The organism is Geodermatophilus sp. SYSU D00697, from assembly GCF_054050175.1.
In genome coordinates, this window is record NZ_JBJGYV010000001.1 from 338,329 (window position 1) to 391,557 (window position 53,229).

Genomic DNA, 53,229 nt, shown 5'->3' on the forward strand with positions numbered 1-53,229 from the left:
GTGTGGATGCCGGTGCCGGCCAGGGCGTCGCGCGCGATGCCGGCCAGGTCCCCGTAGACGCAGACGGCGGCGACTCGCGGGCAGGACGGGTCGGTCGGGTCGGGCTGCCGGGCCTTGGCGGCCAGCGAGCGGACCTTGCCCGGGGTGTCGGCGCCCTCGAGCGTGGTCAGGTCGACCATGGAGATGGCCGTGTCGATCGCCCACGCCTTGGCAGTGGTCTTGATCGACCGGGAACCGAGCACGCCGACGCGGGCCTCGGCGCCCACCTGGTCCACTCCCGGCAGGCCGTGCAGGAACGCCCGGAAGGCGGCGTCCGAGCGCGTCACCTCGCCGAACGGCGCCAGGGGCTCGCGCCGCGGCGGGGTCTCCGCCGTCAGGGCGTCGGGGTCGAGCACGTGGGTCATGCCGGCATTCTCCCCCGAGGGCGATCTCCCCCGACCGATACGGTGGCGCCCGTGCAGCTCACCGTCGTGGACCACCCGCTCGCCCGTGCCCGGCTGACCCGCATGCGGGACGAGCGGACCGACAACGCGGCCTTCCGGGCGGCGCTGCGCGAGCTCACCCAGATGCTGGTCTACGAGGCCACCCGCGACCTCGCCGTCGCCGAGGATCCGATCACCACGCCGGTCACCGGCACCACCGGCTACCGGCTGGCCTCCCCGCCGCTGATCGTGCCCGTGCTGCGGGCCGGTCTGGGCATGGCCGACACCGCGCACGGGATGCTGCCGGAGTCGCAGATGGGCTTCGTCGGCCTCGCCCGCAACGAGGTGACCTTCCAGCCCGAGGCGTACATGGCGTCGCTGCCGGCGTCCCTGGTCGACCGCGAGGTCTTCGTCCTGGACCCGATGCTGGCGACCGGCGGATCGCTGGTGCACTGCTGCGGCCTGCTGACCCAGCGCGGCGCCACGTCGATCACCGTGCTGTGCGCGCTGGCCGCACCGGAGGGCATCGCCCGCCTGGAGGCCAGCGGCCTGCCGCTGCGGGTGTTCACCGCCTCGGTCGACGAGGGGCTCAACGACAAGGCCTACATCGTCCCGGGCCTCGGCGACGCCGGGGACCGCCAGTTCGGGGCGGTGTGACCATGCGCTTCGGGGTGCTGGGCACCGGGCACTGGGCGCAGACCGTCCACGCGGCCGCGCTCGCCGAGCACCCGACGGCGTCCCTGGCCGGCGTGTGGGGCCGCGACCTGGCCAAGGCCAAGGCGGTGGGCGCCGAGTTCGACGTCCCGGGCTTCGCCGACCTGGACGCGCTGCTGGCCGAGGTCGACGCCGTCGCCGTCGCCGTCCCGCCGTCGGTGCAGGTCGGGCTCGTGGAGCGGGCCGCGGCCGCCGGCAAGCACGTGCTGCTGGAGAAGCCGATCGGCCTGTCGCTCGCGGAGGCCGACCGGGTGGTCGCGGCGGTGCGCGACGCCGGCGTCGCCTCGGTCGTCTTCTTCACCTTCCGCTTCCAGACCGGGACGTCGACCTGGCTGGCCCAGGCCGGCCGCACGATGCTGGCCGGTGGTGCCGGGACCTGGCTGAGCGCGCTCGCGGGCAGCCCGTTCGACTCGGCCTGGCGCCGGCAGCACGGGGCGCTGTGGGACATCGGCCCGCACGCGCTGTCGCTGCTGCTCCCGGCGCTCGGGCCGGTCACCTCGGTGCAGGCCGGGGGCGGTGCGGGGGACACCGTCCACCTGGTGCTGCAGCACTCCGCCGGGGTGGCGTCGACCGTGACGCTGTCGCACACCGTCGGGCCGATGTCGACCGGCGTCGAGTTCTACGTGCACGGGGACGCCGGCCGGGTGGTCCTGCTCCCCGACACCGAGCACCCCGTCGAGGCGCTGTCGGTGGCGGTGGACGAACTGGGCCAGGCGGCGATGACCGGCGGGACCCATCCCTGCGACGTCGGCTTCGGTCGTGAGGTGGTCGCGGTGCTGGCGACGGCGGAGCGGGCGCTGGCGTCGGGGTGCCGCGAGCCGGTCTCGGACTGAGTGGGTGCTCTCGCGGTGTTGCCCCCGCTCCTGCGGTGGTGCACGACCGCAGGAGCGTCGCTAGGACCGCAGGAGCCGGTCAGTCGTAGGGGTTGGTGAGGACCGGGCGCGCCTCCAGGACGGCGAACGTCACCGGCGGCCCGTCGGTGGTGGTGGTGCCGGGGACGTCGGCGCTGGCCCCGCCGTCCACGCTGAACGTGCCGCTCCAGGTGGTGGTGAGCGAGGCGGTGTAGGTGCCGCTGCTGTACTCGTGGCTCACCGAGTGGTCCGGGTACGGGGCGCCGGGGTCGGTGCTGGTGAGCTCGGTGCCGTCGCCGGTGTGCCAGGTGAAGCCGGTCGCGGTGGCGACGATGTCGACGGTGAAGCCGCGGATGTCCACGGTGAACGTCTGCGTGGTGGGGCCGTCGGTGTGGAAGACAACCGGCAGGCCGGTGAGCGCGTTGCCCGGCGGCTGCTGCTCGGTGGTCAGCTCGGGGAGCGGGAGCGTCTGGAAGTAGCGGAACACCTCACCCGGGGACGGCGGCGGGTTCAGCGCCGTGATGTCCACGCAGGCCTGCGCGAAGCCGAGCCACTGACCAACCGCCGTTCCGGGCGCCGCGCCTGCGGGGTCAAAACCGTCCACCGTGCTCCCGTCGGCGAGGACGAGTCGCTGCCGCTCGATCACCAGCATCTGAACAACACGGTCGGGGGGAGCGGCGCAGAATGCGTCGTCTTCAGCTCGGCATACCCCGCCCGCCGCGGTGTCGACTGCACAGGGGGCGGTGAGACGGTACGTATATGGGTGATTTGTCGGTGCTGCAGAACTAGCCGACCAAGAATTCCCGGGTTCCGCGCTCACATACGCAGCGGTCAGAGCGCCAGGCACGTTGCCAACGACCGGGCAGAACCTACGGTTGCAGTCCTGTGGCGCGGCTTGAGCGACGGATCCTCCGAGTAGCGCCACGAGCACCATCGCGAACGTAAGCACAGGTCGGGCGAGTCTTCGCATTACTCGAGAGTCAACGTGGTCATTGACCAGGATTTGCGCGTGCTATCCCAGTCAATCGCCGCGCCACCGTTCAGTCCTGGAAACGCCTGAGTTCCAAGATCGTCGACGGGTGAGCCGGACGAGTCCAAGACAACAAGGGGAGCCTGGTCTGCACGAACGGCCATCTCTGCCGTCGCCCCCTTCATGAGTGGTCGACCGATTGCTGTAATTACAAGTTGGCCACCGGTGTAGCGGTAGCCAGCACCGAGGTCCTGCTCTAGAGCGGTCGCGATGCGGTCACAGTCACGGCAGCCGTCGCTGAACTCGCGCAGGGGTGCGGCGTCCATGACGGTCGACGTGCGGTTGATGAGGTCGATGTAGTAGCGGACGAAGGCCTCGGCGCCGGCGGCGTCCTGGGTGCGTGCCTCGTCGGGCATCGGCAGGTCCTCGGGCCCGAGGGGTGGGAGTTCCTCCTCCGTCGCGACCGGGACGTCCGCGCTCGGCAGCGTGTCCGCGGGCTCCTGCTCCGCCGAGCACCCGCCCAGGACCGCCGCGCCCACCGCGAGGCCCGCCACCAGTCGCAGGCTCCAGCCGCGTGTCACGTCCACCCCCGAGTCGATCCGGTCGCGGGGAGACTACGGAGGGTCGGCCGGCTGGGCAGCCGCCCCTGTGGACAACCACCCGATCGCATGGCAGGAGCTGCCTGCTCGACCCGGGACCGCGGACCACGCGGAACACCGGGGCCGTGCACGTCAGTTCGGAGTGGGCCGTGTCACCATCTGCCCATGACCTCCACCCGAGCCGGCAGCCTGCGCGCGGCCGCCGCCGCCGTCACCACCCTCCTCCTGGTGTCGGGATGCTCCGGCGACGACGGCGGGTCGGAGGCCGGTGGCGGGTCGGGAGGGGGGACCGAGACCCAGACGATCGCGCTGGGCATCATCCCGATCATCGACCTCGCCCCCGTCTACCTCGGTCAGGAGCAGGGCTTCTTCGAGGAGCAGGGCATCGAGCTCGACCTCAGTGCCGGGCAGGGCGGCGCGGCGATCGTGCCGGGCGTGGCCAGCGGCAGTATCGACATCGGGTTCGGCAACAACTTCTCGCTCGTCGTCGCCGCCTCCAGCGGCCTGCCTCTCAAGGTCATCACCAGCGGGGTGGACAGCACCCAGGACCCCGAGCGCGACCAGTTCACGATCGTCACCGGGGACCCGGCGATCACCCGTCCCGCCGACCTCGCGGGCAAGCGGGTCGCGACCAACACCATCAACGCCATCGGGGACAGCGTGGTCAGCGCCTCCGTGCGCGCCGACGGCGGCGACCCGTCGACCATCCAGTTCGTCGAGCTGCCCTTCCCGAACATGGCCGCGGCGCTGCAGGCCGGGGACGTCGACGCGGCGTGGCTGGTCGAGCCGTTCGTCACGCTCGCCGAACAGCAGGGGATCCGCGTCCTCACCACCCCGCTGAACGACTTCACCGACGTCCAGATCGAGGTCTCGACGTACTTCACGAGCGCCCAGTTCGCGGCCGAGAACGCCGACGTGGTGGAGCGCTTCGCCACCGCGATGAACGAGTCGCTGACCTACGCCCAGGAGAACCCCGACGCCGTCCGGGCGATCCTGCCGACGTTCCTGGACATCTCTCCGGAGCTCGCCGCGCAGGTCCGCCTCCCGGAGTGGAACACCGAGGTCAGCGAGGAGACGTTCGAGGTGTTCACCGACCTGGCCGAGACCCAGGGCCTGCTCGACGGGGAGGTCGACCTCGACTCGCTGCTCGAGCTGGCGCGCTGACCCGGGGGCACCCCCCACACGCGGTCTCAGGCGCCCAGCCGGTCGGCGAGCTCCCCGAACGAGGACACCGACAGATCGGCGTCCGGGTCGGAGGCGGGCGGCACCCGCCGCCCGCCGAACTCGTCGGGGCGGTGCACGTACGCCGTCCGCAGCCCGCGGTCCCGCGCGGCGGCGAGGTCGTCGACGTGCGCGGCGACCATCAGCACCTGGGACGGCGCCAGCGCCAGCAACGCGGGCGCGGAGTCGTAGACCTCCGGGTCGGGCTTGTAGTGCCGCACGACCTCCGCGCCGAGGACGAGGTCCCAGGGCAGGCCCGCGCGGCGCGCCATGTCCACGATGAGCGCCACGTTGCCGTTGGACAGCGGCGCGAGCACGTGCGCGCGCCGCAGCCGGGTCAGCCCCGGGACGACGTCCGGCCAGGGGTCCAGCCGGTGCCAGGCGAGCACCAGCTCGTCGCGCACGTCGCCCGGCACGTCGGGACGCCCCGCCGCGGCCAGCACGTCGTCCAGCGAGGACCGGTGCAGGGCGTCCAGCGGCGTCCACGGCAGCTCGCCGGAACGCACCCGGTCCATCGACGGCACGTACCGCCCGCGCCAGTCGTCCGCGAACGCCTCGGCGTCGACCGACGGGCCCAGCAGCCGCCGCACCTCGCGGGCGACACCGCCGCGCCAGTCCACGACGGTGCCGAAGACGTCGAAGACCAGCGCGCGGACGTCCACCGGCCTACACCCCCAGGACGGCGGACATCTCCGCCCGCAGCCGGTCGAGCTCCTCGGCTCCGCGGCGGCGCACGTCGGTCACCGCGGCGGACGAGGGCACCGGGACGACCGTCTCCAGGTAGGCCTTGAGCTTGGGCTCGGTGCCGCTGGGCCGGACGATGACCCGCACCCCGTCGCCGAGCAGCCGGACGGCGTCCACTCCGGGCGTCCGGTCGAGCAGGTCGTCGGCGGCCACCTCGCGGCCGAGCAGGCGGGACGGCGGCGAGGCCCGCAGGCCGGCCATCATGCCCGCGATCCGCGACAGGTCCTCGACCCGCACCGACAGCTGCCCGGTCACGTAGAGCCCGTGCTCGACGGCGAGCTCGTCGAGCCGGTCGAGCAGGCTGCGGCCCGACGCCCTCAGCTCCGCGGTCATCAGCGCGACGGCGAGCGCTGCGGAGATGCCGTCCTTGTCCCGCACCACCCCGGGCGCCACGGAGTAGCCCAGGGCCTCCTCGTAGCCGTAGACCAGCGGCGCCGTGTCGGACCCGGCCCGCATGATCCACTTGAACCCGGTGGGGGTCTCCTCGGTCGGGACGCCGTGCGCGGACGCGATCACGCGCATCAGTGACCCGCTGACCAGCGACGATGCGTACGTACCCCGGACGCCGCGGCGCAGCAGCCAGTCCGCCAGCAGGGCACCGACCTCGTCGCCGGTCAGCTGCCGGCCGTCGCAGATCACCGAGCAGCGGTCGGCGTCGGGGTCCTCGGCGATCGCCACGTCGGCGCCGATCCCGGACGCCAGCGCGGCGAGCAGGTCGACGGCGCCCGGCTCCTCGGGGTTGGGGAACGCGACCGTCGGGAAGGCCGGGTCGGGTGCGTCCTGCTCGGCGACGCTCACCGGCGGTGCGAAGCCGGCGGCGGCGAAGACCGCCCGGGTCGTGTCCGCGCCGACCCCGTGCATGGCGGTGTAGGCGACGGCCAGCCCCTGCCGAACGATGGCCGGCACCGTCGAGGGCTCCAGCGCCCGGACGACGGCGGCGACGTAGTCGTCCCGGACGTCGTCCCCGAGGGTGACCCACTCGTCGGAGAGCGGGACCTCGCGGGCCAGGCCGACCGCCGCGATCGCCGCCTCGATCCGCTGGTCGACCGGGGGCACGAGCTGGCGGCCGTCGCCGAGGTAGACCTTGTAGCCGTTGTCGTCGGGCGGGTTGTGGCTGGCGGTGACCATCACCCCGGCCACGCAGCCCAGGTGTCGGACGGCGAAGGCCAGCACCGGCGTGGGCAGCGGGCGCGGCAGCACCTGGACGGCGAACCCGGCGCCGGCCAGCACCGCCGCCGAGACGTGCGCGAACTCGTCGGAGCGGCGGCGGGCGTCGAAGCCGATGACCACCCCGCCCCCGGCGTGCCCCTCGTCGGACAGGTACCGCGCCAGCCCCGCCGCGGCGCGGGTGACGACGGCGGCGTTCATCCCGGCCGGCCCCGCCCGCAGCGGCCCGCGCAGACCGGCGGTGCCGAAGGTCAGTGGACCGGCGAACCGGCGCTCGAGCTCGGACCGGTTCTCGGCCTCGATGAGCGCCTCGATCTCGGCGCGGTCGCCCTCGTGCGGGTCGGCGTCGGCCCACTCGCGGGCGACCTCCAGCACCGTCACCGGTCGGCCCCGCTGCCCGGCGCGATGTCGCCGCGGGGGGCGGGCGGGTCGAAGTGCTCGGCGTCGAAGTCCGCCGTCGTGTACTCCCCGCCGACGCGGGCGTGCACGGGGTCGGCGAGGTCGGGCTCGCCGTGCACCTCGAGCAGCGCCTCGGCGAAGACCTCGGCGTCGTCCTGCGGGTCGTAGCCGAGGGCACGGGCGGCGGTGAGGTCCCACCAGTTGCGGGTGTTGGCCGAGACGCCCCAGACGACGGCGAACCCGGGCGAGGGCGCGCGCAGCGCGGCGTCGACGAGGCCGACCTGGTCGCCGGGGGACAGCCACGTCGACAGCTGGCGCACCGTCGTCGGCTCGGGGAAGGCGCTGCCGATGCGCAGGCAGACGACGTCCAGGCCGTACCGGTCGACGTAGAGCGAGCCCAGCGCCTCCATCGCGACCTTGGAGACGCCGTAGTAGGTGTCCGGCCGCGGCGGGGCGTCGGCCTCCCGCAGGAGACCGGAGCCCGGGCGGGGCGTGAAGCCCGTGGCGTGGTTGCTGCTGGCCAGCACCACGCGCGGGACGCCGGCCAGCCGCGCGGCCTCCAGGACGCAGTACGTCCCCTCGATGTTGGCGTGCGCGATCGCCGGCCAGGTCGACTCGCCGGAGATGCCGGCCAGGTGCACGACCGCGCTCGCCCCCTGCGCGGCGTCCAGCACCGCGGCCGGGTCGGTCACGTCGGCGACCACCTGCTCCTCGCCGGGGCGGGTGTCGGGGATGGGTACGACGTCCAGCGAGCGCACCGCCCAGCCGCGCTCGGGAAGCCCGCCGCGCAGCACGGTGCCGATCCGTCCGGCCGCCCCGGTGACGAGGACCGGCCCGCTCATGCCAGCCGCCCCACGAACTCGACGAGGAACTCGCCGAGCCGGCCCGCGGCGGCCTTGCCCGCGGCGAGGACCTCCTCGTGGTCGAGCTTCTCGCCGGTGATCCCCGCTGCGGCGTTGGTGACCATGGACAGGCCCATGACCTCCAGGCCCGCGGCGCGCGCGGCGATCGCCTCCAGCGCCGTCGACATGCCCACCAGGTCCGCGCCGAGGGTGCGCAGCATGCGGATCTCGGCCGGCGTCTCGTAGTGCGGGCCGGGCAGCGCCGCGTAGACGCCCTCGGTGAGCGCCGGGTCGAGCTCCCGGGCCAGCGACCGCAGCCGCGCGGAGTACAGGTCGGTGAGGTCGACGAAGGTGGCGCCGACCAGGGGGGAGCGGGCGGTCAGGTTGAGGTGGTCGCTGATCAGCACCGCCTGGCCGACCCGGTGCTCGGGGGCCAGCCCGCCGGCGGCGTTGGTGAGGACGACGGTGCGCACGCCCGCCGCGGCCGCCGTCCGGACGCCGTGGACCACCGGCTCGACGCCGCGGCCCTCGTAGAGGTGGGTGCGCCCGAGGAAGAGCAGCACCCGGCGCTCGCCGACCCGCACCGAGCGGACCTCCCCGCCGTGGCCGACCGCGGTCGGGGCGGCGAAGCCGGGCAGGTCGCCGATCGCGACGCTGGCCGCGGCGGCCCCGAAGGCGTCGGCGGCCGGGGCCCAACCGGACCCCATGACGATGGCGACGTCGTGGCCGTCGCCGAGCGCGGCGACGAGGTCGTCGGCCGCCCGGGCGGCGAGGGTTGCGGGGTCGTTGACCGGAGCTGCACTCACGCACGGACGCTAACGCAGGCCTGCCTGCAGGGCCCGTCCCGTCCAGGGCACCGCCCCGAGCTTGCGAGGGGTGGGGAGGACGGGGTGCTTCTACGAGGGGTCGGGGGCAGGCAGGTCCTTCTAGACTCCGCAGCGTGCAGATACCCTTCCGCTCCTCCGAGCGCGCCAGCCTGGGAGTCGAGTGGGAGCTGCAGCTCGTCGACCTGCAGACCCGGCAGCTGACCGCCGGTGCGGTGGAGATCCTCGAGGAGATCAGGCCCGAGGGGGCCGAGGAGCACCCCAAGGCCAAGCACGAGCTGCTCCAGTCGACGATCGAGATCATCACCGGCGTCTGCACCACCGTCGCCGAGGCGAAGGCCGACCTGGCCGGCACCCTCGCCGAGGTCCGGGCCGCCGCCGCGCGCCGCGGGCTCGGCCTGATGTGCGCCGGCACCCACCCGATCACCGACTGGCAGACCCAGCAGATCTCGCCCAAGGAGCGCTACCTGCAGCTGGTCGAGAAGATGCAGTGGCTGGCCCGCCGGCTGCAGATCTTCGGGGTGCACGTGCACGTCGGCGTCCGGGCGCCGGAGAAGGCGATCCCGATCGTCAACGCGCTCACCCAGTACGTGCCGCACTTCCTCGCGCTCTCGGCGTCCTCCCCGTACTGGGTCGGTGCCGACACCGGCCTGGCCAGCGCCCGCTCCAAGGTCTTCGAGGGGATGCCGACCGCGGGGCTGCCCTACCAGCTGTCGGGCTGGGACCGCTTCGAGCAGTACATGGAGACGCTGATCTCCACCCACGCCATCGAGAGCGTGCGCGAGGTGTGGTGGGACATCCGCCCCCACCCGGACTTCGGCACCGTGGAGCTGCGCATCTGCGACGGCCTGCCCACCCTCGACGAGATCGGCGCGGTGGCCGCGCTGTCGCAGTGCCTGGTCGAGCAGTTCGACCGGGAGCTCGACCGCGGCTACACCCTGCCCGTGCCGGCGGGCTGGGTGCTGCGGGAGAACAAGTGGCGGGCGGCCCGCTACGGCCTCGACGCCGACATCGTCGTCGACGAGAAGGGCACCGTGCGGCCGGTGCGCCAGGCGATCACCGACCTGGTCGAGGACCTCACACCGACCGCCCGCCGGCTCGGCTGCGAGGCCGAGCTCGCCGACGTGGAACGCGTCCTCGCCGTCGGCGCCTCCTACCAGCGGCAGCGGGCGGTGGCCGCCGCCCACGACGGCGACCTGTGTGCCGTCGTCGACAGCCTGCTCGCCGAGCTGCGGGACGGCCTGCCCGCCCCGGACCCGGCCGGCGCCGCCGGGGGCCGCCCGGCATGACGCAGTTCCCGGAGAAGCTGGGAACGGCGGTCGACGAGTGGGCCGCCGAGCGCAACCAGCAGCTCGTCGCGGTCCGCCGGCACCTGCACGCCCACCCCGAGCTGGCCTTCGCCGAGTTCGAGACGACGTCCTTCATCGAGCAGCGGCTGCGCGACGGCGGCCTCCAGCCCCGGCGGCTGCCCACCGGCACCGGGCTGGTCGTGGAGATCGGCTCGGGCGACCCGATCGTGGTGCTGCGGGCCGACATCGACGCCCTGCCGCTGCCCGACCTCAAGGACGTGCCGTACGCCTCCACCCGCGAGTCCACGTGCCACGCCTGCGGGCACGACGTCCACACCACCGTCGTCCTCGGCGTGGCCCTGGCGCTGGCGACCCTCGACGGCCTGCCCGGCACGGTCCGCTGCGTCTTCCAGCCGGCCGAGGAGACCGTGCCCGGTGGCGCCACCGAGGTGGTCGCCGCCGGCGTGCTCGACGGCGCCTCCCGGGCCTTCGCGCTGCACTGCGACCCCTCGATCCCGGCCGGCACCGTCGGCCTGCGGACCGGGTCGATCACCGCGGCCTGCGACCGCATGGACGTCACGCTGACCGGGCCCGGGGGCCACACCGCCCGCCCGCAGTTGACCGTCGACCTGGTCGACGCCCTGGGCCGGCTGATCACCGACCTGCCCTCGCTGCTGTCCCGGCAGGTCGACCCGCGGGCCGGCATGTCCCTGGTGTGGGGCGCGGTCAACGCCGGTGTCGCGGCCAACGCCATCCCACAGCGCGGGCACCTGCGCGGCACGGTGCGGGTGCTGGACAGGGACGCCTGGCAGCAGGCCGAGGGCCTGCTGCGCTCCCTGGTCGAGCGGGTGGCCGCGACGACCGGGGCCGAGGTCGAGGTCGACTACATCCGCGGGGTGCCGCCGGTGGTCAACGACCCGCGGGCGGTCGCGCTGCTGCGGTCGGCGGCCCTGGAGACGGTCGGCAGCGAGGGGCTGCGGATGTCCCCGCAGAGCATGGGCGGGGAGGACTTCGGCTGGTTCGCCGACGTCCTGCCCATCGCCCTGGCCCGGCTGGGCACGCACGGGGGCGGCGCCCCGCTGGACCTGCACCGGGGCACCTTCGACGTCGACGAGCGGGCGATCGGGGTGGGTGTGCGGCTGCTGGCCCGCACCGCCCTGCACGCGCTGTCCGCCGACGCCGGGGCCCGGCCGTCCGGCCCGTCGCCACGACCCGGACGCGCGGAGCAGGGCGGGCGTCGGTAGACACTGACGCCGTTGGACCCGAGGAGGGGGACCCGATCGTGAGCAGAGCCGTTCCACGGACGAGTCCGACGAGCGCCCGCGAGGAGGACTCGTGACCGACGACCAGCAGCCGGCCCACCCCGACGCAGAGGTGCCCGCCGAGCACGCCGTCCCCGAGGACCTGCGGCTGGCCGGCGAGTTCCCCGCCGTGACCCGCGACCAGTGGCGCGACCTCGTCGCCGGTGTGCTGCGTAAGGCCGGGCGCGAGGAGCTCCCCGACCCGGTCGAGGACGCCCTGCGCCGCCCGGTCGCCACCGGCGTGTCCGTGGCGCCGCTCTACACCGCCGAGGACGCCGGTGACCTGCCCGGCGCGGTCGGCGTCCCGGGCCTGCCGCCGTTCGTCCGCGGCGGGCGCGCCGGGGCTCCCGGCGGCGACGTGCCCGGTGGCTGGGACGTCCGGCAGCGGCACGCGCACCCCGACGTCGCCGTCACCCGGGAGGCGATCGCCGCGGACCTGGAGAACGGCGTCACCTCGCTGTGGCTGGTGCTCGGCGAGGGCGCGGTCCCGGTCGAGGCGCTGCCCGAGGTGCTCACCGACGTCCTGCTGGACCTCGCGCCGGTGGCGGTCTCCGGAGGCCCGGCGGCCGCCGAGGCGTTCCTCTCACTGGTCGAGGGGCGCACCGACCTCGCACCCGGCGGATCGCTGGGCCTGGACCCGCTCGGCGTGCACGCCGCGTCCGGGCAGGGGCAGGACCTCACCGGGCTCGCGGACGTCGCCCGCCGCGCGAGCGCGCACCCCGGTCTGCGCACGGTGGTCGTCGACGGCACGGTCTTCGCCGACGCGGGCGGGAGCGTCGTCGAGGAGCTCGGCTGCGCGCTGGCCGCCGGGGTCGCCTACCTGCGTGCGCTGACCGAGGGCGGGCTGTCGGTCGACGAGGCGTTCGGCCAGCTGGAGTTCCGCTTCTCCGCGGCGGCCGACCAGTTCACGACGATCGCCGCCCTGCGCGCCGCCCGCCGACTGTGGGACCGGGTGGGTGAGGTGAGCGGCGCCGCACCCGACGTGCGCGCCCAGCGCCAGCACGCCGTCACCTCCTCGGTGATGGCGACCAGGCACGACCCGTGGGTGAACATGCTGCGGACGACGGTCGCCTGCTTCGCTGCCGGCGTGGGCGGGGCCGACGTCGTCACCGTGCAGCCCTTCGACGCCGCCCTCGGGCTGCCCGACGCCTTCTCCCGCCGGATCGCCCGCAACACCCAGAGCCTGCTGGTCGAGGAGGGCCACCTCGCCCGGGTGCTCGACCCGGCCGGCGGCTCCTGGTACGTCGAGTCGCTCACCGACGCCCTCGCCGCGGCGGCCTGGGGCTGGTTCACCGAGATCGAGCAGGCCGGCGGGCTGGCCGCGGCGCTGGACTCCGGGCTCGTCCGGGACCGACTGGCCGCCGCCTGGGCCACGCGCACGGAGCGGCTGGCGCACCGCAGCGACGCGATCACCGGCGTCAGCGAGTTCCCGAACCCCGCCGAGCAGCTGCCCCAGCGGCAGCCGGCGCCCGACCTGCTCCCGGCCGGCGGGCTGCCCCGGGTGCGCGCCGCGCAGGAGTTCGAGGAGCTGCGCGACCGCGCCGAGGCGGCGGCCGAGCGGCCGCGGGTGTACCTCGCCACGATCGGCCCGGTCGCCCGGCACACCGCGCGGGCGACCTTCGCGGCCAACCTGTTCCAGGCGGGCGGGCTGGCGACGCCGTCCGGCGACGGGGCGAGCGGCCTGGCCGACGCCGGGACGACGGTGGCCTGCATCTGCGGCACCGACCGGGACTACGGCGAGTCCGCGGCGGCGCTCGCCGCGGAGTTGCGCGCCGCCGGTGCCACGCAGGTGTGGCTCGCCGGCAAGCCGTCGCTCGGGGTGGACGGCGTCGACGGGTACGTGTACGCCGGATGTGACGCACTGGACGTCCTCCGCACGCTCCACGAGCAGTTGGGAGTCTCGGCATGAGCGGCATCCCCGACTTCGGCGGCGTCGAGCTGGGCCGCCCGGCGGCCGGCGCCACGGCGGACGACTGGGCCAAGCGGTTCGAGGAGACGACCGGCCGCAGCGTGGCGGAGGCGACCTGGGAGACGCCCGAGGGCATCGCCGTCCCGCCGCTGTACACGCCGGCCGACCTCGAGGGCCTGGACTTCCTCGCCACCCTCCCCGGCCTGCCGCCCTACCTGCGCGGCCCCTACCCGACGATGTACACGACCCAGCCGTGGACGATCCGCCAGTACGCGGGCTTCTCCACCGCGGCGGAGTCCAACGCGTTCTACCGGCGCAACCTCGCCGCGGGGCAGAAGGGCCTGTCGGTCGCCTTCGACCTGCCCACCCACCGCGGCTACGACTCCGACCACCCGCGGGTCGTCGGCGACGTCGGCATGGCCGGGGTGGCGATCGACTCGATCCTGGACATGCGGCAGCTGTTCGACGGCATCCCGCTGGACCGGATGAGCGTCTCGATGACCATGAACGGCGCGGTGCTGCCGGTGATGGCGCTCTACATCCTGGCCGCGGAGGAGCAGGGGGTGGCGCCCGCGCAGCTGGCCGGGACCATCCAGAACGACATCCTCAAGGAGTTCATGGTCCGCAACACCTACATCTACCCGCCCAAGCCCTCGATGCAGATCGTCAGCGACATCTTCGCGTTCACCTCGCAGCAGATGCCGCGGTTCAACTCGATCTCCATCTCCGGCTACCACATCCAGGAGGCCGGGGCGACGGCCGACCTGGAGCTGGCCTACACGCTGGCCGACGGGGTGGAGTACGTGCAGGCGGGCAAGGGAGCCGGGCTGGACGTCGACGCGTTCGCCCCGCGCCTGAGCTTCTTCTGGGCGATCGGCATGAACTTCTTCATGGAGGTCGCCAAGCTCCGGGCCGGCCGGCTGCTGTGGGCCCGGCTGATGAAGGAGGCCGGCGCGCAGAACCCCAAGTCGCTGTCGCTGCGCACCCACTCGCAGACCTCGGGCTGGTCGCTGACCGCGCAGGACGTCTTCAACAACGTCGTCCGCACCTGCCTGGAGGCGATGGCCGCGACCCAGGGGCACACCCAGTCACTGCACACCAACGCCCTCGACGAGGCGCTCGCGCTGCCCAGCGACTTCTCCGCCCGGATCGCCCGCAACACCCAGCTGCTGCTCCAGCAGGAGTCGGGGACGACGCGGGTCATCGACCCGTGGGGCGGGTCGGCGTACGTGGAGAAGCTGACCTACGACCTCGCCCGCCGGGCGTGGGCGCACATCGAGGAGGTCGCCGAGCACGGCGGCATGGCCCAGGCGATCGACGACGGCATCCCGAAGCTGCGCATCGAGGAGGCCGCGGCGCGCACCCAGGCCCGCATCGACTCCGGTCGGCAGCCGGTCATCGGCGTGAACAAGTACCGGGTGGACGCCGACGAGGCCATCGAGGTGCTGCGGGTCGACAACGCCGACGTGCTGGCCCAGCAGAGGGCGAAGCTGGAGGAGCTGCGGGCCTCCCGTGACGCCGGGGCGGTGGCCGACGCCCTGCGCCGGCTCACCGACGCCGCCCGCGCGGCCGCGGAGGGACGGCGGGACTCCTCGCTGGACGCGAACCTGCTCAAGCTCGCCGTCGACGCGGCGCGGGCCAAGGCGACCGTCGGCGAGATCTCCGACGCGCTGGAGGAGGTCTACGGGCGGCACGCCGGCCAGGTGCGCACCATCTCGGGTGTGTACCGCGAGGAGGCGGGAGCATCGGGTCCCATGGAGGAGACCCGGCGCATGGCGGAGGCGTTCGAGGAGGCGGAGGGACGCCGCCCCCGCATCCTCGTGGCGAAGATGGGCCAGGACGGCCACGACCGCGGCCAGAAGGTGATCGCGACCGCCTTCGCCGACCTCGGGTTCGACGTCGACGTCGGCCCGCTGTTCCAGACGCCGGAGGAGGTGGCCCGGCAGGCGGTGGAGGCCGACGTGCACGTCGTCGGCGTCTCGTCGCTGGCGGCGGGTCACCTCACGCTGGTGCCGGCCCTCAAGCAGGCCCTGGCCGACCTCGGTGCCGAGGACGTCGTCATCGTCGTCGGTGGGGTCATCCCGCCCGACGACGTCCCGACGCTGAAGGAGATGGGCGCGGCCGAGGTGTTCCTCCCCGGCACGGTCATCGCCGAGGCGGCGCAGGGGCTGCTGCGCACGCTCTCGGACCGACTCGGGCACTGATGGCTGAGCGGACAGGCGCGTGAGCATCGCAGCGAGCGCCAGCGAGCGAGGAGCGGAGCGCGCCGCGGGAGCGAACGGGTGACAGGTCGACCGGTCGACGTCCCGGCGCTGGCCGGGGGGGTCCTCGCCGGGGACCGCCGGGCCGTGGCGCGGGCGATCACGCTCGTCGAGTCCCAGCGCGCTGACCACCGCGAGCGGGCGCAGGAGCTGCTGGTGGAGCTGCTGCCGCACACCGGCTCGGCGCGGCGGGTCGGGATCAGCGGCGTGCCCGGGGTGGGCAAGTCGACGTTCATCGACTCCCTCGGGGTCGCCCTGACCGCCGCCGGGTCGAAGGTCGCGGTGCTGGCCGTCGACCCGTCGTCGGCCCGGTCCGGCGGGTCGATCCTCGGCGACAAGACCCGCATGGCCCGGCTGTCGGTGGACCCGCAGGCGTTCATCCGGCCCTCGCCGACGTCCGGGACGCTCGGCGGGGTCGCGCAGGCGACGCGGGAGTCGATGGTCGTCGTGGAGGCCGCCGGCCACGACGTCGTCCTGGTGGAGACCGTCGGCGTCGGGCAGTCGGAGGTGGCCGTCGCCGAGATGGTCGACTCCTTCCTGTTCCTGACGCTGGCCCGCACCGGTGACCAGCTGCAGGGGATCAAGCGCGGGATCCTCGAGATCGCCGACGTCATCGCGGTCAACAAGGCCGACGGGCCGGGTGCGGTCGACGCCCGGCGGGCGGCGCGGGAGCTGGCCGGGGCGATCCGCATGCTGCGCGGTCACGTCGAGGGTGGCTGGGACGTCCCCGTGCTCACCTGTGCCGGACTGACCGGCGAGGGGCTGGACCGCGTCTGGGCAGCGGTCGTCGAGCACCAGGACCGGATGAGGGCGTCGGGCGAGTTCGAGGAGCGCCGCCGCACGCAGCAGGTGCGGTGGACCTGGCAGCTGGTGCGCGACGGGCTCGAGCACCGGCTGCGAGCGCACCCCGGCGTCCGGTCGGCCGGGCCGGAGCTGGAGAAGGCGGTGCTGGCGGGGGAGCTGACACCCGCCATGGCCGCGCAGCAGCTGCTGGAGACCTTCCTCGCTGCCGCGGAGCCCTGAGCGCCTCGTTCGACCCGCCGTCCGCCGCCGGTGCCGCGTGCCCCCACCTCGCGCGGCCCCCGCCTCCGCGATGCCCCCGCCTCCGCGATGCCCCCGCCTCCGCGATGCCCCCGCCTCCGCGATCATGAAGTTCGGGAAGCGACACCCCGGGCGGAGGCGGCACGCCGCTTTCCGAACTTCAAGATCGCGCGGCGGGGCGGCGGAGACCGCGGCGGGGGGCACCTGCGGCGGGATCTCCACAGGGGACGGGGCGTCCACAGATCGCGCGGTGGCCGTCCGCTGAGGGGTGCGCCTCTCGACGCTGCCGATGTGGACTTCGCGTTCTACCGGATCGTGGCCGCCCAGCAGGGCGTCTTCACGACCGCCCAGGCCCTGAGCCACGTCACCGACGCCGAGTTGCGGCGCCATGTCCGCGCTGGTCGGTGGCGGCGGACCCGCTGGCGCGGCGTGCTGGTCGACGGTGAGCTGCCGGACTGCCCGGCCCTGCAGCTGCGTGCCGCTGCGATGGCTGCCGGCGCCGACCTCGTGGCCTGCCACACGACCGCGGCCGCGGTGTGGGGCTTCGGCGTCATCGGTGATCCGACACTGCACTTCCTGGGCCCGCCGCAGCTGGTCAACAGGCGCCTGCCAGGGGTGCAGGTCCACCCGTCGAGCCTGGGCTGCGACGACGCCGTGCTCGTGGACGGTGTCTGGTGCACCCCGCCGGCGCGCACGGCGTGCGACGTCGTGCGCTCGACCGCACCCATCGACGGTCTCGCGACGCTGGACGCGGCCCTGCGGTCGAGGACCTGCACCCCAGCGGATCTGGTAGCGGCCGCGGAGTCGATGCGGGGCCTCCGCCAGGTGGCGAGGCTGCGGGAGCTGGTGCCGCACGCCGATGCGGGAGCGGAGTCCCCGATGGAGTCGCGCATGCGCTGGCGCTTCATCGACGGCGGGCTGCCCGCGCCGACCGTGCAGGTGCGGCTGAGCGACGCCGGGCGCACCCACTACCTGGACGTGGGGTGGGAGGACCAGCTCGTCGGGGCCGAGTTCGACGGGCTCGAGGCGCACATGACCCGTGAGCAGCTGGCCGCGGACCGGGACCGGCACAACTGGCTGACCGAGCACCGGTGGACGCTGTTGCACGTCACGGCGATCGACGTCTACCGGCGGCACGTCGCGATGGTGGCGCGGACGGCCCGCGCGCTCGGCGTCCCCTTCCGGCCGCGATCATGAAGTCCGGGACGCGACCCCCCAGGCAGGGACGGCGCGCCGTTTCCCGGACTTCATGATCGCGGAAGCGCAGCCGCGGACAACGGAGCTGGGGGGAAGCGCAGCCGCGGAAGCGCAGCCCCGGGAGTGCAGCAGCGAGCGGCGGGGTCAGACGCCGGTGGAGCGGCACTCCCGGGAACGGAGCTCGGTCAGGTAGTCGTCGGGGGCGCCGGCGGCCTCGGCGGCGTCGGCGAGCGCACCGAGGTACCGCGCCGACGGGAGGCCGCCCTCGAAGGCGTCCAGCACGTACACGTACGCGACCTGGTCGCCGGTGAGCGTGTGCACCCGCAGGTGCAGCTTGCGGTAGAGCCCGAGGTCGGCGCCCTCCCACGCGTCCAGCGCCCGCTCGTCGGCCTCGGTGAGGTCGTATAGGGCCACGAAGACGCCGGGGGACAGCGACTCCCCGGGGGTGGTGTCGTCGGGGACCAGGGTGGCCAGCGCACCCTCCCAGCCGAGGTCCTCCCCGCCGAAGGTCAGCCGCCAGCCTCGGATCCAGCCGGTGCCGGTGTGCGGCGAGGAGGGACAGCGCCGGAGCATCTGTGCAGGGTCCATGTTCGACCCGAACGCGGCGTAGAGGCCCATCGCCTGGCCAGCCTACGGCTGTGTGGCGCGCCCCTCCCCGGGGGATGGACGACGCCGGCCGCGGGAGCGGGGAGAATGGCCTCCGCACGTGTCCGCACCGCACCCCCGAGGACCCTCATGACCCGCATCGTGATCATCGGCGGCGGTCCCGCCGGCTACGAGGCCGCGCTCGTCGGCGCATCGCTCGGCGCCGAGGTCACCGTCGTCGAGCGGGACGGCGTCGGCGGGGCCAGCGTGCTCACCGACTGCGTCCCCTCCAAGACCTTCATCGCCTCGGCCGGGGCGATGACCAACGTGCGCGACTCCGCCGCCCTCGGGGTGCAGGGCGCCGAGCTGGCCGCCGTGGGCATCGACCTCGGCGCGGTCAACCAGCGGGTCAAGGGGCTCGCGGTCGCGCAGTCGGCCGACATCAAGGCGCGACTGCTCGGCGAGGGCGTGCGTGTGGTCGCCGGTCAGGGCCGCATGGCCGACGACGTCCGTGGCCTGGTCGAGCACCGGGTCGAGGTGGTCGACGGCGAGGGCGCGGTCAGCGAGACGCTCGAGGCCGACGTCGTCCTCATCGCCACCGGCGCCGACCCCCGCGTGCTGCCCGGGGCCGAGCCCGACCACGAGCGGATCCTCGACTGGCGCGACGTCTACGACCTGCAGGAGATGCCCGAGCACCTGGTCGTCGTCGGCTCAGGGGTCACCGGCGCCGAGTTCGCCTCCGGCTACCTGGAGGCCGGCGTCCCGGTCACGCTGGTGTCCTCCCGTGACCGGGTCCTGCCCGGCGAGGACTCCGACGCCGCCGAGGTGCTCGAGCAGGTCTTCCAGTCCCGCGGCGGGCGGCTGGAGCGCGGTCGGGCCGCCGGCGTGCGGCGCACCGAGAAGGGCGTCTCGGTCGAGTTGACCGACGGCCGCACCGTCGAGGGCTCGCACGCGCTGATGACCGTCGGCACCGTCCCCAACACCGCCGGGCTCAACCTCGAGCGGTGCGGGGTGGAGCTCGCGCCGTCCGGGCACGTCGTCGTCGACCGCGTCTCGCGCACCAGCGTGCCCGGCATCTACGCCGCCGGGGACGTGACCGGCGTCTTCCAGCTGGCCTCGGTGGCGGCGATGCAGGGGCGGATCGCGATGTGGCACTCCCTCGGCGAGGCGGTCCAGCCGATCCGGCTCAAGACGGTCGCGGGCAACGTCTTCACCCACCCGGAGATCGCCACCGTCGGCGTGCAGGAGAAGACCCTGCCCGAGGACGCGCAGATCGACGTCGTCCGGCTGCCCCTGGCGACCAACGCCCGGGCGAAGATGGCCGACCTGCGCGACGGCTTCGTCAAGCTGTTCGCCCGCCAGGCCACCGGTGTCGTCGTCGGCGGGGTCGTGGTCGCGCCCGGCGCCTCGGAGCTGATCCTGCCGATCGCGCTGGCGGTCACCAAGGGGCTCACGGTGAGCGACCTGGCGCACACCTTCGCGATCTACCCGTCGCTGTCCGGCTCGATCACCGAGGCCGGACGGCGGCTGATGGGCGCCGACGCCCTCGCCTGAGCGGCCGGGGACGCCCGGGACGGGCCGGTGGGGGTGCCGGGGTCGCTGAGGCGGATGTGACACCGGGTTCGGCTGGATTCCCCGGTACCGGTGCCGATGGGGGCCGGACCCGCCGATGGGGTGGGGGATGCACCCCACCCGGACCGCCCCCGCCGCCTGCCGTCGCCTCCGTGCGCTGGCCGGTGTGGCCGCCGCGGTCGTCGTCTCCCTGGCGCTGCCGACCGCGGCGGCGCGGGCCGACGAGCCCGGCGACACCGTCGTCGGGGAGCTGGTGCAGGCCTGGCCGGAGACCGACCTGGCCGGTGCCCCCGCCGGCGCCCACTCCGCCGAGGGTGAGGCGGCCGAGGCCCCGCTGAGCTGGGTCGAGACCGAGGCCGGCGGGGCCGTGCGCGTGCCCACCGAGGCCGTCGCCGACCTGCCCGTCGGGTCGACCGTCGCGGTCACCGTGGGGGACCGGCTGGCCGATGCCGCCGGGGAGGACGGCTACGAGGCGGCCCGGGACGTCCTCGACGCCGAGGTGGTCCGGAGCGCTCCCGTGCACGACGCCGCCCGGACCGCGGCCCTCACCAACCAGGTCACCGTGGTCCTGGTGGTGCCGGCGGGCGGGACCGAGGACGGGACGACGCCGGCGCAGGTCGCCGCCGCCGTGGACGGACCGGTCGCGGACTTCTGGGCCGAGCAGACCGACGGCGCCGTGTCCCTCGGGGTCACCGAGACCCACCCGTGGGTGCACACCGACGCAGGCTGCGCGGACCCCACCGCGCTGTGGAACGAGGCCGCCGCCCGGATCGGCTTCGAGGCCGCCCCCGGCCGCCACCTCCTGCTCTACGTCAGCAGCCTGCCCCGCTCGCTGCCCGGCTGCTCCTACGCGCTCGGCCAGGTCGGCTCGGGTCCCGGCGCGGGTGGCCGGCTCTACGTCCGCGACGTCCTGCCCTCGGTGATCGCGCACGAGCTGGGCCACAACTTCGGCCTGGGGCACTCCTCGGGCCACCAGTGCGACGCCGGCATCGAGACCGGGGACTGCCGCACTGCCGCCTACCGCGACTACTACGACGTCATGGGCGCCTCGTGGAGCTCCGTGGGCGCCCTCAACGCCCCGCAGGCGGCGCAGCTCGGCGTCCTCCCCGCGTCGGCCCAGGCGGCCGTCACGCCGGGTGGCCCGGCCACCACGGTGACCCTCGCGCCCCTGTCCGGCCGCACCGGCACCCGCGCCGTGCGGCTGACCGACCCGGAGGGCACCACCTACTGGCTGGAGTACCGCGCGGCCACCGGGCGCGACGCGTGGCTGGGCACCGCCGACAACCGCTTCGACCTGCAGACCGGCGTCCTGCTGCACCGCACCGGCGAGATGCCTGACACCGCACTGCTCCTCGACGGCACGCCGGTCCCCGCCGCGGCCTGGGACGACGACCTGCAGGCGGCGCTGCCGGTGGGCGTCCCGGTCCCCGTCTCCGGCGGCGACCTCACGGTCACCGTCGAGGCGGTCTCCGCCGCCGGCGCCACCGTCACGGTGACCAGCGCGGCCGAGGAGACCGTCGCGACCACCCCGCTGCCGGACGAGCCGGGCGGTCGGGACCCCGCGGTGCTGCCCGCGAACCCGCAGGCGGCCACGGCCGCCGCACCCGCCGCACCCGCCGCACCCGCCGTGCCCGCAGCGCCCGCCGCGGTCGCCGTCCCCGAGGCCGATGGCTACTCCGGTGTCGGAGCGCCCGGGACGGCCCTCGGCGCACCCGACGTCGCGGGCACGCCGACGCTCGCCGACGCCCTGCGCGGGGTCGCGGTGCAGACCGCGGCGCGGACCTCGGGCGACGGCGGGTGGCCGCTCCCGGCGCTGGCAGGCGGCGGCCTCGGCGCGGTCGCGCTCGCCGGCTGGGCGCTGGCCCGGGCACGCGCCCGCGGCTGACGCGCGGCGGGCCCGCCCCCGGTCCAGGGAGCGGGCCCTCGACGCGCTACTCGGCGTCGGCGATCGTGCAGATCACCGCACCACTGGTGACGGTCGCGCCCACCTCGGCCGACAGCCCGGTGACGGTGCCCGCCTTGTGGGCGGCGATCGGCTGCTCCATCTTCATCGCCTCGAGGACGACGACGAGGTCGCCGGCGGCCACCGTGTCCCCGTCGGAGACCGCGACCTTGACGATCGTCCCCTGCATCGGGCTGGTCAGGGAGTCGCCGGAGGCGGCCGACCCGCCGTGCCCGCCGCCCCGCTTGCGCGGCTTGGCGCCGGGGGCCGCGGCGGGGGCGCCGCCGCCGGCGGCGAGCCCGGCGGGCAGCGACACCTCGAGCCGGCGGCCGCCGACCTCGACGACGACGGTCTGCCGCTCCTCCGGCTCGCCGTGCTCGGCGGGCGGGGCGGTGTACGGCTGGACCTGGTTGTCCCACTCGGTCTCGATCCAGCGGGTGTGCACGGTGAACGGCTCGCTGGTGAACGCCTCGTCGCGGACGACGGCCCGGTGGAACGGGATCACCGTCGGCATGCCCTCCACGACCAGCTCGTCCAGCGCGCGGCGGGAGCGCTGCAGCGCTTCGGCGCGGGTGGCGCCGGTGACGATCAGCTTGGCCAGCATCGAGTCGAAGGCGCCGGCGACCTCCCCGCCGGTCGCCACCCCGGAGTCCCACCGCACGCCGGGGCCCTGCGGGATCTCCAGCCGCCGCACCGGGCCGGGGGCGGGCATGAAGCTGCGCCCGGCGTCCTCGGCGTTGATCCGGAACTCGATGCTGTGCCCGCGCGGGGTGGGGTCCTCGGTGATGTCGAGCGGGAGGCCCTGGGCGATGCGGAACTGCTCGCGGACCAGGTCGATGCCGCTGGTCTCCTCGCTGACCGGGTGCTCGACCTGCAGGCGGGTGTTGACCTCCAGGAAGGAGATCGAGCCGTCGGCGCCGACCAGGTACTCCACGGTGCCGGCCCCGTGGTAGCCGGCCTCCGCGCAGATGGCCTTGGCCGACTCGTGGATCCGCGCCCGCTGCTCGTCGGTCAGGAACGGCGCGGGCGCCTCCTCGACGAGCTTCTGGTTGCGCCGCTGCAGGGAGCAGTCGCGGGTGCCGACGACGACCACGGTGCCGTGGGTGTCGGCGAGCACCTGGGCCTCGACGTGCCGGGGCTTGTCCAGGAACCGCTCGACGAAGCACTCACCGCGGCCGAAGGCGGAGACCGCCTCGCGGACGGCGGAGTCGAACAGCTCCGGGATCTCCTCCATGGTGCGGGCCACCTTCAGCCCGCGGCCGCCACCGCCGAAGGCCGCCTTGATGGCCACCGGCAGGCCGTGCTCCTCGGCGAAGGCGATCACCTCGTCGGCGTCCTTCACCGGGTCCTTGGTGCCGGGCACCAGCGGTGCGCCGGCCTTGGTGGCGATGTGCCGGGCCTGGACCTTGTCGCCGAGGGCGATGATCGCCTCGGGCGGGGGGCCGATCCAGGTGAGTCCCGCGTCGATGACCGCCCGGGCGAAGTCGGCGTTCTCCGAGAGGAACCCGTAGCCGGGGTGGACGGCGTCGGCACCGGACTGCCGGGCGGCCTCGAGGATCTTGTCGATGACGAGGTAGGAGTCACCGGGCGTCGTCCCGCCCAGGGCGAAGGCCTCGTCGGCGGTCCGCACGTGCAGCGCGTCGCGGTCGGGTTCGGCGTAGACGGCGACGCTGGTCAGCCCGGCGTCCTTGCACGCGCGGGCGACACGCACCGCGATCTCACCGCGGTTGGCGATCAGGACCTTCTGCACCGGTTCGTTCTCCTCGGGTCGGGACGGCGTGGGGGGCGAGGCGGTGTCAGCGCCGCCAGAGGTCGGTGATCGCCAGCCCGCGCTTGGCCAGCTGCGTGCGCAGGGTCGCCAGGGACAGCCCGACCACGGCCGCGGGGTCGCCGTCCACCCGGCGCACGAACGGGGCGCCGAGCCCGTCGAGGGTGAACGCGCCGGCCACGGCCAGCGGCTCCCCGGTGGCGAGGTAGGCCTCGATCTCCTGCGCGGTGGGGGTGGCGAAGTGCACCGTGGTGGACACGACGGCGACGTCCCGGCTCACCACCCGGCCGTCCTGGACGTCCCACAGCGCCTGGCCGGTGTGCAGCACGCCGCTCTTGCCGCTCATCCGCTGCCACCGGTCGCGGGCGTCCCGGGCGTCGGCCGGCTTGCCCAGCGCCTGCCCGCGGAACTCCAGCAGCGAGTCGGCGCCCACGACGAGCGCGTCGGTCTCCTGCTTGGCGACCGTCCCCGCCTTGGCGGCGGCCAGGAGCGCGACCAGCTCACCCACCCGCGGGGCGGTCACCGACGACTCGTCGACGTCGCTGACGACGACCTCGGGGGTCAGGCCCGCCTGGCGCAGGAGGGTCAGCCGCGCCGGGGACGCCGACGCGAGCACCAGCCGGCGGTCGGTACTCATGCGAACCTCCCTGCGGCGCGCCAGCCGCCGGGACCGGGGCGCAGTGATGTGCGGTGGGCGTCCCCGAACGCGGCCCAGGCCCCGACCGGGGTGGCCCGGCGGCGGGAGCGCGGCTGCGACAGCGCGGCGACGACCACGGTGAGGGCGGCGAGCTCCTCGGGGGTGGGCTCGCCCCGGACGACCCGCAGCAGCGGGGGCTCGTGCTCGCTCACAGCGTCGTCCCTCGCTCCGCGAGGCTGTTCGCAGACGCTCCTCGGTCGCCGGCGATCCTCGGTCGCCGGCGCTCCCTGCGGTGCTCGCTCACAGCGGGATGTTCCCGTGCTTCTTGGGGGGCAGGGTCTGGCGCTTGTTGGCCAGCAGCCGCAGGGCCTTGGTGACCTCGACGCGGGTCTCCGAGGGGCGGATCACCTGGTCGACGTACCCGCGGTCGGCCGCGATGTACGGGGAGAGCAGGGCGTCCTCGTACTCGGTGATCAGCTCGGCGCGGCGCGCGTCGGGGTCGTCGGCCTCGGCGAGCTCGCGCCGGTAGAGGATGTTGACCGCGCCCTGGGCGCCCATGACCGCGATCTGCGCCGTCGGCCAGGCGAGGTTGAGGTCCGCGCCGAGGTGCTTGGAGCCCATGACGTCGTAGGCGCCGCCGTAGGCCTTGCGGGTGATGACGGTGATCTTGGGGACGGTCGCCTCGGCGTAGGCGTAGATGAGCTTCGCGCCGCGGCGGATGATCCCCTCCCACTCCTGGGAGGTGCCGGGGAGGAACCCGGGGACGTCGACGAAGGTCAGCACCGGGACGTTGAAGGCGTCGCAGGTGCGCACGAACCGCGCCGCCTTCTCGCTGGCGTCGATGTCCAGCGTGCCGGCGAACTGGGTGGGCTGGTTGGCCACGACGCCGACCGGGCGGCCCTCGACCCGGCCGAAGCCGACCACGATGTTCGGGCCGAACAGCGCCTGCACCTCGAGGAACTCCCCGTCGTCGAGCACGTGCTCGATGACGGTGTGCATGTCGTAGGGCGTGTTCGCCGAGTCCGGGATGAAGGTGTCCAGCTCCCGGTCGGCGTCGGTGACCCCGGCGGGGGTCGTGTCGGCCGGCGCCACCTCGAGGACCGGCAGCGGGTCGAGGTTGTTGCTCGGCAGGTAGGACAGCAGCGCCTTGACGTAGTCCAGCGCGTCGGCCTCGTCCTCGGCCAGGTAGTGGGCGACGCCGGACTTGGTGTTGTGCGTCCGCGCGCCGCCCAGCTCCTCGAGCGTGACGTCCTCGCCGGTGACGGTCTTCACCACGTCGGGGCCGGTGATGAACATCTGGCTGGTCTTGTCGACCATCACCACGAAGTCGGTGAGCGCGGGGGAGTAGACGTGGCCGCCGGCCGCGGCGCCCATCACCAGCGAGATCTGCGGGATGACCCCGGAGGCGTGCACGTTGCGCCGGAAGATCTCCGCGTACAGGCCGAGGGAGACCACGCCCTCCTGGATCCGCGCGCCGCCGCCCTCGTTGATGCCGATGACCGGGCAGCCGTTGCGCATCGCCAGGTCGAGCACCTTGACGATCTTCTCGCCGTAGACCTCGCCGAGGCTGCCGCCGAAGACGGTCACGTCCTGGGAGAACACGCACACCGGCCGGCCGTCGACGGTGCCGTAGCCGGTCACGACGCCGTCCCCGAAGGGGCGCCGGGCGTCCATGCCGAAGTTGGAGGAACGGTGGCGGGCGAACTCGTCGAGCTCGGTGAACGACCCCGGGTCCAGCAGCGCCTCGATCCGCTCGCGGGCGGTCATCTTCCCCGCGGCGTGCTGCTTCTCCACCGCGCGCGCCGAACCGGCGTGCGTGGCCTCCTCGACCCGCCGGTCGAAGTCCGCCAGCTTGCCGGCGGTCGTGTGGATGTCGACGTCGCCGGGCACGTGGTCCCCGGCGCTCTCCAGTTCAGCCGCGCTCACGGTCCTCCTCGATGGCGCTGGTCGGCGCCCGCCGGACTCGTCCGCGGCGCCGCGGTGCTCCCCGGCGGGTGCTCGCCAGGCCGCTTCCGAGTTCCGTAGCGTAGGCGAGTGCCCGAACCGTCGCTGTCCGCCTCCGCCGACCCCGCGCGAGCGCCGCTCGACGGTCCCGCCGTCGCCGCGGCCCTGTGTCCCGACAGCCGGCTGTGGCGGTCGGTCGAGGTGGTCCCCGAGGTCGGCTCCACCAACGCCGCCCTCCTCGCGGCGGCCGCCGACGACGCGCCGGAGGGGGCCGTGCTCGTCGCCGAGTACCAGGCCGCCGGGCGGGGGCGGCTGGACCGGACGTGGGCCTCACCGCCCCGCGCCGGGCTCACCGTCTCGGTCCTCCTGCGCCCCGATGTGCCCGCGGCCCGGCGGGCGTGGCTGCCCCTGCTGGTCGGCGTCGCGCTCGCCGAGGCGGTCGGCGAGGTGCCTGGGGTGCGGGCCTCGCTGAAGTGGCCCAACGACCTGCTGTCCGCCGACGGCGGCAAGCTGGCCGGCATCCTCGCCGAGGTGGGATCCGGGGCCGTCGTGGTCGGGGTCGGCCTGAACGTCTCCACCCGCGCCGAGGAGCTGCCGGAGGGCGGCACCTCGCTCGCGATGGCCGCGGGCCGGCCGGTCGACCGGGCCTCGGTGCTGCTGCAGTTCCTGCGCGCCGTCGAGCGGCGCTACCTGCCGTGGGTGGCGGCGCTGGGCGACCCGGTGCGCAGCGGGCTGGCCCGCGACTACCTGGCCTGGTGCTCCACCGTCGGCACGCCGGTCGTCGTCAGCCTCCCGGACGGCTCCACCCTCGAGGGCACCGCCGAGGCGGTGGACTGGGACGGCCGGCTCGTCGTCCGGACGGCGGAGGGGACCGTGGAGCTCGCCAGCGGTGACGTGAGGCACGTGCGTGGACTCGTGTGACGGATGGGTCCGGCAGCCCAGCGCGGGAACCGGTGGGCGGGGTGGGGACACCTAGCGTGTGACCGGTGAGCAACGACCTGACTGCGCGGAGTCACCACGCCGGACCGGGTGGGGCGCACCGCGAGATCCGGTCGCTCACCGGGCTGCGGATCGTCGCCGCGCTCTGGGTGGTCTGCTACCACTTCACCTCCGCGCCGGGTGACGCCTACACCCGGTACTGGCAGCCGCTGGCGCCGGTCCTCCGGCACGGCTCGCTCGGGGTGGACCTCTTCTTCGTGCTCAGCGGGTTCGTGATCACGCTGACCCACCTCGACCAGCTGGGGCCGCGGACGTCGGTGCGCGCGGCCGGGCGCTTCTGGTGGGCACGGATCTGCCGGATCTGGCCGGTGCACGCCCTGGTGACGACGGTGTTCGGGGGCTGGCTGCTCTACAAGTCCACCCGGGTCACCGACGGCAACATCGCCTACCAGTTCGTGCAGCCGGTCGTGGACCCGCTGCACTGGCTCGAGCAGATGCTCATGGTCCAGCTCTGGCACCGGCCCTACTTCGACGGCTCGTCGTGGTCGGGGCCGGCCTGGTCGATCAGCGCGGAGTGGCTGGCCTACGCGGCCTTCCCGGTCCTCGCCCTCGGACTCTGGCGGCTGCGCAACGCCCCGCCGGCCGTGACCGGCGTGCTCGCGGTGGGCTGCATGGTGCCGTTCGGGTACCTCGCCCTCGCCGAGGGCGGCGCGGACTTCCCCTACGCCTGGCTGCTGCGGATCGGCGGGGGCTTCCTCGCCGGCGCCTTCACCTGCCTCACGGTGCGCCGGCTCCCGGTCGGCGAGCGCACGGACCGGGTAGCCACGCGGGTCGCGGCCCTGGCGACGGTCGAGCTGCTGGTCTGCCTGTGGTGGGGGCACACCCGCGACGCGGCGCAGTCCGGCGTCGCCGCGGTCGTGTTCCCGGTGCTGGTCGGGGCCCTGGCCCTGTCCACGCGCGGGATCAGCCGCTGGCTGGCCACCGAGCCGATGGTCGTCGGCGGCCGGATCTCCTTCGCCCTCTACCTGGTGCACGTCCCGGTCTTCGAGGTCCTCTACACCGCGATGACCTGGTACCCCGGCCTGCTCGGGCCCGGCACCACGCTGGGCACGCTGCTCCTGCCGCACGTGCTGATGGGCACCGTCGTCCTGGCCTGGCTCGTCCACCGGTACGTCGAGGAGCCCGCCCGGCGCCGGCTGCGCGGCGTCCGGCTGCCGCTGCGGCGGTCCCACCGGGCCCCGGCCGCCGTCCCCTCCCGCTGGGTGCTCCCGCGGCACGGGACGGCGTCGGCCTCGACGCGTCCCCCGGCCCCGGCCGTCCGGCGCGGCCGCCCGGTGCCCGCGCCGGACGCGTCTGCCCTGCCGCTGCCGCGACGGCGCGCCGTGCCGGCCCCGGGCGGGGGGACCGACGACGCGACACGGTCCTACCAGGCCGTCGGTCCCGCGTGAGCGCGCCGTCCTCGGTCATCCTGTCGCGGTGCCCTACCCGGACAAGCTCCTGGCCGAGGACGAGGAGGTCGTCCGCCACCTGCACCCGCACTGGCTGACGATCTCCTGGCCGCTCGTCTTCTCCCTGCTCGTGGTCGGCGGTGCCTCCTTCGGCGCGGCCCTCGTCCCCGCCGGCCCCCAGCAGGGCGTCGTCCGGCTGGGGATCGCGGTCGCCGCGCTGGTGCTGCTGCTGGTCTTCGTGCTCGCGCCGGTCCTGCGGTGGCGGACCACCCACTACGTGATCACCACCCACCGCCTGCTCTTCCGCGAGGGTGTCCTCGCCCGCCGCGGCCGCGACATCGGGCTGTCCCGGATCACCGACGTCTCCTACCGGCAGACCCTGTGGGAGCGGCTGGTCAGCTCCGGCACGCTGACGATCGAGTCCGCCGGTGACGGCGGGGCGACCGTCCTCAGGCAGATCCCCGACAGCGACGGCGTCCAGCAGCTGCTCAACCACATGATCGAGGAGGACGCCGACCGGCGGGCCCGCGAGAGCGCGGGCTACGTCCACGGCTTCGACGACGGCCACGGCGCCGGATACGCCACCGCCGTGTTCTGAGCCCCGTCCCGCGGGAGGCGGTCAGCCGGTGAGCGTCCCCTTCTGGAACCGCTGGGCCAGCACGCCGTTGCTCCGGTACGGGTCACCGATCGGGTAGCCGAGCCGGCTCGCGCCGCCCAGCTGCTGCCACTTCGCCAGGATCGCGCCGGAGAGCGGGCGGGCACCGGCGACGGAGGTCCAGTACAGCCAGCCGCGCTGGAACTGCTGCCGGCACACGGTGCCGGTGGTGTTGCACACCTGGTCGCCGACCGGGTGGCCGAGCGCCGAGGACCCGCCGCCGAGCGCCGTCCACTTGGTGATCAGGGGGCCGGAGCTGATCCAGGTCCCGGTCGCGGGGTCCCGCAGCAGCCGGCCGCGCTGGAAGGACTGCTGGCAGCCGACGGCGGCCGCACCGCACGTCGGGTCGGCGGTCGGGTACCCCAGGCGGCCGCCCGCGCCGCCGAGCGCCAGCCACCGCGTCAGGGTCGCGCCCAGCAGCGGGTGGGCGCCGGTGGACGGGCTCCAGTAGATCCAGCCGTGCTGGTAGGACCGCCGGCACCCGCCGCCGGGCAGTCCGCACGCCTCGGCCGACGTCGGTGACCCCAGGGTGCCCGCGGCGCCGCGCAGCGCGGCGTACTTCGTGCTGATCGGCGTCACCGGGGGCGTCACCCGGACCACCGCGCCCGACGCCGACACGCTGCGGACGGTCACGGTGGAGCCACCCGGCAGCGTCACCGCCCGGCCCACGGGGAACGCGGTCTCCAGGTCGTCGAGGGTGTAGGGCGTGAACGCCGACGGGGTCGGGTCGAGGAGGTAGGACCCGTGCCCGAGGCTACGGGTGCCGGCCTTGCGCACGGTCACGCCGGCCTGCAGCCCCCACCAGTTGGTGCTGCTGCCCCCCGCTAGCCAGGCGTCCTGGCCGCTGGCCCCGCGGTACTCCAGGTAGTACCGGGTGCCCCCGGAGGTGATCCGGACGGCGATGACCCCCGACGCCGCGGACACCGGGGCCAGGGTGAGGTCCCGGGGGGCCGAGTCCGCCGTCAGGTCCACCCGCCGCGCCGCGGGCAGCAGCCCGACGGAGTCCCGCTGCACGGTGTTGATCGACCCGTAGCTGCCCCAGTCCAGGCCCATGACGTCGTAGAGGTCGAAGTAGGAGATCCCCTCGCAGGTGGTGTTCGTCCCGGGCGGTGGGTCGATGCCCTTCTGGCAGCGGTAGAGGGAGGCGTGCATGAGCCCGAGGTTGTGGCCGAGCTCGTGACCGATGTCGCCGAGGGTCAGCGCGGTCACGTAGGAGTAGGCGCCCCCGGGGCCGATGGTGCCCATGCCGTACGAGCACCCCGCGGAGGTGTAGGCCTGCTCGGGCAGGTAGACCAGCAGGTGGTTGCGCCCGGTGGCGACCCAGCCGATGGAGTCGGCCACCTCCCGCCAGAGCGCCAGCGGGTTGCTGCAGCCGTTCCGCAGCGCCCGCCAGCCGTGCTGGGCGGTCACGCCGAAGCGGACCCTGCCGCCGCTCTGCGCCGACCAGTAGCGCGCGACCGGCCCGTTGACCGCGGCCACGACCGAGCTCAGCGACGTGCTGTCCCGGGCCACCCCGGGCGGGGTGGCCATCACCACGGTCACCGGGTTGGTCACGCCGGTCGTCGCCGCGGACGTCGTCGTCTCCGGCGCGTCGAGCACCTCGACGTCGGTCACGTCGTGCACCGGGCCGGTGCCGGCCGCCGCCGGGACCTGCGCGCCCAGCGTGACCTCGACGTCCGCCCCGCTGGGGACCTCCTCGAGCTCCTCCCCGGTGACGGCCACCGGCGCCCCCGACTCCGGGACGACGTAGGTGGTCGTCTCCGCGTCGTCCACGTGTGCCGCCGCCGCGCCCGGGTCGGCCGGGGGAGCGGGGTCGGCGACCACCCGGGTCAGCTCGCCGACCACCGCGTCCGCCGGCGCCGCCGGCGCCGCCGGGGCGGCGGAGGCGGCCGGGAGCCCGGCCTGCGTCACGGCCAGCGACGTCAGCACGGCGGCCACGGCGGCCACGGCGGTGACCGGACGGCGCAGCGGGTTCCTGGGGACGGGCACGGGTACTCCTCGGCGAACGGGACGACACGTCCTCATCGCGCGGGGAGCGGCGGGTCTTGACCGTCCTCACCCCCGGGGGTGAGGCGCCACGCCGCACTGTGACGGTTCCGTCACGGCGCGCCTGGGCGGTTCTGTCGGTACCCCGACCTACCTTCTGCGCCCATGCGGCTGCTGCACACCTCGGACTGGCACATCGGCCGCTCCCTCCACGGGGCCGACCTGCTGCGCGAGCAGGAGGCGGTGCTCGGCGGCCTGGCCGACGTGGTGGTCGCCGAGTCGGTCGACGTCGTGGTCGTCGCCGGTGACGTCTACGACCGCGCGGTGCCGTCGGCCGACGCCACGGCGGTGCTCGACCGGGTGGTCGGCCGGCTGCTGCGGGCCGGTGCGACGGTCGTCCTCACCCCGGGCAACCACGACTCCGCGCGGCGGCTGGGCACGTTCTCCGAGCTGCTGTCGACCGCGGGCCTGCACGTCCGCGCCTCGACCGCGCGCCTCGACGAGCCGGTCCTGCTCCGCGACGAGCACGGCGAGGTGGCCCTCTACGGGCTGCCCTACCTGGAGCCGGAGATCGCCCGGCACGAGCTGGGCGTGCCGGGCGCCCGCAGCCACGAGGCGGTGCTGACCGAGGCGATGGACCGCGTGCGCGCCGACCTGTTCCTGCGGCCCGGCGCGCGGTCGGTGGTGCTCGCGCACGCCTTCGTCGGCGGCGGCGTGCCCAGCGAGAGCGAGCGCGACATCTGCGTCGGCGGGGTCGACCTGGTGCCCGCCGCCGTCTTCGACGGGGTCGACTACGTGGCCCTGGGCCACCTGCACCGGCCCCAGACCCTCACCCCGCGGCTGCGCTACAGCGGGTCCCCGGTGGCGTACTCCTTCGGGGAGGCCGGCCAGGACAAGCAGGCCTGGCTGGTCGACCTCGACGCCGGCGGGCTGGCCGGGGTGCGGGCACTGCCCCTGCTCACGCCCCGCCCGCTGACCGTGCTGACCGGCACCATCGACGAGGTGCTCGGTGACCCCGCCCACGACGGCGTCGAGGAGCACTTCGTCTCGGCCCGGCTGACCGACGACGTCCGCCCGGCCGACCCGATGCGCCGGCTGCAGACCCGCTTCCCGTACTGCGTCCACCTGGAGTGGACCGGCGGGGCCTCCGGCGCCGACGGGCGCAGCTACCAGGAGCGGCTGCGGGGGCGCAGCGACATCGACGTGGCCGGGGAGTTCGTCACCCACGTCCGCAGCGGGGTGGGGGCGAGCGCCGCCGAGCGGGAGCTGCTGGGCCGGGCGCTGGGCGCGGCCGCCCGCGAGGAGCTGGCCCGGTGAGGTTGCACTCCCTGTCCCTGTCCGCGTTCGGGCCGTTCGCCGGTACCGAGACCCTCGACGTCGACGCCGTCGCCCGCGACGGGCTCTTCCTCCTGTGGGGTCCCACCGGCGCGGGCAAGACGACGCTGCTCGACGCCGTCGTCTTCGCCCTCTACGGCACCGTGCCGGGTGCCCGCGGCGAGGAGAAGCGGCTGCGCAGCGACCACGCCGATGCAGCCACCCGCACCGAGGTCTCCCTCGAGCTGACCCTCGCCGGGGAGCGGCTGCTGGTGGTCCGCCGGCCCGAGCAGACCCGGCCGAAGAAGCGCGGCGCCGGCGAGACCACCGAGCAGGCCAAGCTCCTCGTCCAGCGGTGGGACGGCGGCTGCTGGGAACCGGTCAGCACCCGGATCGACGAGGGGTCGGAGTACCTGCGGGTGCGGCTGGGCCTGTCCGCCGAGCAGTTCTGCCAGGTCGTGCTCCTGCCGCAGGGCGACTTCGCCCGCTTCCTGCGCGCCGAGCCGGAGGACCGCGCCCGGCTGCTGCGCACGCTGTTCGACGTCGGCCGGTTCGCCCGTGCCGAGGAGTGGCTGGCCGGGGAGCGGCGCGCCGCCGAGGAGGCGCTGCGGGCCGACCGTCACCGGATCAGCACGCTGCTGCACCGGGTCGCGCAGATCGCCGACGTCGAGGTGCCCGAGGAGCTGGCCCCCGAGCTGGTCGGCGCGCACCCCGGGACGTCGGTCGGGGCCTGGGTCGCCGGCGTGCGCTCGCGGGCCGCCGCGGAGCTGGCCCGCGCCGCAGCGGCCGCCGAGGAGACCGCCGCGCGCAGCGCCCGGCTGGACGCCGAGCTGGCCGCGGCGCGCGCCCTGGCCGACCGGCACGCCCGCCGGGACCGCGCCCGCGAGGAGCTGGCCCGGCTCGGCGCGCAGGAGGAGCGACTGGTCCCGCTGCGCGCCCGCGCCGACGCCGGACGGCGGGCCGAGGCGCTGCGCGACGCCTTGGACGACGCCCGGCGCACCGCGCGGGCCGCCGAGGCCGCGACCGCGGCCCTGGACGCCGCCCGCACCGCCTGGGCCGAGGTGGCCGGGCAGGTGGACCCGGCCCGTCCCACCGCCGACGGCCTGCTCGCCCGCGAGCTGCGCGACGCCGCGGCGGCGGCCCGTGCCCTGGCGCCCGAGGCGGACCGGGCGGTGCAGCTCCGGCGGGAGGTCGCCCGGCTCGGCCGGGAGGTCGCGGCCCTGGCCGACCGCTGCGAGCAGGGGGGTCGCGCGGCGCGGGACTGGCCCGGCCGGGTGGCCGAGGCCCAGCGCCGGCTGGACGAGGCACTGGCCGCGGCCGCCCGGCTGCCGGGGCTCACCGCAGCCGAGGAGTCCGCCCGCGCGGCGCTGGACGCAGCCCGCCGCGCGGAGCGGGGAGCCGCGGGGCTGGCTGCGGCCCGGTCGGCCGCCGAGGAGGCGCGGCTGGTGTGGCTGCGGGCCCGTGAGGAGCTGGTGGAGCTGCGCGCCGCCCGGCTCGACGGGATGGCCGCCGAGCTCGCCGCCGGGCTGCTCCCCGGCGCCGACTGCCCGGTCTGCGGGGCGACCGAGCACCCCCGGCCGGCCGCGCACGCGGGCCCGGTCGTCTCCGCCGACGACGAGGAGCGCGCACGCGCCGCGGCCGACGCCGCCGAGGACCAGGCGACCGCCACCCGCCGCCGTGCGGAGGAGCTGGAGCGGGAGCTCGCGGTCCTTCGCGCACGGGCCGGTGAGCTGTCTCTCACCGAGCTGGCCGCACGTGCGGAGCAGGCCGGCGCCGAGCGGGCGGAGGTCGCCGGCCTCGCCGGCGCCGTCGACGCCGCCCGGCGCGAGCTCGCCCGGCGGGAGGCCGCCCGGGACGCCGCCGCGTCGGCGCTGGCCGCCGACCGGGAGGAGCTGCAGCGGCGCACCGCCGAGCGCGCGGCCCGGGAGGAGGCCCTCGTCGAGCTGACCGCGCGGCTGGACGCCGCCCGCGGTGCCGACGCCGACCTGTCGTCCCGGGTCCGCCGCCTCACCACGGCCGCCGAGCGGTGCGAGGCCGTCGTCGAGGCCGAGGCCGAGGAGCTGCGCGCCCGGGCCTCCGCCGACACCGCCCGCGTCACGGCCGGCGAGCGCGCGGCCGCCGCGGGCTTCGACGGCCTGGCCTCCGCCGGCGCCGCGCTGCTTGAGCCCGGCGAGCTGGCGGCCCTCGAGCGCGGGATCCGCGAGCACGACGACGCCCGGTCGGTGGTGGCCGCGACCCTCGCCGACCCCGAGCTGACCGACCTGCCCGCCCGGCCCGACGTCGCCGCGCTGCAGGACCGGTGCGCCGAGCTCACCGCGCGGCGGGAGGAGGCGGTCACCGCCCTCGACCAGGCCCGCCGCTGCGCCGGCGCGCTCGACGGGCTGGCCGGTGAGGTGACCGCGGCCGAGGTGGAGCTGGCCGAGCGCCGCGACCGGGCCGGCCAGGTCGCGGCGCTGGCCGACCTGGTCAACGGCCGCGGCGCCAACACGCTGCGGATGCGCCTGCAGTCCTTCGTCCTCGCCGCGCGGCTCGAGCAGGTCGCGGAGGTGGCCAGCCGGCGGCTGCAGGAGATGTCCGGGAGCCGCTACACGTTCCTGCACAGCGACGCCCAGGCCCGGCACGGCGCCCGCGGCGGGCTGGGCCTGGACGTCTTCGACGAGTACACCGGCACGCGCCGTCCGACCAAGACCCTCTCCGGCGGCGAGAGCTTCATGGCCTCCCTGGCGCTGGCACTGGGCCTCGCCGACGTCGTCACCTCCGAGGCCGGGGGCGTGCAGATGGACACCCTCTTCGTCGACGAGGGCTTCGGCACGCTCGACGCCCAGGCGCTGGACGCGGTGATGAACGTGCTCGACGAACTGCGCCGCGGCGGGCGGACGGTCGGCGTCATCAGCCACCTGGAGGAGCTGCGCACCCGCATCCCGACCCGGCTGGAGGTCGTGGCCGGGCGGCACGGTTCACGGCTGGCCGGCTGAGCGGGCGGCCGCGCCCGCGCGGCGGCGGGCCGGCCGCCCCGGGTCGGTCAGGTCCGGCGGGGTGGGGGAGTCACCGCTCCGCGTCGGGGGTGGGGGTCGGGAAGACCCAGAAGCGGTAGGACACGAAGCGCACGACGGTCCCGACGGCGATGGAGGTCAGGTTCGCCGCCTGCAGCGACCAGGCATCGGTCAGCCCCAGCGCGTATCGGGCGAAGGCGATGATCCCCAGGCCCAGCAGCAGCGTCAGGCCGTTCACCACGGTGAACAGGACACCCTCCCGCCGCAGGCCGGTGCGCTCGCTGTCGGCGAACGACCAGTAGCGGTGCCCGACGAAGGCCGCCGCCATGGAGACCACGGTGGAGACGGCCTTCGAGCTGACGGCGCCGAACCCCAGGTGCGCGTACAGCACCTGGAAGAGGACGACGTCGATGACGAAGCAGACCGCGCCGACCACACCGAAGGCGCCGACCTGGCGGAGGAGTGACCACACGGCTGACCCGGCCCGTCGCGGGCGGACGGACTGGCTGGTCACCCGGCGATGCTAACCGCGGCCGGGGGATCGCGCGGGGCGGTGGAGAAGCGGTCCTGCCCCTCCAGCGGCGCCGTGGACGGCCGGCTTCGTCAGGAGTTGCCGACGGGCGGGCCCGAGTCTGTCGTGTCGTCGACTCAACATGCCCGACCGGCCGACTAATTTCTGTGACGGGCCATGAGCGCAGGGTCACTGCCGTCAGCCTGCACAGAGGAGTTGTGGTGTCTGCACGTCCACCGAGAGTCGTCGGCGCGAAGGTCGGTGCCGCCCCGTCCCCCGAGATCCGCCCGCTGACGGGCCTGCGGGCCGTCGCGGCGGTCTGGGTCGTCGTCTACCACTTCCACTTCACGCCCGGGCTGGACTACTCCGGCTACTGGGAACCGCTGCGCCCGGTGCTCCGGGCGGGGGCGACCGGCGTCGACCTCTTCTTCGTGCTCAGCGGCTTCGTGATCGCCCTGACCTACCTCGAGCGGGTCGGCCGCAAGCCCTCGCCGCGGCGGGTGGCCGCCTTCCTGTGGGCGCGGGTGTGCCGGATCTGGCCCGTGTACGCGCTCGTGACCACGCTCTACGGCGGCTGGCTGCTCTACAAGGCCACGCAGGTCTCCGACGGGTACCTCGCCTACCAGACCAGCCAGCCGGTCCTCGACCTGCCGCAGTACCTGCTGCAGCTGTCGATGGTGCAGCTGTGGTGGCACCCCGAGTCCAGCGGCGAGTCGTGGATGGGCTCGGCCTGGTCGATCAGCGCCGAGTGGCTGGCCTACGTGGCCTTCCCGCTCGTCGCCGTCCTGCTCTGGCGCATCCGCAACGCCCCGCTGGTCCTGCTCGGCGCGACCGCGGTGCTGGCGATGGTCCCGCTCAGCTACATGACCTACGTGCACGGCGGGCCGGTGCTCCCGTGGTCCTGGCTGCTGCGCATCGGCGCGGCGTTCCTGGCCGGCGCGCTGACCTGCCTGGTCGTCCGGCGGATCCGCCAGACGCCGCGGGTGCAGCGCGCGGCCGCCACGTGGGCCGGAGCCGCGGTGGGCGCGATCGCGGTCGGCCTGTGGTGGGGCGACTGGCGCGGGATCGACAACGACCACTCGGCGTTCGGCGGGATCGTCGTGGTGTTCTTCCCGCTGCTGGTCGGTGCGCTCGCCCTGTCCACCTCGGGGGTCAGCGCCTTCCTCTCCAAGGAGTGGGTGGTGCACGGCGGGCGCATCTCCTTCGCCCTCTACCTGGTGCACATCCCGGTGTTCGAGGTCTTCTGGACGCTCATCGGGTGGTGGCCGAAGATCGCGGTGGGCACCTCGCTGTGGGCCCTGCTGCTCGTCCCGGTCCTGCTGTCGACCCTCGTGCTGGCGCACGTCTGCTACCGGTACGTCGAGGAGCCGGCCCGCCGGTGGCTGCGGCGGTTCACGCCCGGCCGGCCCCGCGCGGTCGCCGCGCGACGGCCCCAGGAGGCCGGCGCCCCGGCTCCCGAGCCGCGGGTCGTGGCCGGCGTGGCCGTCCTCCAGTCGTCCTCGGGGAGCACCGCTCGGCCCGTGCCCGCCCCGCGCCGGGACTCGCTGAGCGCCTGAGACCTGACCCGCCGGAGTGAGCGGGCTCCGCACGTCCAGGTCCATGCCCCAGACTCGTCGCGTGTTCGATCGCTCCGCTCCCCGACGGGGACTCGCGCGGACGACCCTGGCCGTCCTGGCGCTCGTGCTGGTGCCGCTGCTCGGCGGGTGCGCGCTGTGGGGGGACGGGGAGGACCAGGTGCTCTCCGCTCCGCAGACGGTCCCACATGTCCCGGCCGGTCCGTCCGCGACGACGCCGTCCGTCGCGGGGACCGGGATGGCCGCCCCCGGGCCCGAGGTTCCGGCGCCGAGCACCTTCGCGGTGATCGGTGACTCCATCACCGCCGGCGGTGCCGTCATCTCCGACCGCGACGTGGAGGGGGAGGCCTCGTGGGTCCCCGCCGCGGCGGAGTCCTCCGGGCTGACCTTCGTGGGCGGCTGGGCGGTGCCCGGCGCGACCACCGGGGACATGCTGCGGGCGCAGGTGCCCGCGGACGCCGACGTCGTGGTGGTCATGGCCGGCACCAACGACGTCCTCCAGGACCGCCCCTGGGACGAGTCCGCCGACAACCTGACGCGCCTGGCGGCCGCCGCCACCGCGGCCGGGGTCGACACGGTCGTCGTCTCCGCGATCGCGCCCAACGACGTGGACACGCCGGGGCGGCAGGCGTACAACGCGGCGCTGGCGGCGCTGGCCACCGAGCGGGGCTGGGTGCTCGTCGACCCCTGGGGCGAGATCGACGACGACGGCCGGTTCGCGCCGGGCACGACGACCGACGGCACCCACCTGCCGCCCGAGGTGGCGGCGTCCGTCGGCACCCGCCTGGGCGAGCAGCTCGCCGAGCTGGGCTGACGAGGGGGCGGGCGCCCGGTCCGGGAGCCGGCGTCGGCCCTCTAGGCTGGGCCCCCGTGGCCACTCCTGTCGACGCACGCACCGGGCTGCCCGTCGTGGCGATGGTCGGCGGGGGGCAGCTGGCCCGGATGACCCACCAGGCGGCGATCGCCCTCGGCCAGTCGCTGCGGGTCCTCTCGACCGGCCCCGACGAGTCCGCGGCCCTCGTCGCCGCCGACGTCCGCCTGGGCGACCACCGCGACCTCGACGCCCTGCTGGCCGTCGCCGACGGGGCCACGGTCGTCACGTTCGACCACGAGCACGTGCCGACCGAGCACCTGCACGCCCTGCAGGCCGCCGGGCACCGCGTCGCGCCCGGCCCCGAGGCGCTGGTCCACGCCCAGGACAAGCTGGTCCTGCGGCGGGCGCTGGCCGAGGCGGGGGAGCCGCAGCCGGCCTGGGCCGAGGTCACCTCCGTCGACGAGGTCGCGGCCTTCGCCGGGCGGCACGGCTGGCCGGTGGTGCTCAAGACGCCGCGCGGGGGCTACGACGGCAAGGGTGTGTTCGTCGTGGACGACGCCGCCGCGGCCGCCGAGCTGGTCGAGCGGCACGCCACCCTCCTGGCCGAGGAGCGGGTGCCGCTGGTGCGGGAGCTGGCGGCCGTCGTGGCGCGGTCGCCGTTCGGACAGGTCGCCGTCTGGCCGGTCGTCGAGACCGTGCAGCGGGACGGCGTCTGCCACGAGGTGCTCGCCCCCGCCCCGGGCCTGGACGACGACACCGCCACCGCCGTCCAGGAGCTGGCCGTGCGCGTCGCCGACCGGGTCGGCGTCGTCGGCGTGCTGGCCGTGGAGCTGTTCCAGACCGCGGACGCCGTCCTGGTCAACGAGCTCGCGATGCGGCCGCACAACTCCGGCCACTGGACGATCGAGGGCTCGCGCACCAGCCAGTTCGAGCAGCACCTGCGCGCGGTCCTCGACTACCCGCTGGGTGCCACGGCGATGACCGCGCCGGTGGTGGTCATGGCCAACCTGCTGGGCGGCGCGGCCGCCGCGGAGGGCTGGTCCGGCCCGGGCCTGGACGAGCGGGTGCACCACCTGATGGCGCACTGGCCCGACGTGAAGCTGCACTGGTACGGCAAGGGCCAGCGCCCCGGCCGCAAGCTCGGCCACGTCACCGCCCTGGGGTCGGACCTGGCCGAGGTGCGCGCCCGCGCCGTCGCCGCCGCCCGCTACCTGGCCGACGGCGAGATCGACCCGGCGTTCGCGTTCGAGACCGAGCACTGAGGAGCCCGCGTGGAGACCGAACCCGGCACCCCGCTCGTCGGCATCGTCATGGGCAGCGACTCGGACTGGCCGATGCTGGAGCCCGCCGCCACGGCGCTGGCCGAGTTCGGTGTCCCGTACGAGGTGCACGTGGTCTCCGCACACCGCACGCCGCGGCGGATGCTGGAGTACGCCGAGTCCGCCGCAGGCCGCGGGCTGCGCGTGGTCATCGCCGGTGCCGGGGGAGCAGCCCACCTGCCGGGGATGGTCGCCGCGGCCACGCCGCTGCCGGTGATCGGCGTCCCCCGTCCGCTGGACCTGCTCGACGGGCTGGACAGCCTGCTGTCGATCGTGCAGATGCCGGCCGGCGTACCGGTGGCGACGGTGAGCATCGGCGGCGGGCGCAACGCCGGGCTGCTCGCCGTCCGGATCCTGGCCGCGGCCGACCCCGAGCTGCAGGCCGCCGTCTCCGGATTCCAGGCCGACCTCGCCGACGCGGTGGTCGCGCGCGACGCGGCGTTGCAGGAGCGGTTCCGCTCCACCTGAGCGGCCCTCCTGCAGGGTCCCGCCGCGAGCCTGCGAGTGGTGAGGGCAGGGGGGTCCTTCTACTACCATCTACCCGTGGGTAACAACGCCGGCGGGCTGTACGCGCTGACCGAGGAGCACGACGCGATCCGGGCCGCGGTCCGTGAGATCGCCGAGCGGGAGATCGCCCCGTTCGCCGCCGAGGTGGACGCGCAGTCCCGCTATCCGGTGGAGGCGCAGAAGGCGCTGACCGCGGCCGGGTTCCACGCCACCCACATCCCCGAGGAGTACGGCGGGGAGGGCGCCGACCCGATCGCGACCTGCATCGTGATCGAGGAGGTCGCCCGCGTCGACGCGTCCGCTTCGCTGATCCCGGCGGTGAACAAGCTGGGCTCGATGCCGATCATCCTGTCGGCGTCCGAAGAGCTGAAGCAGGCGGTGCTGCCGAGCATCGCCTCCGGCGAGGCGATGATCAGCTACGGGCTCTCCGAGCGGGAGGCCGGTTCGGACGCCGCGGCGATGCGGACCCGTGCCCGGCTCGAGGGCGACAGCTGGGTGCTCAACGGCACCAAGGCGTGGATCACCAACTCCGGGATCTCCTCCTGGTACACGGTCATGGCCGTCACCGACCCGGACGAGGGCGCCAACGGGATCTCCGCGTTCGTCGTCCACGCGGACGACCCGGGCTTCGCCGTCGGCCCCAAGGAACGGAAGATGGGCATCAAGGGCTCGCCGACGTGCGAGCTGTACTTCACCGACTGCACCATCCCGGCCGACCGGATCATCGGCGAGCCCGGAACCGGCTTCAAGACCGCGCTCCGGACGCTGGACTTCACCCGCCCGACCATCGGCGCCCAGGCCGTCGGCATCGCGCAAGGCGCGCTCGACGCCGCCGTGCAGTACACCCGGGAGCGCAAGCAGTTCGGCAAGACCATCGCCGAGTTCCAGGGCGTGCAGTTCATGCTCGCCGACATGGCCATGCAGATCGAGGCCGCCCGGCACCTGGTCTACGTCGCGGCCGCCCGCGGGGAGACCGGCGGCCCCGACCTCGGCCGGCTGTGCGCCTCGGCCAAGGCGTTCGCCTCCGACGTCGCGATGAAGGTGACGACCGACGCCGTCCAGCTGTTCGGCGGGGCCGGTTACACGCAGGACTTCCCGGTCGAGCGGATGATGCGCGACGCCAAGATCACCCAGATCTACGAGGGCACCAACCAGATCCAGCGCATGGTGATCGCCCGCTCGCTGCTGCGGTAGGGCGTCGCCCGGCGTCGTCGCAGATCAGGTCCATGGTGGATCCCAGCGACGACGACGGTCACCGTCACAGTCCGCGTGTCGGTCGGTGACCTGCAGGACGCGACAGTGATGCGGCCCGCAACGGACCCTTGGGCCCCGCCGACCGGGTCCTTCGCCGGTGGGTCGCCGGTGCCGGGGCCGCCTAGCGTCGTGCCGGTGAGCAACCGAGCGATGAGGTCGTGAGCGCATTGACCCGCGCTCTGGTGGTCTACGAGTCCGTGTTCGGCGACGCCCGCACGATCGCGCAGGCGATCGCCGACGGGCTGTCGGCCTCCCTCCCGGCGGACGCCGTTGCCGCGGCGCAGGCCCCGGCCGAGCTCGGCCCCGACCTCGGGCTGCTGGTCGTGGGCGGGCCCAACCACGCGTTCGGGATGCCTCGCCCGTCCACCCGCGAGAGTGCGGTGGAGCAGTACGGCGCCGACATCGCCGACACCGGTACCGGCCTGCACGAGTGGTTGGAGGCCGTCTCGGCACCCACCGGGATCGCCGCGGCCGCGTTCGACACCCGCGGCAGCGGCCACCCGGTGCTGACCAGGATGGACCACGCGTCGCGGACCGAGGAGAAGCTGCTCGGCAGGCTCGGCGCGCACATCGTCGCCCCCGCCGAGCACTTCTCCGTCGTCGACACGAAGGGTCCGCTGATTCCGGGCGAGGAGGAGCGCGCCCGCGCCTGGGGCGCCACCCTCGCCCAGATGGTCGCCGCCCGATCGGGGAGCCGCTGAGCGCCCGACGTCCGTGGCGCCGGGCGCCGCGGGGACCAGGCCGACGGAACAGGAGATGACCGCCGTGCCCGACCGGATCGCTCGACGAGACCACCGGGCCGGCACCGCCGGCGCACCCGGTGGGAGGAGCGCCGCGGGCATCCGGCCCGATGCGCGGCCGCCGGGGTGGGTGCCGGTGCGGCCGACCGCGGCGGACCTGGCCCGGCAGGTCCGTGACGTGGCCGCCGACCTGCCGCGCTTCGCGCTCGCCCCGCTGGTGAGGCCCTGGCACCGCCGCTGGGGCGCGACCCGAGCCGAGGTCGCCGCGCCGATGCCCGGCGACGAGGTGTTCCCGCGGGCGCAGCTGCGGGCCACCCGGGCCATCACGATCGCAGCGAGACCGGGAGAGGTGTGGCCCTGGCTGGTGCAGGTCGGTTGCCTGCGCGCCGGCTGGTACGCCGACGACCTGCTCGACAACCTCGGCCGCCCCAGCGCCCGTCGGATCGTGCCGGAGCTCCAGGACCTCGCGGTCGGTTCCTGGTTGCCGATGGCGCCGCGGCCGACCGCGGGGACCTCGTTCGTCATCGACTCGTTCCAGACGCCCGAGTGGATGCTGTGGCGGACGCCGAGCAGCACCTGGGCCTGGCGCCTGCTGCCCCTGCCCGGCGGCCGGACACGGCTGGTTGCGCGACTGCGGTTCGCCTACGACTGGCGACACCCGGCGGGCATCGTGCTCCTGGAGCTGGGCGACTGGCCGATGATGCGCCGGATGCTGCGCGGGATCCGGGAGCGCGCTGAGGCCGAGCACCGGCGCCGCGTGCCGCCGTCGCGGCACCCCGCGCCGGCCGACGGTCATCAGGGCGGAGCACACCGCGGCCTGGGCGTCGATCGAGTTCTGCGTCAGCTACCTGCTGTGGTCCGGTCATCCGTGGCCGCAGCGACCGGCGCGCGGCCGCGGTCGTCGCCGGGGAGTGCCTGGTCGCCGCCGCAGACGGGGTGCGCTGTCCGTTGACCGGCTGGCCGAGCGCGTCGGCGCGACCAGTGGCTCGGTGACCGACATCCCCCTGCCGCGGTGGTTGGCCGCGAACCTGCCGGCCATCCACCTGCCCTGCTGGTGCCATCGGCTGGTCACGCGAGGCGATGACCGGCCACCACGGCGCGGCACAGGCACGGGGAACCGGAGTGGGACGCCGGGCGACACCTGACCCCTCGACGCTCGGCAACGTGCAGGGCCGGAGGTCCCGCGCTGCCGGGACACGCCCCGGTCGGCGTGGGACCCGCGCCCCTGCCTGACCGTAGCCAGGCCCAGGAGCCTGGAGCGGAGCTCTTGGAGGTGTCTCGGATGAGCAAGCGGCAGATCACCCGACTGTTCGTCGGCAGCCTGCTCGCCGTCGTGGCGGGGCTGGCGCTGATGGCGCTGGGCGGCGGACTGGCCATCGCCAACGACGTGCTCGTCACCCGCGGCCCCGACGTGGTCGGGGTGGACGCGGGCGCGGCGGGCTGGGTGCTGATCGCGCTGGCGATCGTCGGCGTCCTGGTGCTGCTGGTGGCCGGGGTGGGCCTGTTCGTGGCCTGGGTGGCGGCGCTGCTGGTCACTGCCCGGCTGGAGGACAAGACCTGGTTCCTCGTCCTGCTGATCACCGGTCTGGTCAGCCTCGGCGTCGTCGGCATGGTCCTCTACCTGGTCGCCGGGCCGGACGACGAGCCCACTCACCCGCCGGCGCAGCCGTGGATGGCCGAAGCCGGCCGATGACGCGTCGCGCTGGGACGCCGTCACGCCCGGCGAGAGCGCACCGCCGTTGTCGGTTGCTGCGGGCGCGAGGGCTGGCGCAGTGACGGCGTCGCTGCAGGCGCCCGAGCTCACGGTCTCCACGGCCGCGGCGACGGTGGAGGCCGGGCAGCCGCTGGAGGTCACCGTCCGGTTCGTCGCCGACCGCCCGACCGAGGTCACCGGTGGACAGGTGGAGCTGGTGCGCTCCGGGGCGGTCGCCCACTCCGAGCGCGGCTGGATGGGCGCCGGCGCCACGGTGAGCTCCCGCCGCTCCGCCGTCCTCGGTCGCGCCGACCTCGACCCGGTCGGGCCGCTGGTCGCCGGGCAGCACCTGGTGCGCTCGGTGACGCTGGCCGTGCCGGCGGGGGAGGCGACCGTCGACGGGTACCTCGTGCAGCAGGAGTACGGGGTCCGCGCTCGGCTCCAGGTGCACCACGGCCGCGACGTGGAGGCGAGCACCGCCGTGGTGGTCACGTCTCGCGCCGCGGACCGGAGCTGGGTGACCGGCACCGCGGCGGTCGTCGACGAGGCCGGCGTCGCGGCTCTCGGCCTCGAGGAGGTGTCCAGCCGGCGCTTGTCCGGCGGCGTCCCCGTCTCGGGCACGGTGACCGTGACCCCGCGCCGGGCCGCTCACGCCCGGGGCGTGCGTGTCGAGCTGGTCCTCGCCGAGCAGGTGCCGGCTCGCTTGCCGGAGATGCCGCTGGAGGAGGACCGCACCCGGACGACCGTGGTCGCCACCGTCGCGCTGGCCGGGCCCGTCGACCTGGAACCCGGCGCAGTGCTGCGGCTGCCGTTCACCATCCGAGCGCCACTGCCGCTACCTGCCCCGTCGATGAGCGCGCCGGAGTTCACCCTCCGCTGGCTCCTGCGTGCCGTCCTCGACCGCCCGCGACGGCCCGACCCCACCTCCACCGTGGAGCAGTGGGCCGCGACCGCGCCCTGACGGCGCACGGAGGAGAGGCGATGCGGGCCGACGAACGGCACGAGACCCGCGCCCACCCGGAGGTGCGCCGCGGCTGCGTCGACCGCCGACGGACTGACCGCCGAGCCCGCAGCGGCCGCAACGGAGACTCGATGATCAGCATCGGCGGCGAGGTGACCATCGGCCGCCCGCCCGGCGAGGTCTTCGACGTGCTCGCCGACCCGCGCAACGAACCCCGCTACAACCGGCGCATCGTGTCCGTCGAGCAGACCACGCCCGGCCCGATCGGCGTCGGCGCCCGGTTCCGGCAGGTCGCCGAGAGCCGGGGTCGCCACGGTGAGACCTGGACAGAGGTGACCGGCTACGACCGGCCGCACCGACTGACCTTCCGGATCCGGATGGCGGGCATGGACATCGACGGCGCCGAAGCGTTCCACCCGGTCGACGGCGGGACGCTGGCCCGCTGGTCCTGGCACATCCGTCCCCGTGGACCCTGGCGGGTCCTGACCCCGCTGCTGCGCGTCGGCGGCGCCCGGCTGGAGCGGCGGGTCTGGGCGAGTCTCAAGGCCCACCTGGAACAGTTCCCCGACCGCTGGCCGCCCCCGGTCGGCCAACGCCACCTCGGCCCGGTCGCTCCCGACGTGCACGTCGTCACGCTGGGCCGCGGAGCGCCGGCCTCGAACGTGTACCTGGTCCGCTCCGCCGGGTCGTGGGTCCTTATCGACGCCGGGTGGGCCGGCGACGCGGGCGAGATCCGGCGGGCGGCCGAGTCGCTGTTCGGCCCTGCTGCGCGCCCGACGGCGATCCTGCTCACCCACATCCATCCCGACCACTCCGGGGCCGCCGGCGACCTCGCCCGATCCTGGCGGGTGCCGGTGTACGTCCACCCGGATGAGCTGCCGATGGCAGCCGGCAGGTACCTCCCCGAGTTCGACATGCCACTCGACCACCGGGTCGTCATGCCGGGCATGCGCCTGCTGCCGGCCAGGATCCGCTCCCGCATCGAGACCGCGGGGGACATCACCGACGTCACCCGGTCACTCGAACCAGCCGGAGTGGTGCCGGGGCTGCCCGACTGGGAGTGGATCGCCACGCCCGGGCACACGCCCGGCTCCGTCGCCTACCTGCGCCGCGCCGACGGCGTGCTCATCTCCGGGGACGCGCTCCTGACCGTGGACCTGAACTCGGCGTCGGGGTGGCTCGACGGCCGGCAGCGGCTCGCGGGGCCGCCCTGGTACACCACCTGGGACCGGGAGGCGGCGCGGCGGTCGGTCGCGGCGCTGGCCGCGCTGGCACCCCGGGTGCTGGCGCCGGGGCACGGGTATCCGCTGGCGGTCCGGACGGCGGAGACGCTGCACGCCTTCGCCGAGAACGAACGCCGCCGTCCCCGGCGGACGGCCGACCGCCTCCTCGTCCCCCTCGGCGACCCCGGCGCGGGCCGCTACCGGCCGCCGCCCCGGCTGTACGTCCGGCTGCAGTGGCTCGGACATGCCTTGACCGCCCTGGGCTTGAGCCCCGGCTACGTGGTCACCCTCGAGGTGCCGGGACGCCGCAGCGGAGCGATCCGGCGGACCAACCTCGTGCAGGCCCGGCACCAGGGTCAGGGCTACCTGGTCTCGCTCACCGGCGAGTCCGAGTGGGTGCGCAACGCCCGCGCCGCCGGGGGGCGCGTCGTGCTGGCCCGCCGTGGTCGCCGCCGGGCCGTGACCCTGGTCGAGGTGCCCACCCACGGCCGCGCCCCGGTGATCCGCTCCTACGTGCTGCGGGCCGGCCGGCGCCCCGATTCGGCCGCCGTCGCCCGGGAGGCGCGCGCCTTCTTCGGCGTGGGCCCGGACCTCGCCATCGACGAGATCGCCACCGTGGCGGACCGGTTCCCGGTCTTCCGCGTGGTCCCGGACCGCGACGACCACGGCGGTCGGGATCGAGCCCACGGCCGGTGGATGGGCATGCCGCGGCTCTTCGGCGGCGGCCCCGGTGTGCAGGCCGGGGACGAGGAGGTGAGCGTCTGATCCACGCTCTGGTGGTCGTCGAGTCGGTGTGCACCGAGGCCCGCAGGTCGGGCTGGCGCTGACCGGAGGGCGGCGGACCGACGACCTCGACAGCGGGGCGGCGACCGCGTTGGACGGGGTGCTGTTCATGGAGGGGGGCGGAGAGCCGATGAGACCGGCCACCGTGACCGCGGCAGCCCTCGGGGCCGCGGTCACCGGCTACGCCGGGCTGCAGTGGCTCGGCCGGACCTACGGCGCGACCCGGGAGGAACGGCGGCGACACCTCCCCGGGGACGACCTGTGCGCAGCGCCGCAAGCGACGACCACGCACGCGATCACCATCGACGCGCCCCCGGAGCACGTGTGGCCATGGCTGGTGCAGATGGGCTGGGGGCGCGGGCAGTGGTACACCGCCCGCTGGGTGGACCTGCTGTTGTTCCCCGACAACGGGCCGAGCGCCGACGACCTGGTGCCCGAGTGGCAGGACCTGCAGGTCGGCGACCGGGTGCTCGACGGCGCCCCGGAGAAGCACACCGCGTTCGACGTCCGGTTGCTCGAGCCGACCCGGCATCTGGTGCTGCACTCCCGCGAGCACCTGCCTCCCGAGTGGGCCGAGGAGCACGGCGCCTCCATCGACTGGAGCTGGGCGTTCGTGCTCGACCGGCTGCCCGGACACCGGACCCGGTTCCTCCTCCGCAGCAGACTCCGCCTGCAGCCATGGTGGGTGGAGGTGTTCTACCTGACCGTGATCGTCCCGGCCGACTTCGTCATGGCCCGGCAGATGCTGCGCGGGGTCAAGCGGCGGGCGGAGGCGACGACCGCCGAGGACCTGGCTGCGGTCGGCTGACCGATCACCGGTCCGGATCCGATCACCGGTCCGGATCCGACCTACTCTGCGATCGCCCCCGGCTCCGCCGGCCGGAACGCGACGAACGGGTGGCTGCGGACGAACGCGCGCACCGCCGCGTCCTCCCGCAGGTGTCCCCAGCCCAGGACTCTGCTGAAGAACCACAGCCGGTGCGGGTGTTCGCGGCGGAACTGCACGGCGACGTCGAACGCCTCCTCCTCGGGGAGGAACCGCTGCTGCGGGGTGAACGTCTGCCCACCCAGCTGCACCCGCACCGCGGGGTGTGTCTGCAGGTTGCGGTACCAGTCGGTCTGCGGCCCCCAGGCGGCGCAGATGACGGCCTCGCCGGTGGCCTGGTCGTAGCGCAACACCATCGCGACCGTCTGGTGCGGCTGCCCGGTCCTGCGGCCGAGGTGGGTGAAGGCCACGAAGGTGCGGCCCACCGCCGGCCCGGCGTTGTGCTGGTAGGCCTTCAGCGGCAGCCGGAACACCGCCCGCGCCAGCCGCCCGGGCTGGCGCCGCAGCCCCAGCAGCGGTCGGCCATGACCGGCGGAGTCCGACGCGTTCGCCGTTGTCACGCTGCACCTCCACCGGTGGTGCGGACCGGTGCGGCGTGCTCCCGACGCGACCGCGGCTCGAGCGGCTCGGGGCGGGGCAGGCCGAGGCGGCCCCGCGTGACGGCCACCAGCACAGCAGCGCCGGCCACGACGGTGCCCAGGATGACCAGGTCCACTGTGAGCGAGTCGGCAGTCAGCACCAGGTTGTCGATGGCCGGGGTGAAGCTGCCGTGCAGCAGCAGGCAGAGCAGCACGCTGCCGGTCCGGTTGTACAGCCAGGTGTAGTAGACGGCGAGGAAGGCCGGGAGCACGAAGCCCAGTGGCCCGTAGAGCGGCACGTGCCAGATGCCCCAGGCCAGGCCGAGGATGGCGGTCGCGGCCAGCGGGGAGAAGCGTTGCTGCAGCCGGGGCAGGGCGAAGCCGCGCCAGCCGGGTTCCTCCAGGCCGCCCCCCACGGTGGCCACGACGGCGAACGTGGTGAGGTAGGCAGGGATCCGCTGCGCCAGCAGCCCGAGGTCGATCGAGCTGCCGGTGAGCGCCAGCACCGCGTTGACGACCACCAGCAAGGCCACCGGCACGCCGAGGGCGAAGACCCAGAACCGAGCGGGCACCCGCCAGACGAGGAGCCCGGCCAGCCAGCCGCGCAGGTCCCCGCCGGTGGACCGGATGACCAGCACGGCGGCGGCGAACGGGGCCAGCGCACCGAGGGCCAGCAGCACGAAGCCACCGGCGCCGCCGACACCGACCAGGCCCGGCAGCCAGATCAGCCACGCGCCGCCGAAGGCCAGGAGGAAGAAGGTGAGCAGCTGGTGGCGGGCCACCCACCGCGCCGTCGGCGAGAAGGTGTCGGGCCGCGTCCGGGTCGGCGGGGAACCAGTCATGACGCTCAGGGTTCCGGCGTCCGGGACCGGGCTGGAGCGGGAAAGGTCCTCGGCCAACCGGCCGATGGTCCCGGCAGTCCGCCGCCGCGGCGACCGCTCGGAGCTGATCGATGTGGCGCCGAAGGAGACCCCTGGATGCGGCAGACAAGCCCACCGACCCTCGGACGGTGCGGAGGTCCTGACCGAGGCCGAGCGCCGGACCGTGCTCGCGCGGTGCTGGACCCAGGCGGGGGGGCGTCGACTGGGCAGGAGTTGCCGTGCTGACCGCCTGGGCCGTCGCGGCCGCGGTCCTCGCCTGGCGTGGCTTCGACTGGTCCCGGGCCGAGCCCACGGGTCGTCTCGGCGCCGGTCGGCGTCGGTGAGTCCACTCCGGCTGTCCAGGCGGGTCGGTGCCACCACTGGCCGGCGGACCGGCTTGCCGCGGACGGTGCCTCTGCTCTACGTCCGCGACGGCGAGCGGTTCGTCGTCTGCAACGTCGACCCGGGGTTCGAGCGACCCAATCCGTGGGTGCTGAACCTGCAGGCCGACCCGCGAGCCCGCATCCAGGTCGGCCGCCAGCTGATCGACGTGACGGCGCATGCCGCGGACGGCGCGGAGCTCGAGCGTTGCTGGCCACGGCTGGTGCGGCTCTGGCCGGCCTACCGCACCTTCGAAGAGCGGGGCGGGCGGCGAGCTGTCTTCGTCCTCGAGCCGGCGGAGAGCTCGGACTGATCGGGCAGCGCATCCCGCCCAGGTCCTCGTGGTGTCGTCGACCATGACCTGACGGCTCCGTCACAGCCCCGGCTGTGCAGGCGCCTTCGAGGTGGGGCGCCCGGAGGCACGTCGCGGCGCCCCTCGGTGTGACACCTGCGTGACGGTGCGGCAAGGACCCGCAGGTCAGCGGGGGAGCAGGGAGCTGAGGTGCTGGAGCACCCCGATCCACGACCGCACCACCCGGATCCGGCGCACGGTGATCGGCGGCTCGCTGCTCCGCTGACACGCCACACGGGTCCGGGACCGGCATCGGTAGCCTCGTCACCTCAGCGACGCCTCCGGCCACGGGGCCGGGCGACCTCCGGGGGATCATGTCCGTCATCCGCCGACTCTGGCCCTCGGCCGAGGGCCTGACCCTGGAACTGTCCGGAGCCGTGGCGGGCGTCGGCGTGGACGTCGACATCGACGGGCGCAGGGTGTGGTCGTTCCGGACCGTCGAGGCCCCGGTCCCGCCGCCGCTGCTCCCCCCGGGGGTGCCCGCCGATCAGCTGACGTACCAGCCGTGGCCGGTGAGCCTGAGGGCACGGCTGGCCGGCAGGTTCCGCGTGCGGGTCCGCGCCTCGGGCGAAGACGACGGCCCGGAGGTCCAGGTGAGCCTCGACGGCGGCACCCCGTCACCGACACTCGTCGACCGCTACGGCGCCCCGCTCGTGGTCAACAAGTGGGGACGGCTGGGGCACGCCCTGGGAGACGCCCCGCCGGGCATGGTCGACCGGATGCTCGACACCATGGACGGCGTCCGGGCGGTGCTGGAACGTCACCTCGGCCCCACCGTCTACGTGACCGGGGGGACGCTGCTCGGTCCCGTGCGTGAGGACGGCCGGCTGCTGCCCCACGACGACGACGCCGACCTGGGCTACCTGAGCCGGCACGCAGCCCCGGTGGACGTCAACCTCGAGGGCTTCGAGGTCGGCCGGCTGCTGACCGAGGCGGGCTACGAGGTCGTCCGGCTCTCCGGCGGCCACCTGCAGATCCACGTCCGTCACGACGGTGCCCCCGACCACTACGTCGACGTCTTCCCGGGCTTCCTGCTCGACGGGTACTGGCACCAGCCCTTCGCCCTCCGCGTCCCGGCCCGGTACGAGGAGCTCCTGCCCACCACGGACGTCGAGGTGGAGGGGCGGGTCGAGCCGGCGCCGGCCCGGCCGGAACTGGCCCTCGAGCGCCTCTACGGCAGCGGCTGGAGGGTGCCCGACCCGGCGTACACCTTCGTCGTCCCGCTCGAGATCGGGGACCGGTTCTGGGGCTGGTTCGCCGACTTCAACGTCGACCGGGAGCCGTGGGAGGACGAGGTCCTGCTCCGCCCGGAGGAGCTCGACCCACGGGCCCGGATGAGCGCCACCGCCCGCTGGGTGCACCGCGAGGCACCCGCCGGCTCGGCGGTGCTCGAGCTGGGCTGCGGTCTCGGCGCGGACGCCCTGGGGTTGGCCGCGGCCGGGCGGACGGTGCACGCGGTGGACTACTCCCGGGAGGCGATCCGGGTGGCGCGGGCACGGGCCGAGGAGGGGCCGCCGGTCACCTTCGAGGTCCTCAACCTCTACGACCTGCGCGCCGTCCTCCGGTTCGGGGCCCGACTCGCGGCCCGCCCCGAGACGTGGACGGTCTTCGGCCGGCACCTGCTGAACGCGCTGGAACCACTGGCCCGGGACAACCTGTTCCGGCTCTGCGGCATGCTGGTGCGCCGGGGGACCGCGGTGCACCTGGACCTGCTGCTCGACCGGGACGACCTGCCGGTGGTCCCGCACCGACGACTGACAGCGGACCAGGTCGCCGCCGAGGCCGCCCGGCACGGCCTGGTGCTGGACGAGGCCGTGCCCGCACTGGAGCCGGCGACCTGGCTGGGAGCCCCCGAGGAGCGCCTGGTGGAGACCAGCCGCCTGACCCTGCGACGGAGGACACCGTGAACCGATCGAGTGGCGGTGCCGGCCGGCACCTCAACGGCCCGGTGTGGGCGGTGCGGCGGGCGCTGGCTCCCGAGGCGCTCGAGTTCGGCGGCGAGGTCCGTGGCCTGCTGGAGCGGGTGAGCGCCCTCGAGGGCGAGAACGAGGCGCTGCGCGCGCGGGTCGGGGAGCTGGAGGACCGCCAGCGGGAGGATGCCGACCTCCGCCACCGTCTCGAGGCAGTGGAGGAGCGACTCGGGAGGGTCGACGAGCTCGCGGAGCTGGTGGGCAGCCTGCGCGAGGGACTGCTCGAGGAGCGACGGCTGCACCTGAGGGTCGCCGAGTTGGCCGACGTCGTCACCGAGCTGGTCCTGCCGCTGCACGACCGCGAGATCGACCCCGCGGCGCTGACCCGGCTGCGGCCCGACACCCTCTGACCGGGGGTCACTCCAGCAGCCGGGAGACCCCCGACAGGCGCGCGTCGCCGGCCATCGCGGCCAGCCAGGCCGACCAGCCGGGCCGGGCCCGCATCGCCTCGAGCGCGGCTCGCGCACCGTGCCGGTCCCCGCGCCGCGAGGCGGCCAGGGCGGCGTAGAGGTCGCGGGCGCCCTCCGGGGCGAACAGCGCCAGGTGCTCGTAGTCGCGCTCGTCGTAGGCGCGCTGCAGGTTCCGCAGCATCCGCAGCTGGGCCACCGGGTCGCCGGAGTCGTCGACCCGGAGGTCCATCCGCACGCCGTCGTCCTCGTCGGTGGCCCGGGTCCCGCTGACGACGAGCAGCGCGGCGGACTGCCGGCCGCGCAGGTCCCCGCCGGCGTCCTGGCCGGCGGTCAGCGCCGACAGCAGGCGGTCGGCCAGGTCGCCACGGGCGGCGGCGAAGGCCTGGGCCATCGCCGGCAGCACCTCCGTCGAGGCGAGCATGTTGCCCTGCACGCTCGATTGGGAGCCCAGCAGGTGGCCGCTGACCGGGAACGAGCCGCGCCCGGTGTCGGCGGCCACGGCACCGGACGCGTCCAGGACGGCGATCTGCCGGTCGACGTCCTCGGCGGCGTGCGCGGCCGCCCGGACCAGCTGGGCCGGGTCGGCGCCCTCCTCCAACCCGGCCAGCAGCGCCGGCCCGAGACCGCGCCGGCTGCGCGCCTGCACGGCCACGACCCCCACGCCCGGGCGGGTGCTGGGCACCGCCCGCCCGACCGCGAGGATGCACGACGAGACGGCGATGCCCAGCTCACCGGTGTCCGGGTCGCGGGCGACGATCGAGAAGGTCACGGGTCCTCGCTGGGACGGTGGCGCTCATCGGACCCGGACCTGGCTCAGGCGGTGGCGGGCAGCGTCATCTCGGGGACGGTGTCGGGGATGGTCAGGGGGGCGTCGGTGGCCTTGGCGACGTCGTCGGGGGTGACGCCGGGAGCGGTCTCGACGAGGGTGAACCCGGCCGG

Annotated in this window: 47 protein-coding genes (1 of these 47 only partly in view); 30 read left to right on the forward strand and 17 right to left on the reverse strand. The window is 75.0% G+C overall.

Annotation, left to right across the window (positions count from 1 at the left end):
- Positions 1-404, reverse strand: the beginning of a protein-coding gene (gene deoC / locus ACI79C_RS01700) for a deoxyribose-phosphate aldolase (RefSeq protein WP_456943870.1). 592 nt of this gene lie to the left of the window's left edge; only the first 404 of its 996 coding nucleotides appear in the window; the start codon lies at positions 402-404; its stop codon lies off the left edge, out of view.
- Positions 405-455: 51 nt separating this feature from the next.
- On the opposite strand from deoC, the gene upp reads away from it, so the two are divergent.
- Both upp and ACI79C_RS01710 read left to right on the forward strand, forming a co-directional pair.
- The gene (gene upp, locus ACI79C_RS01705; RefSeq protein ID WP_456943871.1) at positions 456-1,079 is read left to right on the forward strand and encodes a uracil phosphoribosyltransferase; all 624 of its coding nucleotides are present in this window, start codon (positions 456-458) and stop codon (positions 1,077-1,079) included.
- Between the two features lie 2 nt (positions 1,080-1,081).
- Complete coding sequence (locus ACI79C_RS01710; protein WP_456943872.1) at positions 1,082-1,969, forward strand: Gfo/Idh/MocA family protein; 888 nt, start codon at positions 1,082-1,084, stop codon at positions 1,967-1,969.
- Between the two features lie 79 nt (positions 1,970-2,048).
- Here the strand turns inward: ACI79C_RS01710 and ACI79C_RS01715 are convergent, their stop codons facing one another.
- Both ACI79C_RS01715 and ACI79C_RS01720 read right to left on the reverse strand, forming a co-directional pair.
- A complete protein-coding gene (locus ACI79C_RS01715) occupies positions 2,049-2,639 on the reverse strand; it encodes a hypothetical protein (RefSeq protein ID WP_456943873.1) in 591 nt (196 codons plus the stop codon).
- A gap of 317 nt (positions 2,640-2,956) precedes the next feature.
- Positions 2,957-3,544 (reverse strand): hypothetical protein, encoded by a 588-nt coding sequence (locus ACI79C_RS01720; protein WP_456943874.1) that lies wholly within the window; start codon positions 3,542-3,544, stop codon positions 2,957-2,959.
- A gap of 177 nt (positions 3,545-3,721) precedes the next feature.
- Here ACI79C_RS01720 and ACI79C_RS01725 point away from each other — a divergent pair, with 177 nt between their 5' ends.
- Entirely contained in the window at positions 3,722-4,720 is a 999-nt protein-coding gene (locus tag ACI79C_RS01725; RefSeq protein WP_456943875.1) for an ABC transporter substrate-binding protein, read from the forward strand.
- A 26-nt stretch (positions 4,721-4,746) separates the two neighbouring features.
- On the opposite strand, the gene ACI79C_RS01730 is transcribed toward ACI79C_RS01725, so the two are convergent.
- Genes ACI79C_RS01730 through ACI79C_RS01745 form a run of 4 tightly spaced genes read right to left on the reverse strand, consistent with a single transcriptional unit; the run spans position 4,747 to position 8,735 of the window.
- The gene (locus tag ACI79C_RS01730; protein ID WP_456943876.1) at positions 4,747-5,439 is read right to left on the reverse strand and encodes a haloacid dehalogenase type II; all 693 of its coding nucleotides are present in this window, start codon (positions 5,437-5,439) and stop codon (positions 4,747-4,749) included.
- Between the two features lie 4 nt (positions 5,440-5,443).
- A complete protein-coding gene (locus ACI79C_RS01735; RefSeq protein WP_456943877.1) occupies positions 5,444-7,069 on the reverse strand; it encodes a phospho-sugar mutase in 1,626 nt (541 codons plus the stop codon).
- On the reverse strand, positions 7,066-7,929 hold the full coding sequence (locus ACI79C_RS01740; RefSeq protein WP_456943878.1) for an NAD-dependent epimerase/dehydratase family protein: 864 nt from the start codon (positions 7,927-7,929) through the stop codon (positions 7,066-7,068). Before ACI79C_RS01740 ends, ACI79C_RS01735 begins: the two co-directional genes overlap by 4 nt.
- Entirely contained in the window at positions 7,926-8,735 is an 810-nt protein-coding gene (locus ACI79C_RS01745) for a purine-nucleoside phosphorylase (RefSeq protein WP_456943879.1), read from the reverse strand. Before ACI79C_RS01745 ends, ACI79C_RS01740 begins: the two co-directional genes overlap by 4 nt.
- Positions 8,736-8,869: 134 nt before the next feature.
- On the opposite strand from ACI79C_RS01745, the gene ACI79C_RS01750 reads away from it, so the two are divergent.
- The 6 genes from ACI79C_RS01750 (at position 8,870) to ACI79C_RS01775 (ending at position 17,751) form a co-directional block, all read left to right on the forward strand.
- A complete protein-coding gene (locus tag ACI79C_RS01750) occupies positions 8,870-10,042 on the forward strand; it encodes a glutamate--cysteine ligase (protein ID WP_456943880.1) in 1,173 nt (390 codons plus the stop codon).
- The gene (locus tag ACI79C_RS01755; protein WP_456943881.1) at positions 10,039-11,286 is read left to right on the forward strand and encodes an amidohydrolase; all 1,248 of its coding nucleotides are present in this window, start codon (positions 10,039-10,041) and stop codon (positions 11,284-11,286) included. The genes ACI79C_RS01750 and ACI79C_RS01755 overlap by 4 nt, the downstream gene beginning before the upstream one ends.
- 91 nt (positions 11,287-11,377) lie before the next feature.
- Entirely contained in the window at positions 11,378-13,252 is a 1,875-nt protein-coding gene (locus tag ACI79C_RS01760) for a methylmalonyl-CoA mutase subunit beta (protein ID WP_456943882.1), read from the forward strand.
- Complete coding sequence (scpA, locus tag ACI79C_RS01765; RefSeq protein ID WP_456943883.1) at positions 13,249-15,456, forward strand: methylmalonyl-CoA mutase; 2,208 nt, start codon at positions 13,249-13,251, stop codon at positions 15,454-15,456. Before ACI79C_RS01760 ends, scpA begins: the two co-directional genes overlap by 4 nt.
- Before the next feature lie 78 nt (positions 15,457-15,534).
- On the forward strand, positions 15,535-16,536 hold the full coding sequence (gene meaB / locus ACI79C_RS01770; RefSeq protein ID WP_456943884.1) for a methylmalonyl Co-A mutase-associated GTPase MeaB: 1,002 nt from the start codon (positions 15,535-15,537) through the stop codon (positions 16,534-16,536).
- Positions 16,537-16,845: 309 nt separating this feature from the next.
- On the forward strand, positions 16,846-17,751 hold the full coding sequence (locus ACI79C_RS01775) for a type IV toxin-antitoxin system AbiEi family antitoxin domain-containing protein (protein ID WP_456943885.1): 906 nt from the start codon (positions 16,846-16,848) through the stop codon (positions 17,749-17,751).
- A 144-nt stretch (positions 17,752-17,895) separates the two neighbouring features.
- Here the strand turns inward: ACI79C_RS01775 and ACI79C_RS01780 are convergent, their stop codons facing one another.
- The gene (locus tag ACI79C_RS01780) at positions 17,896-18,369 is read right to left on the reverse strand and encodes a gamma-glutamylcyclotransferase (RefSeq protein WP_456943886.1); all 474 of its coding nucleotides are present in this window, start codon (positions 18,367-18,369) and stop codon (positions 17,896-17,898) included.
- A gap of 117 nt (positions 18,370-18,486) precedes the next feature.
- Here ACI79C_RS01780 and ACI79C_RS01785 point away from each other — a divergent pair, with 117 nt between their 5' ends.
- Positions 18,487-19,890 carry an NAD(P)H-quinone dehydrogenase gene (locus ACI79C_RS01785; protein WP_456943887.1) on the forward strand — a complete coding sequence of 468 codons (1,404 nt, stop codon included), beginning with the start codon at positions 18,487-18,489 and terminating at the stop codon, positions 19,888-19,890.
- 127 nt (positions 19,891-20,017) lie between these two features.
- The gene (locus tag ACI79C_RS01790) at positions 20,018-21,793 is read left to right on the forward strand and encodes a reprolysin-like metallopeptidase (protein WP_456943888.1); all 1,776 of its coding nucleotides are present in this window, start codon (positions 20,018-20,020) and stop codon (positions 21,791-21,793) included.
- A gap of 46 nt (positions 21,794-21,839) precedes the next feature.
- Here the strand turns inward: ACI79C_RS01790 and ACI79C_RS01795 are convergent, their stop codons facing one another.
- From ACI79C_RS01795 to ACI79C_RS01810, 4 genes are all read right to left on the reverse strand, one after another.
- Positions 21,840-23,600 carry an acetyl/propionyl/methylcrotonyl-CoA carboxylase subunit alpha gene (locus tag ACI79C_RS01795; protein ID WP_456943889.1) on the reverse strand — a complete coding sequence of 587 codons (1,761 nt, stop codon included), beginning with the start codon at positions 23,598-23,600 and terminating at the stop codon, positions 21,840-21,842.
- A 46-nt stretch (positions 23,601-23,646) separates the two neighbouring features.
- Positions 23,647-24,255 carry a Maf family protein gene (locus ACI79C_RS01800; protein WP_456943890.1) on the reverse strand — a complete coding sequence of 203 codons (609 nt, stop codon included), beginning with the start codon at positions 24,253-24,255 and terminating at the stop codon, positions 23,647-23,649.
- Positions 24,252-24,467 carry an acyl-CoA carboxylase subunit epsilon gene (locus tag ACI79C_RS01805; RefSeq protein WP_456943891.1) on the reverse strand — a complete coding sequence of 72 codons (216 nt, stop codon included), beginning with the start codon at positions 24,465-24,467 and terminating at the stop codon, positions 24,252-24,254. Before ACI79C_RS01805 ends, ACI79C_RS01800 begins: the two co-directional genes overlap by 4 nt.
- Before the next feature lie 88 nt (positions 24,468-24,555).
- Positions 24,556-26,181, reverse strand: coding sequence for an acyl-CoA carboxylase subunit beta (locus ACI79C_RS01810; RefSeq protein ID WP_456943892.1), 1,626 nt, complete (start codon positions 26,179-26,181; stop codon positions 24,556-24,558).
- A gap of 108 nt (positions 26,182-26,289) precedes the next feature.
- Here ACI79C_RS01810 and ACI79C_RS01815 point away from each other — a divergent pair, with 108 nt between their 5' ends.
- The 3 genes from ACI79C_RS01815 to ACI79C_RS01825 all read left to right on the forward strand — a co-directional run bounded on the left by ACI79C_RS01815 (position 26,290) and on the right by ACI79C_RS01825 (position 29,184).
- Complete coding sequence (locus tag ACI79C_RS01815) at positions 26,290-27,120, forward strand: biotin--[acetyl-CoA-carboxylase] ligase (RefSeq protein WP_456943893.1); 831 nt, start codon at positions 26,290-26,292, stop codon at positions 27,118-27,120.
- A gap of 65 nt (positions 27,121-27,185) precedes the next feature.
- Positions 27,186-28,586 carry an acyltransferase family protein gene (locus ACI79C_RS01820; protein ID WP_456943894.1) on the forward strand — a complete coding sequence of 467 codons (1,401 nt, stop codon included), beginning with the start codon at positions 27,186-27,188 and terminating at the stop codon, positions 28,584-28,586.
- Between the two features lie 28 nt (positions 28,587-28,614).
- Positions 28,615-29,184 (forward strand): PH domain-containing protein, encoded by a 570-nt coding sequence (locus ACI79C_RS01825; RefSeq protein ID WP_456943895.1) that lies wholly within the window; start codon positions 28,615-28,617, stop codon positions 29,182-29,184.
- Positions 29,185-29,205: 21 nt separating this feature from the next.
- Here ACI79C_RS01825 and ACI79C_RS01830 read toward each other — a convergent pair whose 3' ends face one another.
- Positions 29,206-31,230 (reverse strand): LGFP repeat-containing protein, encoded by a 2,025-nt coding sequence (locus ACI79C_RS01830; RefSeq protein ID WP_456943896.1) that lies wholly within the window; start codon positions 31,228-31,230, stop codon positions 29,206-29,208.
- Positions 31,231-31,392: 162 nt separating this feature from the next.
- Here ACI79C_RS01830 and ACI79C_RS01835 point away from each other — a divergent pair, with 162 nt between their 5' ends.
- On the forward strand, positions 31,393-32,544 hold the full coding sequence (locus ACI79C_RS01835) for an exonuclease SbcCD subunit D (protein ID WP_456943897.1): 1,152 nt from the start codon (positions 31,393-31,395) through the stop codon (positions 32,542-32,544).
- Entirely contained in the window at positions 32,541-35,516 is a 2,976-nt protein-coding gene (locus ACI79C_RS01840; RefSeq protein ID WP_456943898.1) for an AAA family ATPase, read from the forward strand. Before ACI79C_RS01835 ends, ACI79C_RS01840 begins: the two co-directional genes overlap by 4 nt.
- Before the next feature lie 70 nt (positions 35,517-35,586).
- Here the strand turns inward: ACI79C_RS01840 and ACI79C_RS01845 are convergent, their stop codons facing one another.
- The gene (locus tag ACI79C_RS01845; RefSeq protein ID WP_456943899.1) at positions 35,587-36,048 is read right to left on the reverse strand and encodes a GtrA family protein; all 462 of its coding nucleotides are present in this window, start codon (positions 36,046-36,048) and stop codon (positions 35,587-35,589) included.
- 218 nt (positions 36,049-36,266) lie between these two features.
- Between ACI79C_RS01845 and ACI79C_RS01850 the strand changes: the two genes are divergently transcribed.
- From ACI79C_RS01850 to ACI79C_RS01900, 11 genes are all read left to right on the forward strand, one after another.
- Positions 36,267-37,601 carry an acyltransferase family protein gene (locus ACI79C_RS01850; RefSeq protein WP_456943900.1) on the forward strand — a complete coding sequence of 445 codons (1,335 nt, stop codon included), beginning with the start codon at positions 36,267-36,269 and terminating at the stop codon, positions 37,599-37,601.
- Between the two features lie 61 nt (positions 37,602-37,662).
- Positions 37,663-38,433 (forward strand): SGNH/GDSL hydrolase family protein, encoded by a 771-nt coding sequence (locus ACI79C_RS01855; protein WP_456943901.1) that lies wholly within the window; start codon positions 37,663-37,665, stop codon positions 38,431-38,433.
- 56 nt (positions 38,434-38,489) lie between these two features.
- The gene (locus tag ACI79C_RS01860; protein WP_456943902.1) at positions 38,490-39,695 is read left to right on the forward strand and encodes a 5-(carboxyamino)imidazole ribonucleotide synthase; all 1,206 of its coding nucleotides are present in this window, start codon (positions 38,490-38,492) and stop codon (positions 39,693-39,695) included.
- A 9-nt stretch (positions 39,696-39,704) separates the two neighbouring features.
- The gene (purE, locus tag ACI79C_RS01865) at positions 39,705-40,220 is read left to right on the forward strand and encodes a 5-(carboxyamino)imidazole ribonucleotide mutase (protein ID WP_456943903.1); all 516 of its coding nucleotides are present in this window, start codon (positions 39,705-39,707) and stop codon (positions 40,218-40,220) included.
- A gap of 75 nt (positions 40,221-40,295) precedes the next feature.
- Complete coding sequence (locus ACI79C_RS01870; protein WP_456943904.1) at positions 40,296-41,453, forward strand: acyl-CoA dehydrogenase family protein; 1,158 nt, start codon at positions 40,296-40,298, stop codon at positions 41,451-41,453.
- A gap of 218 nt (positions 41,454-41,671) precedes the next feature.
- Complete coding sequence (locus ACI79C_RS01875; RefSeq protein ID WP_456943905.1) at positions 41,672-42,214, forward strand: flavodoxin family protein; 543 nt, start codon at positions 41,672-41,674, stop codon at positions 42,212-42,214.
- A 55-nt stretch (positions 42,215-42,269) separates the two neighbouring features.
- Positions 42,270-43,205, forward strand: coding sequence for a hypothetical protein (locus ACI79C_RS01880; RefSeq protein WP_456943906.1), 936 nt, complete (start codon positions 42,270-42,272; stop codon positions 43,203-43,205).
- Between the two features lie 330 nt (positions 43,206-43,535).
- Positions 43,536-43,946, forward strand: a complete 411-nt coding sequence (locus tag ACI79C_RS01885; protein ID WP_456943907.1) for a hypothetical protein — start codon at positions 43,536-43,538, stop codon at positions 43,944-43,946.
- 79 nt (positions 43,947-44,025) lie between these two features.
- Positions 44,026-44,907, forward strand: a complete 882-nt coding sequence (locus ACI79C_RS01890) for a hypothetical protein (RefSeq protein WP_456943908.1) — start codon at positions 44,026-44,028, stop codon at positions 44,905-44,907.
- A 20-nt stretch (positions 44,908-44,927) separates the two neighbouring features.
- Complete coding sequence (locus ACI79C_RS01895; RefSeq protein ID WP_456943909.1) at positions 44,928-46,895, forward strand: nitroreductase/quinone reductase family protein; 1,968 nt, start codon at positions 44,928-44,930, stop codon at positions 46,893-46,895.
- Between the two features lie 28 nt (positions 46,896-46,923).
- Positions 46,924-47,721, forward strand: a complete 798-nt coding sequence (locus ACI79C_RS01900; protein ID WP_456943910.1) for a hypothetical protein — start codon at positions 46,924-46,926, stop codon at positions 47,719-47,721.
- 41 nt (positions 47,722-47,762) lie between these two features.
- Here the strand turns inward: ACI79C_RS01900 and ACI79C_RS01905 are convergent, their stop codons facing one another.
- Positions 47,763-48,299 (reverse strand): nitroreductase family deazaflavin-dependent oxidoreductase, encoded by a 537-nt coding sequence (locus tag ACI79C_RS01905; protein ID WP_456943911.1) that lies wholly within the window; start codon positions 48,297-48,299, stop codon positions 47,763-47,765.
- On the reverse strand, positions 48,296-49,159 hold the full coding sequence (locus ACI79C_RS01910; protein WP_456943912.1) for a CPBP family intramembrane glutamic endopeptidase: 864 nt from the start codon (positions 49,157-49,159) through the stop codon (positions 48,296-48,298). Before ACI79C_RS01910 ends, ACI79C_RS01905 begins: the two co-directional genes overlap by 4 nt.
- A 358-nt stretch (positions 49,160-49,517) precedes the next feature.
- Here ACI79C_RS01910 and ACI79C_RS01915 point away from each other — a divergent pair, with 358 nt between their 5' ends.
- The 3 genes from ACI79C_RS01915 to ACI79C_RS01925 all read left to right on the forward strand — a co-directional run bounded on the left by ACI79C_RS01915 (position 49,518) and on the right by ACI79C_RS01925 (position 52,230).
- Positions 49,518-49,871 carry a nitroreductase/quinone reductase family protein gene (locus ACI79C_RS01915; RefSeq protein WP_456943913.1) on the forward strand — a complete coding sequence of 118 codons (354 nt, stop codon included), beginning with the start codon at positions 49,518-49,520 and terminating at the stop codon, positions 49,869-49,871.
- Positions 49,872-50,224: 353 nt separating this feature from the next.
- The gene (locus ACI79C_RS01920; RefSeq protein WP_456943914.1) at positions 50,225-51,817 is read left to right on the forward strand and encodes a methyltransferase domain-containing protein; all 1,593 of its coding nucleotides are present in this window, start codon (positions 50,225-50,227) and stop codon (positions 51,815-51,817) included.
- Positions 51,814-52,230, forward strand: a complete 417-nt coding sequence (locus tag ACI79C_RS01925; protein WP_456943915.1) for a DUF6752 domain-containing protein — start codon at positions 51,814-51,816, stop codon at positions 52,228-52,230. Before ACI79C_RS01920 ends, ACI79C_RS01925 begins: the two co-directional genes overlap by 4 nt.
- A gap of 7 nt (positions 52,231-52,237) precedes the next feature.
- Here the strand turns inward: ACI79C_RS01925 and ACI79C_RS01930 are convergent, their stop codons facing one another.
- Positions 52,238-53,059, reverse strand: a complete 822-nt coding sequence (locus tag ACI79C_RS01930) for a DUF1028 domain-containing protein (protein ID WP_456943916.1) — start codon at positions 53,057-53,059, stop codon at positions 52,238-52,240.
- Positions 53,060-53,229: the final 170 nt, after the last annotated feature.

Coding starts and splice junctions, on each gene's coding strand:
- ACI79C_RS01710 (WP_456943872.1), top strand. CDS start 1,082: ATGCGCTTCGGGGTGCTGGGCACCGGGCACTGGGCGCAGACCGTCCAC.
- ACI79C_RS01715 (WP_456943873.1), bottom strand. CDS start 2,639: ATGCTGGTGATCGAGCGGCAGCGACTCGTCCTCGCCGACGGGAGCACG.
- ACI79C_RS01725 (WP_456943875.1), top strand. CDS start 3,722: ATGACCTCCACCCGAGCCGGCAGCCTGCGCGCGGCCGCCGCCGCCGTC.
- ACI79C_RS01740 (WP_456943878.1), bottom strand. CDS start 7,929: ATGAGCGGGCCGGTCCTCGTCACCGGGGCGGCCGGACGGATCGGCACC.
- ACI79C_RS01755 (WP_456943881.1), top strand. CDS start 10,039: ATGACGCAGTTCCCGGAGAAGCTGGGAACGGCGGTCGACGAGTGGGCC.
- scpA (WP_456943883.1), top strand. CDS start 13,249: ATGAGCGGCATCCCCGACTTCGGCGGCGTCGAGCTGGGCCGCCCGGCG.
- ACI79C_RS01780 (WP_456943886.1), bottom strand. CDS start 18,369: ATGGGCCTCTACGCCGCGTTCGGGTCGAACATGGACCCTGCACAGATG.
- ACI79C_RS01785 (WP_456943887.1), top strand. CDS start 18,487: ATGACCCGCATCGTGATCATCGGCGGCGGTCCCGCCGGCTACGAGGCC.
- ACI79C_RS01790 (WP_456943888.1), top strand. CDS start 20,018: ATGCACCCCACCCGGACCGCCCCCGCCGCCTGCCGTCGCCTCCGTGCG.
- ACI79C_RS01800 (WP_456943890.1), bottom strand. CDS start 24,255: ATGAGTACCGACCGCCGGCTGGTGCTCGCGTCGGCGTCCCCGGCGCGG.
- ACI79C_RS01835 (WP_456943897.1), top strand. CDS start 31,393: ATGCGGCTGCTGCACACCTCGGACTGGCACATCGGCCGCTCCCTCCAC.
- ACI79C_RS01880 (WP_456943906.1), top strand. CDS start 42,270: ATGACCGCCGTGCCCGACCGGATCGCTCGACGAGACCACCGGGCCGGC.
- ACI79C_RS01885 (WP_456943907.1), top strand. CDS start 43,536: ATGAGCAAGCGGCAGATCACCCGACTGTTCGTCGGCAGCCTGCTCGCC.
- ACI79C_RS01895 (WP_456943909.1), top strand. CDS start 44,928: ATGCGGGCCGACGAACGGCACGAGACCCGCGCCCACCCGGAGGTGCGC.
- ACI79C_RS01910 (WP_456943912.1), bottom strand. CDS start 49,159: ATGACTGGTTCCCCGCCGACCCGGACGCGGCCCGACACCTTCTCGCCG.
- ACI79C_RS01920 (WP_456943914.1), top strand. CDS start 50,225: ATGTCCGTCATCCGCCGACTCTGGCCCTCGGCCGAGGGCCTGACCCTG.